The organism is Bacillus sp. SB49, from assembly GCF_000469135.2.
GTDB lineage: Bacteria > Bacillota > Bacilli > Bacillales > Halobacillaceae > Halobacillus.
Window position 1 is genome coordinate 2,972,173 of the sequence record NZ_CP048117.1, and the last position, 57,336, is coordinate 3,029,508.

Sequence of the window (57,336 nt, forward strand, 5' to 3'; positions counted from 1 at the left end):
TTTGCCCCGCTGTAGGCAGGTATTTTCGTGAGAGGAGTGAAAGCGTTCATGGATGATATATTTATGATGGTCGCGCCATCACGCTCCACCATGCCCTCGGCGAATACTTGTGTCGGAATCAGTGTACCCGAGAAGTTCAACCGGAACAGATCATCGACAGCCTCGGTGTCCAAATCAAAGAATGTCTGAGCGTCAGAATCACTCATATCTAAATATTCCTGACTCGTCGTTGCTTTGGTATGATTTCCACCTGCGCCGTTTATCAAAATGTCGACGCTTCCCCATTCCTTGAAAATTTCGTCCCTTATTTCTTGTAACTCGCCTTTATTTAAAACGTCAACACTGAAACCCTTTGCTTCTCCTCCGGACTTTTGAATCTGTTCCACCGTCTTTGTAATCTTTTCTTTATTACGTGCAAGAATGGCAACCTTTGCTCCGCACTCAGCGAGGGATTGACTCATAATCGCTCCAAGAACACCGCTTCCCCCTGTTACCACTGCTACTTTATCCGTTAAATCAACTTGAAATGGCAGATGCATCATTCTTCCTCCATTCTTGCGATTGTATCAAGAATGCCGTTCAGGTAAGAGGCCCCCAGTGCACGGTCAAACAATCCATAGCCAGGCCGGCCTTCTTCTCCCCAAATCATGCGTCCGTGATCGGGTCGAATCGGACCCACAAAACCGTCGTTTACTAATTTTTTCATGACATCAACCATAGGAAGAGAACCATCATGAATTGAATGAGAGGTTTCCTGGAAAGACTTCTCCCCGGTCCACTTCACGTTTCTCGCATGAACGAAATGGATACGGCCTTTGGCTGCTTCCAAAATATCAAATAGATTATTGTTTCGATCCGCTCCATAAGATCCCGTGCAGAAGGTGATGCCGTTAGAAGGACTGTTCACTTTCTGTAATAAATAGGTGATATTCTCCTCATTTGTGATGATGCGCGGTAAACCGAATATCGACCATGGTGGATCATCCGGATGGATAGCCATACAAAGGTTCTCTTCTTCCGCTACAGGAATGATTTCCTCCAGGAAGTAGATCAGATGATTCATCAGTTGGCTTTCTTCCATACCACGATAGGCTTCCATGATAGATTCAAGTTCAGAAGTTTGATAGGAAAGATCCCAGCCCGGAAGAACCAATTCCCCACTCAGAGGATCAATGGAGCGCGCCTCTTCTTCGGAATAGGCTAAAGAAGTGGATCCGTCCGGGAGGCTTTCATGTAAATTCGTCCGTGTCCAGTCAAAAACCGGCATGAAATTATAGCAGATGGTATGGATGCCGGCTTTCTTCAAATTCCTCAGCGTTTGTTGATAATTCTTTATATAACGATCCCTTGCAGGACGGCCCAGCTTGATATCTTCATGAACGGGTACACTCTCTACCACATTCCATTTAAGTCCAGCTTGTTCTATGACTTCCTTCAAATCCATTATCCGCTCATATGGCCATATTTCTCCTGCAGGGATATCATAAATAGCGGTAACAATGCCTTCCATCCGGGGGATTTGTTTAATGTTCTCCAACGTCACCGGATCCTCGTGGTTGTACCAGCGAAAGCTCATTTCCATCAGATCACTCCTCTCTATAAATTAAAGTAGCGCTTTGCGTTGTAATAGGATATATCCTGCACATAGCTTCCCAGCCATTTCGAATCTGCAGGCACTCTTCCTTCCTCCATCCATCGCCCGAGCAGGTTACAAAGAATCCTCCGGAAATACTCATGCCTGGAAAAGGACAAGAACGAACGGGAATCTGTCAGCATGCCGATGAAGTGCCTTATCAGTCCGACATTCGCAAGAATCTTCATCTGATCTTCCATTCCATCAATATGGTCATTAAACCACCAGGCCGTACCGAACTGGACTTTCCCCGGGATGCTTCCATCCTGAAAGTTTCCAGCCATCGTTGCCAGGATATAGTTATCTCTTGGGTTCAGACCGAAGAGGACGGTTTTCGGAAGGGTATCCTCATATTCCAGAGAATCAAGGAACCTTGACAGGGCATCCGCCAAAGGAGCATCCCCGATAGAGTCGTATCCGGAATCCCTGCCGATAGCTTCAAGCATTTTTGTATTATTATTCCGAAGCGGACCGATATGTAACTGCATCACCCAGCCCCGCTTGGAATAGTCCGAAGCTAAATGAAGAAGCGTCCTTGTTTGGTATTTTTCTACTTCCAGATCCGTCAAAACGCCACCATTCAAGCGCTTCTGATAAATCCTTTCGACCTCTGCTTCTGTACTCTCTTCATAGAACATCCGGTTCAGTCCATGATCCGATGCACGGCATCCGTGCTGATCGAAATACTCTATCCTGTTGGAGAGAGCAGTAAGGAAGTCTTTATAAGTATTAAGGTTTTCATCCACTACTTCTCCTAGTTTCTCTGTCCAGCTGATAAACCCGGCACCAGCGATATTAAGTGCTTGATCCGGACGGAAGGAAGGAGCGACTTTCACATCCAACTGTTCCTTTGCTATCCATTGATGAGCAGATAAATCATCGGTCGGGTCATCGGTCGTACCGAGAAATTCCACTCGATCCTTTGCCAAAAGGCTTCGAACCGACATACTCTTTTCTTTCAATGCGGCATTGGTTCTTTCCCATATGTCGTCGGCCGTCTCCGGTGAGAGGAAGTCATGAATGCCAAAGTAGTTTTTTAATTCCATCTGCGTCCATTGGAAGAGAGGATTTCCTAATGTATTCGGCACTGTTTCTGCCCAAGCATCAAATTTCTCTTTCTTGGATGCGTTCCCTGTTATGAAGTGCTCCTTTATCCCGTTTGCCCGCATCAACCTCCATTTGTAATGGTCTCCGGACAACCAGACATCCGTAATGGTCTCAAAGCTGCTGTCATCCGCTACTTCCTGTGGAGGAAGGTGATTATGAAAATCGATGATCGGCATGTCCCTGGCATAATCATGGTATAACTCTTTCGCATAAGCGGTGGTCAGTAGAAAGTCATCAGTCAATAATTGCGGCATATCCAATCCCCTCCTCTATTTATTTAAGTTCCATTGATACGTATGTTCCGTCAATCGCTCTCCATTCACTTCTATGGTCCGCTCCTCTGTTTCAGGGAAGTAAAGATTCACAGATTCATATGGAGGTCGGTACTTCCCTTCCAGTTCTACATGTACTTGAACCACATCCGGTGTTGTTTTCATTACTGTTTTAATCCAACTGCAGTTTCCTTGTTCGTACTCCATCGTTTCTCCGTCATCCTCATAAACCTTCCTTCTGCTCTCACCTGTTTCCTTAGAAGGAAAAATCAATAGTCCCCGCTCGTCCTTATCTTTCGTTGCGAAAGTCACGGCACCGTCTCGAATCGGGAGCACAGATCCACCTTGAGCAAATAATGGAACGGTATGGATGGAAACAGGAAGAGTTAAAGACTGCCCTCCTGCATGCCATATGTGAGAGGCAATGTCATACCAACCATCCTTATTTTCAGGAAGGTACACCGTTCTTTCTTTCTGCCCCTTCTCCATTACATTAGCAACCAACAGATCTTTACCTACTAGGAAATCATCGCTCTCCTCGAACGTATGCGGGTCCTTCTCGAAATGGTAAAAGGTCGGAGTCAACATTGGCTGATGTTCTGCATGAGCTTGATATAACAGGTGATAGAGATAAGGCAGCCACTTGACACGTTCTTTCATCCAATAGCGGATCTCCTCCACGTGTTCTTCGTACATCCAGGGAACGTTGACCGTTTTGTCGTCGTTCCAGGAGTGAATCGTAAATCTTGGATGGAAGATACCATTTTGTATCCAGCGGATAAATAACTCCGGTTCCGGAGCTTTCCCTGCAAATCCACCCACATCATGACCGAAGTTGTAAATCCCGGAAAGGCTAAGACTGAGGCCCATCTTCTGGTTGTAGCGGATAGTTTTCCAATCGGTATAATTATCTCCTGACCAAGTCTGCACATAACGGTGCATACCAGGGCCGCCTGATCTGGATATCAAATAAGGACGCCTTTCTGGTGCATACTCTCTCTGCGCTTCATAAGATGCTTTCATCATCAACAAAGTCTGGATCGGTTTTAAAAGAGATACCGGCACCTGCTTACCGAAACCGTCCGCCAGTGCTCGTTCATCCCATATTTCATATTCGTTGTTATCGTTCCATGTAGAATCAATTCCATAAGCAAGCAACGTTTCTTTGACACGATCCTTCCACCAGTGAATCGTTGCTTCATTCGTAAAGTCCAGGTAAGATCCAAGCTCATCCCAAAACTGGGAGACCTCCGGATTTATTCCGGTGTAATCTTTGATGAAGAGCTGCTCGTCTTTCAGTTTTTCATACTCCGGGTGGTCGACAAGCAGCGCTGGTTTAATGTTGGCACATACTTGGATACCGTGATCATGAAAATGATCGTTCATTCCCTGCGGATCTGGAATTTTGCTTTTGTTCCAGTGGAATACATAACGCTTATCTCCGATGGATGTATATCCGGAAGACAACTGAAAGGAATCGCAAGGGATGTCGTATGCTTTACAGGCCTCCACGAACTTCTTCAGTTGATCCTGAGCATCCGGTTCATCCGTATAGGTCATCGTAGAACCTGAATAACCGAGACTCCATTTTGGAGGAAAGATAGTCCGGCCGGTCATCCAGGTGTAGGTTTCCACCACATCTTTGATTTCGGGACCAAGAATGAAATAATAATCAAGGTTGCCATTCTTGGCATGGTAATAGCGGTACAACCCATGGTAGTTGTCCAGCTCTGCCCCCATATCAAAGGTGCTGTCAGAGTAATTATCGTAATAAATCCCGTAAGAACTTTCCGTTACCGGAGAATGCACCAGATAGAATGGAATATGTTTGTATAACGGGTCTGTATGTTCCGCATCGTATCCCATGGCATCGATCGTCCGCATTTGGTACCTTTTATGGTGTCGGTCCATCCTTCCGCCTTTTTCTCCGAGCCCGTAGTAATGATCCCGGGCATCGCGCTCCATATAGTGCGATACCCCTTCTCCCAGCTGCTTACTGAAGTTATAGCTTTGTGTTTTGCGGTCTCCGGCTATTTTCCTCCAGCTGTCTTGATCCTTCTCATACCAGTCGATACAGAATCCATCCATATGAATGACTGCTTTTAAGGAGTTAGTCCATACCTGAACCGTCCCTTCTTCTTCTTTCACATCGTATGAAGGTAAAGAAAACGGAGATAAGTCAAAACGGTCCCGCCCCGCAAAAGGAACATCCTCCATGCCAGGCGCAATTGTCCACGTTTGCCCCAGACTATGAGCTGATTCCATCCGGTTGTACACACGGAAAATCCGCTCCTCTAAAATATATAATTGGACGATATTGTCTTCTGCCTGAAAGGTTAATACATTAGGCTTCTGTTCGGTTAAGCAAAAAGTTAATGTTGATATCATTCTTCTTTACTCCTTTCCTCTCATCAAGTGAGTCCGAATAAACGCGGCAGCACCATACTGATCCACGGAATGTATGTGATAAGCATCAAAGCAATAATTAAAGCTACGAACATTTTGGTCAGCGGCTTAAGAACCGATTCAATAGACACATTGGCGACACTGCATCCGACAAACAAAGCACTCCCTACCGGCGGGGTCATAATACCGATACACAGGTTGAACACCAGGACGATACCGAAATGCACAGGATCCATGCCGAGCTGCACCGCAATCGGAAGGAAGATCGGTGTGAAGATCAGAACGGCCGGAGTCAAATCCATGAATGTTCCTACAATAAGGAGGATAATATTCATAATTAACAATATAATGATAGGATTCTCAGATGCCTGTAATAATAGATCTGTTATGGCTGTTGGTATCCCGGTAAAGGCCATGACCCAGGACATGATGGAGGAAGCTCCAACTAAAAACAGGACGATTCCGGTCATTACTACTGTTTCTGTCAGTATCCCAGGGATGTCCTTCCACTTAATTTCCCGGTAAACCGCCGCCAGAATGACCGAATAAAGAACGGCCACCGCAGCCCCTTCCGTTGCAGTGAAAATTCCAGCGACTATTCCGCCGATAACGATAACAATCAACAAAAGACTCGGGATAGCATCCAGGAATACTTTCACCCCCTGCGAAAAACTGGGGCGTTCTGCAACTGGATAGGATTGCTTCTTCGCAATGAAGTAAGCGACAATCATGACAGAAAGACCCATCAAGATGCCCGGCAGGTAACCTGCAATAAATAAAGCCGATATCGATGTTCCTCCACTGACCAGAGAGTAAAGGATTAAGACGCTGCTCGGTGGGATTAACAACCCTGCCGGAGAAGAGGCAATATTAACAGCCGCCGAATAGGATTTGTCATACCCCTCTTTCTCCTGCAGAGGCGTCATTACTTTACCAATGGCTGCTGCGGAAGCAACGGCAGAACCGGATATCGAGCCAAACAGCATGTTCCCGACAACGTTGGTGTGTGCCAAAGAGCCCGGGAGACGACCTCCGATCAGCTTGGCAAGATTGATCAACCGGATGGCAATACCACCGTTGTTCATAATGCTTCCAGATAAAATGAAGAAAATGACGGCAAGCAGAGAAAAGCTGTTGATCCCCTGCACCATCTTCTGAGCTGCTGTAAATACAGCTACATCCATCGGGACGACCAGAAGAGCAGTAACAAAGGAGGAAACACCGATTCCTACTGAGATAGGAACACCGATGATTAATAGTAGAAAAAAAACACCAAAAAGCACGAGAGAAGCTTGTAGAGCTATATCCATATTCTCTACACCTCACCTTTCAACTCTTGCTGATATTCTTTCAGCAGTAATAATTTATAAAGGACTACGAGCACCCCGCTGATCGGCATAATAGAATAAACGTAACCCATCGGCAGATTCAGAATCGGAGTCGTTTGACTCATCGTGATGCTTACTACTTCCATCCCGCCTTTCACCATAATCAAAAGGGCAAAAGCAAGGATAAACAGATCATTGATGATACGAAGCATTAAACGCCGCTTCCCTTTAAACTTGTTCTTCATAAAGGTGATTGCTAAGTGTTGATTGGAACCAAAGGCATAGGTGGCCCCGAGAATGGACGTCCATACAAGTAAAAAACGCAGCAGCTCCCCCGTGAACGTGCTGGGCGCGCTGATTAAGTAACGGCTGGCCACTTGCCAAAGGGCTCCAAGAACAAGCGCTATAGTAAAAACTGTTGTTACGGATAAAATTATGCGGTCTAATGTTTTTTTCACTTTATCTACCATTGGTATCTCCTTCCTCCAATCTAACGCACCGTCAGCCCGTACTTCTTTTGGTTGAACCGAACTTCATATCCAACAAGTATCGTGTAACACACCATAATTGAAATCGTTTTCATAAGTGCGTGGATTTTATTTATCAACAGATACCTTATGTAGGAAGCGTGAAAGCCTGACCGTTCTATACCATCAAGCTTTCACGTTCCAGTTAAACACTCCAAACATTTATGGCTTTAATGATTCAATTTCTTCCATTACTTCAGCCATCTTCGGATCTTCTTTAAATGTATCGTGCATCGGTTGGACAGCTTCAATAAATGGTGCCTTGTCTACATCGTAAAATTCCACGCCCATCTCTTCTGCTTCCTTCACCGCTTCTTCAATAGATTTATCCCACATTTCTGTATGGTATGCTGTTGCTTCCTGTGCCGCTTCCTGGAAGGCTTTCTGCTGATCTTCTGTCAGCCCTTCCCATGTTTCCTTGTTAATGATCAGAACATCAGGAATGATTGTATGTTCGTTGCGCGAGAAAACCTTTGCTACTTCTCCATGTTTTCCTGTCGTTAAGGCCGTTTCATTACTCTCGGCTCCGTCAACCACTCCTTGTTGAAGCGCCGTATAAATTTCTCCGTAAGGCATCGGCGTCGGTGTACCTCCGAACAACTCCACCATTTCAATAGCACTAGGGCTGTCCATCACGCGTACCTTCACACCTTTTAAATCTTCCGGCTTTTCTATTGGTGTATCCTTTGTATAGAAACTTCTAGCACCGGAGTCAAAGTAACCAATTCCGATAAACCCTTTTTCTGCCGTCGATTGATATATACTATCCGGAACGTCCGACTCCATGACCGCCCGGTAATGATCTTTGCTTTCAAAAAGGTATGGAAGGGAGAAGATAGAGTAATCGGATGAGAAGCTCTCCAATGCTCCTGCACTTACCTTCGTCATATCCACCGCACCACTTTGCAGCTGCTCCAGGACTTCTTTCTCTCCACCAAGCACTCCATTGGCGTAAATTTTCACTTTCACTTCTCCATTCGTCTTCTCATCTACAGACTCCGAAAATTTTTCCAAAGCTTTGTGTATGGAATGCTCCTCACTCATGTTATGTGCTAATTTCAACTCTTTCGTTTTACTGCCGTTACCTGAAGCTTCCTCCGAATTACCACATCCTGCAAGAAGCAGCAAACTCCCAACCAACATTAATGACCAGACCACAACCTTCTTCAACACTTCCACTCCCTTTCCTATTCTGATGGCGCTTCCAAAACTTTGTTTGTTTACACAACAAACTGTTAGCTATATAATAAATTTAAAGATTGAATATTTCAAGACTTTTTTGAAAGGGTTTTCAGATGAATACAGCAGATGCTACTTATATCAAGGCTTTAAACAAGAGAATATTGATTGAAAAAATTATTGAGAACCAGTCCATCTCTAGAATAGAGCTGTCGCGAATCACTGGTTTAAATCGCTCGACCGTATCTGCACAGATTAATCAAATGATGGAGGAGGAACTGGTGCTCGAACGTTCCCCGGATGTGTCGAGAGGCGGAAGAAAAGCGATTTTACTGCAGATGAATGAAAATGCAGGATTCACTATCGGTGTAGATATCGACTATCCCAGCACTCAAGTACAAGTAACCAATTTACTTGGAAAGCCGATCCGTACTTACCATATTGAGATGAAAGAAAAAGGATCAGGAGAGAACATCGAGCACATCATAAAATCCCTACAGACGATTTCCAAGGAATGCAAAATTATGGATTCTCCAAAAGGTCTTGTTGGCATAGGGGTAGGCATCCACGGCATCGTCCATAATTCCAATGACGTGGTGTACACGCCGAAATTGGATTGGATCGACGTTGAATTAAAAGACGAAATGCAGAAACATTTTAACGTGCCGATATTCATCGATAACAACGCAAACTTAACGGTGTATGCAGAGCAGGTATTTAACCATCCCCTGCCGGATTTATTTACCGTTACCATGTATTCAGGCATTGGACTCGGTATATTGGAGAACAATCGAATCTATCGTGGATATCAGGGGTTTGCTGGAGAAATCGGTCATATGATCGTGGAAAAAGGCGGCCTGCCGTGCCCTTGCGGAAATCAAGGCTGCTGGGAGCTGTATGCGTCGGAACGGGCGTTAATCAGAGCATTGAACGATAAAGGCGTTCCTATTGACTGTTTAACCACAATAGATGATTCCGTTTGGCAGGATCATCCTGAGCTTTTGACAAGGTTCCTCGATTACTTGGCGATTGGACTAAATAACATCATTAACATCTTCAATCCGCAAATTACAATTTTGAACAGCGAGTTCCTCCTCCATCACCAGGAACTGCTCGAACACCTGAAACAACGTTTGACATCTAAGATTAATAATTATGATGCGATTCTTACGTCTACACTGGGTAAGGATGCCTGTTCCTTGGGAGGAGCCATGCTCGCGTTAAAAAATTACTATCAGGTAGAAACGCTGAACTTGAAGGCCTATAACTATTTTTAATCCAGGACGCTGACATATGGAGGTGGCTGACGTTACAGGAGAACTGCCCGACATTCCCATAAGCGGATCCATAAAAAAGCCAGCCGTTCAGGCTGACTTTTTTTGCTATAAAGTCTTCTTAAATACAAAACTAACTTGATCATAGCCCATTTTATCCATGTAAAACCGGTGGGCGTCTTTGCGCTGGAGACCGGATGAAAGAGCCACACTCTCATACCCTTCTCCAACAGCCCAGTGATGGACGGCGTTTAACAGCTTCTCGCCACAGCCTTTCGAACGGTGCTTTTCGTCCGTCACCAAGTCACACACCCACACGAATCGTCCATAGTAGAGTGTCGTCATCGGTTTCACTCCCGCAACGGCCACGAGCTTTTCGTCTTCCATCCACGCAAAAAGACGGTAGCGGTCCACTCGCTGCGCTTCTGTCACCAAATCGAGGTAAGCGGATTCGGTAAGATGAGTCCGGAGCTGTTTCATGACGGGAAAAGCAGCGATAATCTCCTGTTTGGAAACCAATTCTTTCACCTTCATCCTCCTTATCTCAAATAGCCGCCATTGTTCAGATCGAACGTCGCACCAGTATAGTGCCTGGCCTTCTCCGACAAAAGAAAAACGACCGTATCTGCCACATCCTCAGGAAGAACCGGCGTATCAATCAGTTCACTTGCCAAATACTCCTCCACTCTCCATGCAGGGATTTGGCTCATCATCGGCGTCTGAACGATGGTCGGGGCAACTGCGTTAACCCGGATGTACGGAGAGTAATTGATCGCACAGCTTTTTGTTAAGCCGATCAAAGCGGCTTTCGAGAGACCGTAAATGGCATCCGTGCTGCCGTCCAAAGCGGATACACTCGACAGGTTGACGATCGATCCTCTCCGCTTCGACTCAAATAGACATTTACCGAAGAACTTGGAAAAATACACCGCCCCTTTAATATTGATATCAAGCACGCGGTCTATTTCCTCCGGTTCATATTGCATAATGTTTTTTGCAAGATAAATGCCGGCATTGTTGACTAAACCGTTCGTATCTGGATGTTCTTCTGTAACGTACTCAAAGAACTTCTCCACATCTTCATATTTACTTATATCCAGTCGATAGGTATACAGACGTTCCTTACCTCCCATGGATTGTTTCAAATCATACAATGCGTCCTCCTTGATATCACAAGCAATGACGGCGGTCTGTTCCTGAAGACAATGGTTAACAATTGCCTTTCCGATTCCGGAGGCAGCACCAGTGACAATGACTTTTCCACTATTCCACACACGTTCCATCTCCTACTCCTGTATGTAATAAATTATCAAAATTGGTAAACACCATCATTATACTATCTCCAAAATTGGTTTACATTTATTTTTCTGAAAAATATTTCAGGAAAATATATCCTATTAATCTTAATGAAGAGAGCATCTTCCTTAAAAAGCTCAAACGACGAGTGGAAAGAGCCCATTCATAATGAGAAGAACAGCTATATCTAAATAGTAGTTCTGCAGAAAACAGGATTTATAAATGAAAGACATTAAAAGACCGTCCTCTCATATCAGGAAGACGGTACATAGTTTATAATTTAATGGCTCGAATAACCGTTTTCTCCGGCACCTATCTTTTTTTATTGTTGAGGGGTAAAGGTGACCAGCCTGCTGTTTTTTAAATCTGCAACCAGTATGTCTCCGTTTGGAAGAACAGTAATATCATGCGGGATTTTCATTGCTCCTTGACCAGACCCCCATTCACCAAACCGTTCTAAAATTAGGCCTTGTTGATTCATGATGACAACTTGATTGGATCCTTTCCCTCCATTCTCATATAATTCATTCCCGCCGTCAGCAATATAAATCTTGCCATCTGAACCTGCATCAATACCAAAAGGCCGTCCCAGTTCGTCCTGGGTCCAGGTTTCTATATAATTCCCATCCTTCGCAAAAACCTGTACTCTCGCATTGCTCCGATCAGCTACATAGATGCGTCCATTTTCATCATGTGTGATACCGTGAGGAAGATGAAATTCCCCAGATTTCGTTCCCCTTTCATTACGTTCCCACTCAAGTTTTCCATTTTTATCAAACTTAACAATCCTGTTGTTACGGTACCCATCGCTGACCACGAAAGATCCGTCGTCCATAACGGTAACATCCGTCGGGCGAGCAAACGTGTACGCATCCATTCCAGTAGGAAATCCCGGAAGAACGTTACGTATGCGGAGAGCAGATTCCATATAAAACGGGTAATCAGAACCAAATGTCCGTATCATTTCCCCACTAGAATTGAATTGAAAAACTTTGTTTTGGAGAATATCTGTAATCCAAACATTATCCTTGGAATCGATCTCAATTCCATGAGGAGACTGAAATATGTTTCTCCCCCATCTTTCCTTCACTTCCTTCGTCTTTCCGTCAAGTACGATAACAGCAGGTTCTTCTACTAAGGACTTGTCACCAAAAGAAGAGCTTCCCCGATGTAAGTAATAAATATCTCCCTTTGAGTTGACGGCAACTCCGCTGGCCTCTCCCGCAAGCTGTTTGTCGCTCTCTGTTCTCGGCCATAATACCTCGTTATCATAGAAAGAAGCAGCCTCTTTTGGTTCAATAGATCTTTTGTATATAGGTTCTATATTTCCCATTCCCCACCATAGGAAAACGGCACATATAGAAATAACTAGAATGATAATGTATCTTTTCATTTTTTCTCCCCCTGTCTTTTCCCCTTACCTACTTTAGCGGGCCAAAGAGAATATTACGACAGGCTGCGGTTTTAATTTATCTAGGACCAGAGACGTAAAAAGAAGAGAGCGGATTCCTCTATTTCTAAGGAAACCGCTCTCTTCTTTATTTCACCGGCACCCGGCCAGTCACTTTCACCACTTTTCCCGTCTCACTCGCTTCCAGGGCGGACAGGATCACTTGCAATGATTTTCTACCTTCTTCCCCGGTAATCAAAGGTTCACGATCATGAAGGATGGAGTCAACGAAATGATCGATTACATGGGTCGTCGTCTGACCGCCTTCCTCATTCGTCTGGATTTTATCCAGTTCGAAGTTCAGGACTTCTCCGTTCTTGTAGCGGATTCGGAAGGAATAGTCCGGGTCGTTCTCAAGCTCCATGACCCCCTTCTCGCCGTATAAGACGGTAGCATTGTCCCCGCCGGCAACGTAGGACCAGCTGGCAGTCAGTGTCCCGATGATACCACTGTCCATCTTCAGGATACAGACGGCGTTATCATCCACTTCGGTGTTCTCTTTGGCAGTCGTCTGGACGAATGCACTTATTTCATCGACTTCACCGAGCAGGTAGCGGATCAGGTCCGCTTTATGGACGCCGAGGTCCCCCATCGCGCCGACGAACGCTTTCTCTTTATCGAAGAACCAGCTGTCTGCGCCGTCGATGCTCCAATTTTCCGGACCGCCGTGGCCGAAGGTCGTCCGGAAGCTGTAGATTCTGCCGAGCTCTCCGTCCTCAAGCATCTGCTTCGCTTTCTGGTGCGAAGCGACGAAGCGCTGGTTATGAGCGACCATCAGCTTCTTCCCGTTTGCTTCGGCAGCGGTGATCATCGCCTGTGCTTCCTCGCTGGATACAGCCATCGGCTTTTCACAGAGGACATGCTTCTTCGCTTCCAGGGCAGCAATGGTTACAGGGGCATGCAGAGCATTCGGGAGGCAGACGCTGACTGCATCTATATCCGCCCGCTTCAACAGTTCTCTGTAATCGAAGAACGCCTCGGCGCCGTATGATTCTGCTACAGCCAGCGCCCGGTCGTTGATGACATCACAGACCGCAGCGATTTCTACATTCGGATTCTTTTTATATTCCGGCAGGTGGCGCTTTTGTGCAATACTGCCGCAGCCGATGACTCCAACTCTGATCTTATTCATGATTGATTCATCCTTTCACTCATTTGATAACTATCTTCACGGAGCGGCGACGGAGTCACCGTACTTGTAAGATCCACCTTCTTTCCGGAATCAGAAGAAGTATGGAAGGCATGCATCGCTTCCAGGACATGATAGGCAAGAGACCCATGCGTTCGGAACGGCGTCCCGTGCTTGATCGCCTCCGCCATATCGGCAAGACCGATTCCGCGGCTGTTCTCTGAATAGACCGATGGAACGGAGACTTCCTGCCAGACATCTTCCCCGCGTTTCTTATAGGAAACAGGGCCCCCGAACGTGTTCGGGTCCGGCACTTTCAAAGCCCCTTCTGTTCCGTAAAGCTCGATCAGCGAGCCTTCCGCCGGTGCTGCATCGAAGCTCATCGTTAAGGTAACGAGAGACCCACGCTCCATTTCGAGCACCCCGGAATAATGGGTCGGGGTATCGACGGAAAGCACCTTCCCCTGCTTCGGACCATTTACAATTGCACGTTCCGCGGGACTTGTCGTCGCGACAGCCATAATGGACTTAATCGGACCGAGCAGCTGGATAAGGGCAGTCAAATAGTAAGGTCCCATATCAAACAGCGGTCCTCCTCCTTTCTGGTAAAAGAACTCCGGATGGTGGTGCCAGCGTTCCGGACCAAGATTCATCATGAAAGCGAGGCCGGACAATGGAATACCGATCGCTCCTTTCTCCATAAGCCCCTGACAAGTCTGGAGGCCTGCACCTAGGAACGTATCCGGAGCGACACCCACCTTCAAATTCTGTTCTTCCGCAAAGGCGAGGATTTCCCTGCCGTCTTCCAATGTGACGGCAAGGGGCTTTTCGCTGTAAACGTGCTTCCCGTTTCGAAGCGCTCCCATCGTAATTTCCTTATGAACGAGCGGCGGTGTCAGATTGATGACGACGTCGACCGCTTCGTCCTCCAACAGCTCCGTTACCGTGAGGGCGCGCTCGACGCCGTAAGCCTCTGCTTTCTCACGAGCGCGGTCCAGATCGACATCGGCACAAGCGATGATATCGAAGCTCGCAAATTCCTGACTATTTTTCAAATAAATATCGCTGATCGTTCCACAACCGATTATTCCTGCGCGAATTGTCATTTCTTCCACCTCTTCTTTCTCTCTATTATTCTTTCACGGCCCCGCCGGCAAGTCCCTTCACGACTTTCTCCTGAGAGAATAAGTACACGATCAGGATGGGAAGACTGGCAAGGGTAAGGGCTGCCATCAAGCCTGGGACGTTGACGGAGAATTCTCCTTTAAAGTCTTGGAGACCAAGCGGGAGCGTCATGTTCTCGGGACTTGAGATCAGCACAAGGGCAAAGATGAACTCATTCCATAAGTGGATGAAGTTGTAGATCAGCACCGTCATCAATGCCGGAGTCAGCATCGGCAGGATCACCCGCCAGAACACGCCAAAGTGGGTACACCCATCCATCTTCGCTGCTTCTTCGAGCGATTTCGGAATTTCCTGCATGAATTGTGTCAGGATGAAGATCGATATCGGCAGACTAAAGGCGATATATGGTCCGAGCAGCGCCCAGATCGTATCATATAGGCCGATGTTTTCCGTAAACTTGAAAATCGGGATCAGCGTCGCATGGATCGGCAGCATCATCCCGGAGATGAAAAGCAGGAACAGAACGCGGTTGAATTTGAATTTCATCCGGCTCAGCGGATAACTCGCGAGTGCTGCAATGAACATGACGATGCCGACAGCAAGCACGGAAATCAGAATACTGTTGAAGAAGTAACGGGTCAGCCCCATTTCGAACACGGCGGCGAAGTTCTCTAAGTTGAAGGAAGAAAAGAAGGCAAACGGCTTTTCAAAGAAATCGGCCTGCGTCTTCAATGCCGTCGAAATCATATACAGGAACGGAAAGCCGGTGAAGACGAGCAGAAGAATGGCAAAGACATATAACGGAATGCGCTTGAATGTCGCTGTCATAGCAGTGCTCCTTTCTTTTTACGATAGAAATCAAGCATCTGAATGATGATGGTCACAATCAAAGCGATGAAAAACATCAGGAAGGCGATCGCACTCGCATACCCCATATTGAAATTGACGAAAGCCTGTTTGAACATATAGGTGCCCATCAGCTCGGTCCCATGGTTCGGGCCGCCGCCTGTCATGATGTAGAAGATATCAAACGCCTTCAGGGATCCGACGATAGCAAGAATAGAGCTGCTCACAATAGTCGGCATCAGCATCGGCAGCGTGATATGGATGAACTTATGTAAAGCGTTCGCTCCGTCCATCTTGGCTGCTTCATACAGGTCTTCCGGAATACCGACGATCGCCGCTTTGAAGAGAATCATATAGAAAGGGGCGAACTGCCAGACGACAACAAGCAGGACGGCGAACATGGCGGTGTCGGCTTGACTGAGCCAGGCGACGTTTTCTACACCGAAGAGGGACACGATATTATTGACGATACCGTTAATCGGATCGAACATGAGCACCCACAAGAGACCGATGGCGACCGTCGACATGAGGAAAGGAAAGAAGTAAACGCTGCTCATGAAACGGATGCCTTTGACCGGGGCAAACAGCATCAAAGCCATTAACAGGCCAAGTGGAATTTGGACGAACACAGAAACGAGGACGACCCACGTATTATTCGTCAACGACGTCCAGAACACCGGATCCTGGAACAGCTGGACATAGTTCTGCAAACCGACGAACACCATCTCACTCATACCGTCCCATTCATACAAACTATATTGGAAAGTAGAAAAAATCGGATAAAGGACATAGACGGCATAAACGATGAAGGCTGGTGCGATAAACAACAGGATGGTCATCATATCCCTGGACTTGACGTTTTTCGTCTTTTCTTTCGTTCGGGAAGCTGCTTTTGATTTGGCTCGTGCCACTTTGTTCACATGTGTTTCCACAAGATCCCTCCTTTTTAATAGAAGGAAAGGGGGAAGCCCCCCTTCCTCCTTTTATTCCAGTACTTCCTTCGCTTTCGCTTCCATCTTCTCTGCCGCTTCTTCCGGCGTCATCTCCAGTCCGAAAACAGCCTGGGTCGTATCTTTATGAAGCTCGGCAAGCTCTGGAGGAAGAGTTTGGTCGTAAGGCATCTGCAGGTGGGTCGCGCCTTCCACTACTTCATGGAATTTCTTCGTGAATTCATCATTCGGAACCACTCCATTGATGGAAGTAAGGGAACCGGTGCGGTCCGCGTATGCCTGTGCCGTTTCTTCACTTGTCAGTTCCTGAATTAATTCTGTAGCAAGATCCGGGTGTTCAGAGCTTTCTGATACCGACCATACAGGACTTGCGGAAGCTCCTAGATCCGTGACGGATCCTTTGCCGCCTTCCACTTCCGGAAAGACGAAGAAGTCGAGCTTCTCTTCGAATTCAGGTGCTTCCATACGGACATTGTTCAGGAAGGAAATCGTCATATCCATCATGGCCGCCTGACCGGAATACAAAAGCTGACGTCCTGTACCTTCGTCGTAAGGTACTCCGTTAAAGCCTTCATTAAAGGCATCGTTCTTCACCATTTCCTGTATGTACGTTCCCGCTTGTACATACCCCTCATCGTCGAACCCTTTCCCTTCTCTATGGAAAGCGCTGTCAAAAAGATCCGTACCCGCTTCTCTGCTTGCGAAGTTCATGAGGTAGTATGCGCCTGGCCATTTTGTCTTGTTGGCAAGGGCGATTGGAATGATGTCGTTCTCATTGAGCGTATCGTTGATTTCAAGCCATTCCTGGTATGTCTTCGGCTCTTCCAATCCATATTTATCAAAGATTTCTTTGTTGTAGAAAACGACGTCGATGGAGAGCCCAAGTGGCAGGCCGTACACTTTGTCCTCGTACATCGAATTCTGAAGCGCCAATTCATTAAAGTGGGACTTGTCGACGTCCTCGGTTACATCCAGCACTTTTCCTTGATCAACGAATTGTTTCAGCCAGCCGCCGCCCCAGCTGTTGAATACATCAGGCGGGTTGCCGCCGGACATGGCAACAGACAGCTTCTGCTTATACGCATCGTTTGGGATCCGAAGGACTTTAACCTCGACATCCGGGTGCTTCTCCTCAAAGCGCTCGACTGCTTCTTCATACACCTTCTCCTTCTCGCCGGGATCGATGTGCCAGAACTCAAGCACCTTCTTCTCGCTTCCTCCTGCAGAATTGGAAGAACCGCTGCACGCAGTCAGAATCAAAACCAAGAACAACATCATTAACATCGCCAGTTTCTTCAATAGAACCGCTCCTTTATAATGATTTGATCAAACGGATGTCACGTTTTGTTTCTGCAGGTACTGGAAACTTTCCGCAATGCTATCAAGCGGGGACTGCTTCGATTGATCCTGTTCTACGATCCACCATTCCACCCCGTTCTTTCCGCCGAGTTCAAGCACGCGCTCGATATCGACACCGCCTGTTCCAAGCTCTGCGAAGAACTGCTCTCCATCTGTCGTCATATCCTTCAAGTGGACGAGTGGCGTCCGACCCTGGTAATTCTCGAGCCATTTGGCTGGTGATTCTCCCGCTTTCGTCAGCCAGTATATATCAAACTCCGCCTTCACCCACTCCGGATTCGTCTCTTTCAAAATATAGGCAAGCGGTGTCGTACCGTCCTCCCATGCTTCAAGCTCGAAGTCGTGGTTGTGATAGGAAAGCGTGATGCCTGCTGCATGAGCTTTCTCCCCTGCTTTATTCAACACGCTTACCAAATGCTCGTAATGTTCCTTCGTCCGCTGCTCCGGAAGCAGGTATGGGCAGACGATATGCTTGCTTCCAAGGATTTTCTGCTCTTCGATGACGCCGTCGATTCCCTCTTCCAGTACGTCGAGCGGAATATGACTGGATGCCGCCTTCAACCCGAGAAGGTCGAGCGTTTCCCGCACTTCTTCTGCCTGCAGGCCGCCGAGCCCGGCAAGCTCCACCCCGTCATAACCGAGGTCCGCCACTTGCTTCAGCACCCCCTTGAAATCTTTTTCACTTTCATTACGCAAGGTGAACATTTGTACAGCTACTGGAATCTTTGTCATTTGATACACTCCTTTATTTTGTTAATGTAAACGATTACAAAAAGGTTTTTTAAAAAAGGATGATGATAGCTCACCCCGTTTGTAATCGATTACATTTTACTAACCAATGATATTACAGCGGGACTACCTTCTTTTGCTGCTTCGCCCCGCACGACTCACGGATCACCAATTCATCCGACAATAGATGCTCCATCTTCGTGACTTCTTCCCCGTTCAGCTTCTTCAACAGAAGCTCCATCGCCCGTTTCCCCATATCGAAAAACGGCTGCGCAATGGTTGTCAGAGGCGGATTGTACATGGATGCAAACTGGATATTGTCAAACCCGACAACTGCCAGGTCTTCCGGTACCTTCCACTCAACAGCAGACGCTGCATTGATCGCTCCAATCGCCATGTCGTCACTTGCTGCAAAGACAGCAGTCGGACGTTCGGCTTGGGAAAGTAAGGACGTCATATGTTCATACCCGGATTCATAGGTGAAGTCCCCTTCCCGGACGAACCGTTCATCGACGCCGAGGCCGTGCTCGATCATCGCCTGACGATAGCCTTCGTAACGAAGCTCGGACAGCGGCATGCGAAGCGGCCCTGAAATACAGGCAATTCGTTTATGGCCGAGGCGGATGATATGCTCGGTTGCTTTCCAGCCACTCTTTTTGTTATCGATCGACACAAACGGTATGTTCGAAGATGCCAAATGAGCGGTCGCAAGCACGATTGGAAACTCGTTTGAAATTTCCAGCATCAGACGCTCCTCCATTTTAGGAGACAGCATGATCATCCCGTCTACCTGCCGCTGCTTCAAGTGTTCGACAGATCCATACTCGCTGCCGAACTGGTTGTTGGTATTGCGGAGCAGGACACGATATCCGTGGACAGACGCTTCTTCCTCAATACCGCCGACGATTTCTGCAAACACCGTGTTACGGATGTTCGGCACAAGGACGAGAATCGTATTCGTCTCCGTGCGTCGGAAATGCCTGGCGAGCATATTCGGCTCATAATTCAACTGCTCAATCGCTTGGTCCACTTTCGCTTTCGTCACCGGCTTTACCGCTTCGGGATTGCGCAGCACGCGCGATACCGTTGCCGTTGAAACACCGGCAAGTTTCGCTACATCACTCATCTTCGCCATAAGTAAGCTCCTGTTCCTGTGTCAAAATGTAATCGATTACAAACAGTGTAAGCGATTCGTTTTGGAAATGCAATACTATCCGGAAAATATTCTGAATTTTTAAAATGGATGTCGGGATTTTTTCTTCCTCCATAAAAAAAGCCCGCTGAATGCGGACTTATTCCAACATATCAAGCAGCTGATTCGTCTCTTCGGCGTTCAGCTCGTACGCCTCCGACTCGTGTCCTGCATAGGTCAGCCGACTGCTCTCTCCATCCATCTTCCATTGCAGGCCGTTCGTTTCCCCGTTTTCATAGCGGACAAGCAGGTCATAGTCCGGTTTCGTTCCGTTCACGTCGATGTCCTGTTTGACGGCGACGGTCTCTTCCGTAATTTTCTCGAATCTGGAAACTGTCTCCTTCTGATCGAGTACCGTGAAATGATTTTCGTTCAAGCCGCCATAGCCTCTTGACTCCGACACCTCAATCAATGACACGTCACCGAGCAGTTCCATCTGCTTATCTTCCGATTGACAGGCGGTCAACGTTAGTACCACAAGAAAAACTCCGATTACTTTTTTCACTATTTCCCTCCTGAACCTCTTCCCCATTGATCCATTGCCAGGAAAAACAGGGCCAGCATAATATTTAAAACCGCAAGCATGGCATAATGCGTCCCTTCCATCCACCCGAGGGCATAGAACAGGGGGAAGACCATCGTCTCCACCCCGAACAGACAGAGCAGGAAGCCGAATCTTTTTGCGAGCTTAGGCTCGTCTTTCGGATGGAAGGTGGTATGATAGCCGGCGATAAATGCAGTCTTTCCTTTCTTTGCGACAGATAAGCCGGTTCCACAGAGAAGAAGACCGATCAGCACAAGGAAGAATGAAATCCAAAACATCTTCTGCCCCCTTACGTCCAGTAATAATTTTCAAAATAGGCGATGAGCTCCGCCTTCCCGCCGTTTTCTGCGTGAAGCTTATGTAATAGATCGTGATTGTGGGTATGGGTGACACCCGTTTCCCGGACTTCTTCATACAGGGAGAAAAACGGCAGTTTTTTCTCCCTGGCAATCGCCAGTTCCCGTTCCACGTCATAGGCAACTTTACGAAATCTTACATCCGCTATTCCATCTTCATCGATTTCAAGGAGGGCATACTGTGCCCTGAGGTCCCCGTTCAGTTTTCCCCATTTAAAAAAAGGCTGGCCGACGGTGCCGGGATTGATAATCAACTGTCCGTTTGTACTGTAGCGCAGAAGCGGGTGATGGGTGTGCGCGTAAATCGCGACATCATGGCCATCGTCAAATAAGCGGTCAAACCCTTCCTGAGGATGGGAGGGCCACAGGTCTCCTCCGTAGTTCTTATCCGGCAGGTGGTGGCTCAGGTGGATATGCAGCTTGTTGACCTGTTTCGTCTGGACAAGCGGCAGCGTTTTTATCCGATCGATGTAGGAAGGATTCAATCTTTCACAAAGGTATTTTGTGAGTCGTGTAACGTAAAGATCCGTAGCATTCCCGATGTCTATATCTTTCTTCAAGACGTCGAGGAAGCCATCCTCCCAGTTGCCGCGGACATAGGCGGAAGTGCGTACCTGATCCAACTGCTCGAATAAGTCATCCGCTCCCGGGCCGGGCATGATCAAATCTCCTAAAAACCAATAGTCTGTTACCCCTTGCCGTTTCGCGTCCTGCAGCACCGCCTCAAGGGCGGTTCCGTTGCCATGGACATCGGCAAGCAACGCAATGATAGGCATAACGCTTCCTCCTAATCTATTCTCTTTTGAACTGCTGCGGCGAGTGCTTCTGCTTTCCGGGAACCGATCACCACGACTTCTCCCGATTTCAGTGTCAGCTCTACGCCTTCCCTGCCGCCGGTATTATAGAGCTTTTCTCCCGAAAAATTGACCCGGATACCCCATCCCCCGAAACGGACGAGGGACCGGACACGGATGGAAGAGACCTTTTCAATATCCGCATGTAGAAACTTCCGGTATCTCAAGTGGAAGGGAAACAGTTTGACATACACGCCGTCGTCCCGGACCTGTGTCGTCATATTCACCTTTAAAGAAAACAAAGGAAGGAGGATTCCAAAAACTACCCAGGCAAGAATCAACCCGGAATCTGTCATCGGCTGATCTCCTAATGGAACACCCAACAAAATCTGCTGGATGAATGCATACCAAAAAATACCGGTAACCGTCCCGATTATCACGAAAAAGAACCACCTGCCGGGCCATTGTACTTCTTCATAGACGGAGTTCTTCTGTTTACCGTCCACCCATTAACCTCCAACACGTCCATTCCTTCATAAATTTTCCCCTTCCCCATTATGTACAAAGAGAACAAAACGTTCCCCATTTCTATATTTTAACAAACCCCATGTAATCTTTACATTCATAATATAGAATGTAAAGATCGCATGGGGGATTTCTTGTTATCTAATAACGTCCCGGTACTCAACGTTAAGAGCCTCGGCAATCAATTTAAGATCGATATTATTCCCCTCGTACCTATCAAAATCAGACGTTTCAATAGCATCGAGCTGATCGACGGTCAAATTTGACTTATCAGCAAGCTCCTTCTGGGTCATTCCTTGTTGCTCACGGATCTCCGCTATGCGGGTATATAGAAACCCTTCAATGTTTTTACTCATGACACACCCCCCCTTTCTTACTTCTTATCTTAAACAAAATGAAGAAAAAAGAAAAAGATTCCCTGTTTCATCACCAACTATTTGGAACGACGGAAGATGAGACAGTCATCCATTAATTCTGCTCCGTAGTAGCCGGCTGCAAGCAGCTCCTTCTGCGCAGTGAGATCCGCTCTTTGCACGACCTTCTCCCGTTCGTCCTCCCATTCCCATACGCCTGACACCGGGCGGTACAGGATATAACGGAGCATACCGGCGTACTTCTCTTTCAGACGGACAATCGCCATGCCTTGGGCAAGTTTGTCCTTCAGGCTGCTTATGTTCCGCGGATGAACCGTGCACAAGAGATGCGCTTTGTCGGTATCCTCTTCACGAAAGGCCTGCATGATCCATGCCCCCATCCGTTTCTGGAGCCGGTTCCCGCGATAATCCGGCCGGACACAGGAAATTTCCTGATGAACGACAAGGTCCCACTCTTCTTCCGGAAGGCCGATATCCATGCCGAGGTTTTCCGGATCCGGACCTGGGTACCATAGTGCCCGAAAGGCGATCAGTTCCTCCTCGACAAAGACACCGATCAACAGCCCGGCTCCTTCTAAAATGGTGTTAAATTCCTGTTTCGAGAGCGGTTGGAGCGTGTCTTTTTCCTGAACCTGCGCTTCGACGATCATCTGCATGTGGAGCAGATCCTCAATATCTTCGGCTCCTAAACGCCGCACATGATAAACGGATACTCTGCCTGTCGGGTGGTGGATGATTTCTCCATGTGCTTTCATGATGATCCCTCATTTCCTGATGCTTGTGAATCGTTCTTTATACAGGGTGATCGTTTCGATGTAGTCACCGTCCGGCTCATAGCCGATTCCTGGTCTGTCGGGAACGTGGATGATCCCATCCTTCATTTCAACCGCTGGAGAAATGATGTCCCTCTCCCAATAATGAGAGGATGGAGCCGTATCTCCGGGATATGTAAATCCCTCAAGCGAGGTGATCGCTATGTTGTGCGCCCGGCCGATTCCCGTTTCCAGCATACCACCGCACCACATTGGAATGTTTTTCTCCATGCACAGATCATGGATGGCGAGCGTTTCCGTCAGACCTCCGACACGACCTACTTTCAAGTTGACAATTCGGCAGCTGTCGAGCTCCACCGCTTTCCTGACGTCCTCTTTCGTATGCAGGCTTTCATCCAGGCAGATCGGTGTCTGCAAATGCTTCTGCAGCTTGGCGTGATCGATGATATCGTCATGGTCGAGCGGCTGTTCAATCATCATCAGTCCAAAACGATCAAACTTCTTCAAGTGATCGATGTCCTCCAATGTATAAGCACAGTTGGCATCCGCCATCAGCTCGATGTCGGGGAAAGTTTCCCGTATCGCTTCCAACACGTCCATGTCCCAGCCCGGTTTCACTTTCACCTTGATCCGTTTATATCCTGCATCGATGAAGTCCCGCACCTTTTCAAGCAGGACTTCCTTCGTTTCTGTGATTCCAATGCTGACACCGACATCAATTTCCTTCTTGGTGCCACCAAGTACCTCACTCAATGTACGCCCTTCTTCCTTCGCATAAGCGTCCCAGACAGCCTGTTCGACGGCTGCCTTTGCATTGAAGTTCCCCCGGATCGACCGGAAACGTTCTGCAACCTCTGACGGATGGTCCAGCGCTTCCTCCAGCACCAACGGGAAAAGGAAATCCTTCATGATCGGCAGATTGGTCCCGATTGTTTCTTCATTATAGATCGGCTCCTTGATGGATACCGACTCCGCCCATCCGGAATACCCACTGTCCGTCTTTGCTTCAATAATAAGGACGTCCTTATCGTATTCCGTTCCCACACTCGTCGTAAACGGGTGGAGGAGATCCATTTTTATGTGTCTTAGTATGATTTCGTTGATTTTCATGTCATTTCCCCTCCCAGGTGACGTGGTCCGCTTCCAGAAGCAGCGCCTCCAAAATGTCGACTCCGGTGAAGAGCGCGGATGTATCGAAAGTCATTTTCGGATGATGAAGTCCCGGCTCAAGTCCACATCCAAGACCGATCATCGTCGCCGGCAGCCCTTTTTGGTGATGCGTGTAAAAGTGGAAGTCCTCTGCCCCCGGAGAAACACACGGCGGGACGACAGCATCATCCGAGACAGCCACTCCGATCGCCTTTTCAGCAAGTGCCACCGCTTGTTCGTGCTTGACTGCAGCAGGGGAAAATTCCACCCACTCCCATTCGATGTCTGTCTTTGTGTCCAAAGCCACCTGTCTCATAAGCGTCTCCGCCTGTTTCATGATGTCATCCAAAGTCCCTGTCTCCGCTGCCCGTGCATCGAACGTGAGACGGGCTTTTTCAGGAATGGCATTGGATGCTTCTCCAGCATGGAACTCCGTCACTTTGAACGAATACGGACGGTCGATGTGAACCTGCTTCAACGCTTCCAATAGTCTGGTTCCAGCTTCGATCGGGTTATTCGCAAATTCCGGACGGGCGGCATGGGCAGGAACACCACGTACGACGGCTTTCAGTGTGACGATCGATCCGTGGAGAATAACGGGCGCCGCCTTTTTGTTCGGTACTTCCTTCGCCGGGCGGAGGTGAATCCCTCCAAGAAACCGGACGTCATCCAGAGCTCCTCCCTTGAGCATCTGCAGGGCACCGGCCGCAATTTCCTCTGCGGGTTGAAAAATAAACCGCAGGGTATGATGGTAAGAATGCCCCGACTCCACAGCTCTTAAAGCGGTGTGCAGCACCATCGTACTGTGGGCGTCATGGCCGCAAGCGTGGTTCGGCCTCACTTCCCCGTCCACTTCCTGGAGCAGTGCATCCATATCGGCACGCAGGGCGATCACGGCATTCGTTTCCCCGCTTAACTCAGCATAAAAACCGTGATGGTCCGGAAATGTACGGAGGGCAAAACCAGCCGCCTCAAGCCTTCCCCTCAGATAGGCGGAAGTATTCTGCTCTTTTCCACTAGGCTCTGCAAGCTTATGCAAATCTTCATAGGTTCGTAGAATATCTTCGTGTTGCAATGGTGAGTCCTCCCTCTATGGTTAGAAAATCAAGTGAGCGATGCCGACGACAATCGGCAGCGTAATCAACGTTCGTAGCAGGAAAATAAACACAAGGTCCTTGAAGGAAACCGGAAGTTTCGATCCAAGCAGCAAGCCCCCCATTTCCGACAAGTAAACAAGTTGCGTAACAGATACGCTTGCAATGATAAAGCGCGTCATTTCACTTTCTATCCCGCTTCCGATGATAGCCGGCAGAAACATATCTGCAAAACCGACGACCATCGTCTGACCGGCTGCCTCTGCTTCCGGCACCTGCATCAGCATAAGCAGCCATTCGAACGGCTTGCCGATGATGGTGAAAAAGGAAGTGAATTCTGCTATGACGACAGCGACCGTTCCAATCGCCATGACGACAGGAAGGACGCCGATCCACATATCCAGCACGTTCTGCATTCCCTCTTTCAGTGTCGCTTTCACACCGCCGCCGCTTCTCGCCTTCCTGAGCGCCTGAGTCGTTCCCCAGCGGAACAGCGAAGTCCCCGACGGAATCGCTTCTTCGGTCTTTCTTGTCGTTCCCTCATAGACGTCATCCTTCTTCCAGGACAACGGAGGAATACGAGGCATAATCAAAGCAGCAGCAAGCCCTGCTATGATGATCGTGGCGTAATAAGGCAGGAAATAGCTCTCCATTTCCAGGTAACTGATGACGACAATCGTGAATGTGATCGAGACAATGGAGAACGTCGTCGCGACGACACCTGCTTCTCTTTTTGTGTAATACCCTTCTTCATACTGCTTCGATGTCAACAGGACACCGATGGTCCCGTCCCCGACCCAGGAAGCGAGACAGTCCAACGAGGAACGCCCGGGAAGAGTGAACAGAGGACGCATCACTTTACGAAGCAGCGCTCCGACGAATTCAAGCAGACCGAAATTCAGCAGCAATGGAAGCAGAAAACCTGCCAATAGAAAGGTCGTGAACAGAACAGGCAAAAGGTCGAACAACAGCATTCCGCCTGTCACGTCGGACGTCAGAAAATCGGGCCCCAGCGTAAGAAGAGCCATCCAGGCAAAGATCATCCCGAGAACCCTCGTCATCACCCAGTTTTTACGGACATAAAACAGGGCCATCCAATAGGTGGATTCCATGATCCATTTCGGCTTCCACAAATAAGCGGCGAGCGATCCAATGACAGAGATCGTTATCGCCAGCACCGTCAGGACAGGTATTGTGCCGGCAAACCCTTCATTCAGCCCATTCGCAAGGAAAGCGACGGGAATCGTGATCCCATCCTCCGTCTGAATCGGCACCATAAAAAACAACATCCCCAACAGGGACGGAAGAATGAATGCCGCGTAATCCTTGGCAGAAAACCTCTTTTTCTCACGTTCGACATGCTTCCACTGTTCCTGCATCCCTTCCACTCCTCTTCATTCTAAAAATAGATTCTGTTCAGCATAGAGCTGTTCCATTCGCTGCTGACGCTCGCGCATTTCGTTTCCGCCTTCTTCCATAACCGCTTCGATCAGCATTTCCGATATGCTTACGGCTCCCGCGATGGAGTGATAATCCGATTCCATCCGCTCTTCTGTCGTCACCGTGATGTCTGCTGATCGGGCAGGCGGGGCGAGCGCTTTGTTCGTAAGTACGAGCACCACCGCCCCTTGCTTCTTGGCTTCTTCCGCCAACAACATCCCTTCTTTTCGGTATCTTGGAAAAGAAAATAATACAAGAAGGGAATTCTCCCGAATATCACCTATATCTTCTGCTGCCACGCCGTCAGGACCGGATAAGGACACTCTGCTTCTCAACATCCTAAGCGCCGCGTAGAACCAGTAACCCACAGCATAGGAGCTGCCGAAACCTGCGATATGGACTTGTTCGGCTGCGATTAAAGCATCGACCGCCTGCTTCAACTGCCCTCGATCCAGCTGTTCCAGTAATTGACCGAACACATGCCTTTCTTTCTCCGCAACGTCAGAAAAAACATCGTATGCCGGGGAATGCTCCCGTACGCTCTGCTTCTGCATGAGAAACTCCTCTCTGATTGCCTCCTGAAGATGAGAAAAGCCGCGAAACCCAAGGACGTTGGAAAGTCGAATGACCGTCGTTTCACTCACTCCCGCCAGCCTGCCAAGCCGGGACGCGGTTGCAAGCGCGCTTTCTTCCCGGTGATCGATCATATAAGCCGCCACCTTTTTTTGACCTGGTGATAAGGAGGAATAAACACCTTTGATCGTTTCCAGCACCGATTCTTCCATCCTTTTCCCTCCTTTATTCTCGATGAAGGATTTCCTTCTTTTTTATAAATGTACCGCATCTAATCCTTCCTTACAATCATTTGTTTGAAAATTACGAAATAATCATCCCCCGCTCGCGTATTGTATAAATATTCAAACAGGTGTATGATAACTGGAAAAAGAAAGTTGGGGACAGATCTTGAAACAAACACTGCAATCCGCCAAACTCTCTGACTACTTACAAGAGTCAGAGGTGGTAGATTATAATCATCCCTCGATCGTAAAACTATCGGAACAGCTATTTGACAAAAAGCAGACAGATATAGAGAAAGCAGAAGCGGCATTCACCTTCGTGCGCGATGAAATCGCTCATTCCTGGGATATTCAGAGTACGGCAGTTACCCGTACGGCATCTGAAGTATGGAAGGAGAAAGAGGGCATCTGTTATGCGAAATCAAATCTACTGGCGGCTCTGCTTAGAAGCGAAGGGATTCCCACAGGCTTCTGCTATCAGCGGCTGATGCTTTTCGACAAGCCGGAGAAAGGCTACTGCATCCATGCACTGAACAGCGTCTATCTCAAGACGTTGGAGCGTTGGATAAGAGTCGACGCCCGCGGGAATAAGCCGGGTGTTCACGCCTTATTCTCCACGACAGAAGAACACCTTGCTTTTCAGACGGAGGAGGACAAGGGAGAAAAAGATTATCCGGTTATTTATACCCAACCGAACGAAAAGACGATGCAGGTGCTGCAGACGCATACGGATGCTCTCCACATGTACTTACACCATCTTCCCGACGACTTATGAAAAAACCGATGATATTATTACCCGCAACCATACGGGGACATTGGAGGAAACGTTGGATTCTACAGCCGCTGCTTTAGCGAACGGGGAAGAAGCATGTTCGCTCATGAAGAAGAACATGCAGTTGTACCGTTCTGTCGGATTCGTCCTTTATGAAGAGATATTGTGTATGAACCAAACGGAAGCAATATCAAGGGGCATCCTTGAAAATAAAACGATGACTTTAAAGAAACGAGGGATTTCCATGCAGCAAATCGTTCATACGTGGGTACCTCATAAAGAGCTCACCCATTACATCGCTATCGATCAATGGAAACAGGACTTGGACAGGCTGGAGTTGACGTTTTATTTATGTAAGAAAGACAGCTATTACGGCACAGAATTTGATGACAAAACAGCCACATTCCTCTTTGATTCACCGGTTGCTGTCCGTTATTCGGATGAAGGAATGAGAACAGATTTGATCGATGCTCCCTTCGTTGACAAGGAAGGAGTGGCGCGGGATCGCGTCTGGCCGTACTTCATCGTGGAACATGCGCATTTCACAGATTGGCAGAAGCAGTACGGAACCATCGGAGACGGTTCCGATGTGGTCTGTTACGGTTTGACAGAGCAGCATTATCTCATTGAAGTCATCAGCTATACCCCGCCTGTGGTAACGATAGGAAGGAAAGAACCAGAGTAAAAGGTCGTATCATAAGAGATACGACCTTTTTTTAATAGAGCAGCATCTCATAACTTCCACGGACCGCCAAAACGATACCCATCGTTTTGTTGAACAACTCACCTTCCTCTTCTGTCAAAGATTCATGTTTAACTACCTTCAAAAGCTGCATTCTGTAATGAATAAGAAATACAACGTTCACAAAATGTTCACTTACGAAGCAGCATTCCTTCTCGCTATAATGCAGAAATAACCAAGAGAAAGGATGTTATCTTTATGCCCACAAATAAAAAAGAAAACCTGCAATTCGGCTTTCTGATGTGTTTCGGTATGGTCTTAGTCATGACGATATACAACTTTTATCTTCACGGAACGATCCATGAGATGACCTTCATGGAAGGAGTGCTTAACTTCCTGATTGCGTTTATCGTCGCCTTCATTCTTGATTTATTCATCGTCGGACCGACCGCTAAGAAAGTCGCCTTCAAGCTGACGGCTCGTACATCGAAGAAGCTTTACAAGATCCTGGCAATTTCCATAAGCATGGTCATCGGCATGGCGGCACTTATGTCGATGTTCGGACTAGTGACAATGAGCCTTCACAGCGGCTTCCACGTAGAAACGGTCGTTACTGATTACCTGACTATCTTCGGTTCGAATTTCATCCTGGCGCTCCCTTTGCAGCTTATCGTCATGGGACCGCTTGTACGCTTCCTTTTCACAAAGTTCATTCAATCACCAGGGGCAGCTTCCGCAACCGTATAGAAAACGAAAAAACCATCTCTCCTTTCATAGGGAGAGATGGTTTTTTATAAACCGTTTCAATCCACCTTCATCCTGCCGTCCCGCAAGTACTTTTGAATTTTGCGCATGGCGGACGACTGGCTGATCCCGAGACTCTCCGCCACCTTATAACTCGATCCATACTGATCATAGGCTTCAGCGACGAGGAACCTTTCCAGCTGCTCAAGCTTCTCAGGAAGCGTCACCGCCTGAGCAATCGACCCTGTCTTGATCATCGACGGAAGCTGATCCATCGTGATTTCGTCGGAGTCTGTCGTAATCAGGAGGCGTTCGATCAAGTTCTCCAGTTCACGGACGTTGCCCGGCCAGTCGTATTCGTAGAACGCATGCAGAACGAGCGGGGACAGTTTCACATTCCTGTCATAAAGGGCATTGTACTTCTTTAGGAAATACATCGAGAGCGGGTAAATATCCGCTTCCCGGTCCCGGAGGGGAGGGACATCGATCGGTACGACGTGAATACGGTAGAAAAGATCTTTCCGGAAAGTACCTGCTTTCACCCGCTCCTCCAAATTTTGATTTGTAGAGAAAAGGAAGCGGATGTCCACGTCGATGCGGCGATGCTTCGAGACGATTTGCTTCGTTTCCAATACGCGGAGCAGCTTTCCCTGGATGTCTATAGACATCTCGCCGATGGCATCCAGAAACAATGTGCATCCATCCGTCAGCTCGATCAACCCTTCGACGCCGTACTCAGGATTTCCGAATAACTCTGTCTCAAGCAGATGATCGGGAAGGTCCGCACAGTTCACTTCATAGAACTTTTGATTCCGGCGGCTGCTCAGCTTGTGAATTTTCGATGCCAGCAAATTCTTGCCGACACCCGTTTCCCCCTTCAAGAGGACAGTAGCTTCTGTGCCTGCGACTTTTGTCATCATACGCGTGACACGCTTCATCCACTTACTTTCCGTAATAAGGTCGGCCACTTCACCGGTCTTTTCATTCTGCTGTGTATTCAGCTGTTTCTCCAGCTGCTCCATACGGTTCTTTAATGTTGTGAAATCTGTTAAATCCCTTGAATAGCTGATCACTTTCGTCAATTCCCCCGTTACGGGGTCAAATACCGGCTGTGATTTCACGAGCAGGCGTCTTCCCTGCTTCGTTTCCTGCATCACTTCCACCGGGCACTCCTGCTTCATGACTTCGACAGTCGCAGAAGGGGTAAACAACTCTTCAGCAAGTTCATAAATATGTTTTCCAATTAATGCAGAAGAGGGAATGCCATAATTCTGTTCACAGGACTCATTGACATATAAAACCATCCCATTTTGGTCGGTGACAAAGATCTCATCAAAGGAATGTTCAACAATATCTTTAAACATTTGATAATCCTGTAATTTCAGAATATCCATGGTATCACCTTTATCCTTTTTACCAGTTTAACAATAGTACGTCACAAACAGCGCATGATTTTCTTCACTGTATCCTCTATGACGACGACGGTCTTTTCAATATCGCACCAATCTTCTTTCTTTTTGTACTCACCGGAGAGGATCGATGCGGAAACCACTACGGTTTTATCCATTTGATTCCATATATAAGTGTCATGAATCGAACTGCCGACGCTTTCTCTGTAATCGATTCCTCTATCGTTATAGCTTTCTTTCACTAGGGAGATAAGCGTCTCGCTGAACGCTACCGGCGGCAGAAAGGAAACGTCCTCCCAGACACTTTCAACCGCATCCTCTTCAGCGACGTTGCGGATTATTTCTTCGACGTGCACCATACGCTGCCTCAGCACTGCTTCGACCGGGTGTTTCACATCAAGAGAGAATGTAATGGAACAAGGAGAACGATCCGTTGCACCCGGCACCTTGTGAATCTTGCCGAACGTGACGATCGTTTCATCTTCCAAACCACTGATCCACTGCTTAATTCGTTTGACTGCTTTGACTGCCGCTACCAAAGGATCCTTCCGAGAAGAGACCGGCACCACCCCTTTGCGGCCGGGAAGACTGATGAATTCGACGGAGTGCCAAGAAGTTCCCTGTACGCTCGTGACGATATCAAAAGGCGCGGCTTCACCAGGCACCGGTTTTGGTCCGATATGTAAACTGATGAACGCCTCCACCTCTTCTACAGCCTTTTTTCTATGAAAATCGATCCGCACAGGTTCATCCAATCCTTTGCTGAAGATGCCGGGGACTGTCTCGCGTGGCACCATTGCCGGGTATGGCGTTTCCGTCTCATTCATGAAAAGAACAACTTCAAATGGTTGGGAGAGCTCCACTTCTTCCTTCAACGATTCCAGCACTTCCAGTCCTGCCAGCATGCTGAGCGCATCACAAAATGTTCCCGTCTTTCTTTCAAGATGAGAGCCGAGCACGATTGGTGCTTTGTCCGGATTGCTTCCTTCTATCCGGGCATGGATATTTCCTGAGTCGTCAATCCGCACCTTTCCACCGACTTCCCCTACCCATTTCATGAAGAGGACCCTTGCTTCGATCTCTTCATTCATTAAGGAAAGGCTGCTTGTCCCATCCTGCCGCACTTTGCCGATATCTGCCATCTCACCGAGGCGCTGCTTCAATCGTTCCAGCTTCACCGGCATCTCTCCTCTATTTATTTATAAGTAAACCCTTTCAAAAAAACAAGTTTTAATGTTGGATTCCGTCAGATACTACCCCACCTTTATCTCATCATATATAACATCCTTTAATTTACATAATTCGATAAAGGTTCGACATAAGTCAAAAATGACTTACGATATGTAATATTCCACTCATATTCCGTTTAATATGAGTGATTCACCTCTAAGATAGGTTCTGTAGGCAACGGTAAAAGTTATCATAGATGGAATGTTAAGTAACAGTTTTTATTTTCGAACATAGCATTGCGTATATAAGTAATTAATTATATAATAATATCCGAATTTAATGTGTACTCAAAGACACCAACGAATCTCAAAAAATCATTTGAAACTCGGCTTTCTATATCCAATAATTTAGTAAGCAGGAATAAATTATGAACTTCAGACAAACAGGAAGAAACCCTTTTATGTAAGTAAGTAAGTAAATAAATAACAATATAAAGGTTGTGTACTGTATGAACAAAGTTGAAATTTTTGACCCGGCGATGTGTTGTTCCACTGGAGTTTGTGGTCCTGGAGTCGATCCGGATTTGACGCGGGTTGCTTCAGCAGTTTATTCATTAAAGAGGAAAGGTGCCGATATTCAGCGTTATAACTTAGCTAATGAGCCATCTGCTTTCTCAAGGAATGAAAAGGTGAACCAACTCCTTCACGATAAAGGAGTAGCCGCACTGCCAATCACGCTTTTGAACGATGAAGTTGTGAAAGTAGGAAAATATCCAACAAACGATGAGTTTGCCGATTGGTGTGCAGTAAAAATGGATGAACTGACGCAAAAGCCTGGTACTCCAATTTCTATTAACCTAAATTGACGTAGGAGGAATCCTTATGTTTCCACAATATAACCCCGTACAACACATCGACACTCCCATATTGTTCTTTACCGGAAAGGGCGGCGTCGGAAAAACATCCACCGCTTGCGCCACTGCCGTATCTCTGGCGGATCAAGGAAAGAAGGTACTTCTTGTAAGTACCGATCCAGCCTCTAATTTACAAGATGTTTTCGGAGTGGAGCTTTGCAACCAACCCACTAAAATCCCCGGTGTGGACCATTTGTCTGCCAGTAATATTGATCCGGAAGAGTCAGCCAGAGCCTACCGGGAGAAAACAGTAGGACCATATCGAGGGAAACTTCCGGAATCAGTCGTGAATCAAATGGAAGAACAGCTCTCTGGTGCATGTACAGTAGAAATCGCAGCCTTTGATGAATTCTCTCAACTGTTAGCTGATGAATCGATGTTAGAGCGTTTTGATCATGTGCTCTTCGACACAGCACCGACAGGCCACACGCTGCGCCTTTTGTCGCTCCCTGACGCTTGGAATGGTTTCTTGGAAGAAAGTAAGCATGGAGCTTCCTGTCTCGGTCCGCTCTCAAGCCTTAAAGATAAGAAAAAAATGTATGAAAAAGCAGTTCAATCCTTATCTGACGCAGACAAAACGACCCTATTTCTTGTTGCCAGACCGGATGAGACTACGCTTAAGGAAGCAGATAGAGCAGCAACAGAATTAAGAGAAATCGGAATATCTAATCAGCAATTGCTTATCAATGGCGTATATCAAAAACCTGATTCAGAAGACCCTGTCTCGCTCGCTTTTTTTGAGAAGCAGCAGGAGGCATTAGCAAATGCACCGGAAAGTTTACAGATCACAGCTAAGGTTTTCCTCCCTTACGTCCCTTACTCGCTTACTGATACGGACAGTCTTCGACGATTAGTGGGCAAGCGTCCCTGCGATGATGCATCCATCCGAGAAGAAGTTTCGACATGGGACGATTCAGACAGCTTAGAAGAGATAATCGATGATTTCGCTAATAAAAATACACGGGTAATCTTCACTATGGGAAAAGGCGGCGTAGGGAAAACAACGGTTGCTTCCGCCATTGCCGCAGGACTTTCTAAAAGAGGACTTCCGGTTCATTTAACGACAACGGATCCGGCCGCTCACCTTGATCACATGTTCAAAAACAGGGCAGTGAGTGAGCATTTATCGATCAATCGTGTTCATCCGGAAATAGAAGTGGAGAAGTACAAGGAAGCAGTCATTGCCGCAGCAGGAGAGCTGGATGAAGAAGAACTTGCTTACTTAAAAGAGGATCTTGATTCTCCATGCACAGAAGAAATTGCTGTTTTTCGTGCCTTTGCAGACGTCGTTGCAAGGGCTGAAAAGGAGATTGTGGTCATTGACACCGCTCCGACCGGTCACACATTGCTTCTACTGGATTCGTCTGAAACCTACCACAAAGAAATGAGTCGTTCGACAGGTGCAGTTCCAGAAAACGTGAAAGCCCTGCTGCCCCGCCTTAGAAACCCGGAAGAGACGGAAGTAGTGATTGTTACGTTAGCTGAAGCCACGCCTGTGCTTGAATCTACTCGGCTACAGGAAGACTTACAACGTGCTGAAATCGCACCGAGGTGGTGGGTTATTAATCAAAGCTTGGCTGCAGCGGGTACTGAAGAAAAACTCCTGCAAGCGAAGGCTGCCAGTGAAATCCCTTGGATCAACAAAGTCAAAAACAGCCTCTCCGGAAATGTTGCAGTCCTTCCATGGACGAAATGCGCTTTTAATAATTAACAGCTCGTGTGTAAACGATCATTAAATCCTAAGGAGGAAGCAGAAATGAAAATAACAGAAAAGGCAAAACTACAATTGGAAACGATCTTCGAAAAGAATGAGGGCGAAGGAATACGCTTCTACTCCATGGGGGCAGGTTGCTGCGGACCTCAATTAGGTCTATCCCTCGATGCCCCTAAGGAAGATGACAACATCCAGGAAGTCAACGGCATCCGAGTAGCTATAGATAAGGAAATTAAGAATGACTTGGATGGCTTGACGCTTGATAATGATGAAACTTCGAACGGTCCGCAATTCGTTCTGTTAGGAATGAAATCGTGCTGCTGATAACTTTATCAACGAACTTTTAAGATGAAACAGACAAAGGAGAATTCAACTATGAAAATCATTATAATCGGATCTGTTGCTGCTGGTACTTCTGTCGCTGCCAAAGCCCGTAGAAACGATGAAAACGCAGAAATCACCTTATACAATGCAGACTATGACATCTCCTACTCGATATGTGGGATCCCCTATTTCCTTGGAGGCGAGGTGGAAGAATTGGACACCTTAACGCCAAGGAGCGCAGCCTGGTTCAAGAAGCGCTATAATGTGGAGATTTTCACCCGTCACGAGGTGACCAGGATCAATTCTGAAACGAAGAAGGTAGTTGTGAAGAAGTTAGATACCGGTGAAACGATCGAAGACGATTATGACACTTTAGTGTTCGCTACTGGAGCATCACCGAATCGCCCGAACATTGAAGGAGTGGGTCACGATCATGTCTTCCAGGTGCGAACGATTCAAAACACAGCAATGATTGATTCGTTTATGAAAGCGAACCATCCGAAGAAGGTCACCATCATAGGCGCCGGTTTCATTGGTCTTGAAATGGCTGAGCAGTTGAGGCACAAAGGATTAGACGTAACGATTGTTCAAAGAAGCGGACAAATCATGCCTCATCTGGATTTGGATATGGCAAGAAGAGTAGAAACACATATCCGGGACCACGGTGTGACTCTATTGCTAAACGAAGAAGTCCACACAATTTCCAAAACTACATTGGAGACGAAATCAGGAACCACACTGGAATCAGACATGGTCATCCTGGCATCCGGTGTACGTCCCAATGCTGAGTTGGCCCAGGAAATCGGTGTAGAATTAGGGAAATCGGGTGCGGTAAAAGTCAATAGCAAAATGCAAACGAATATTCCTGATGTGTATGCCGTCGGCGACGTTGCCGAAAGTTTCTCCATCCTTACAGGAGAACCAATTTACCGGCCATTGGGATCGACAGCAAATAAAATGGGGCGTATCGCTGGAGATGTCATTACAGGTGGAGATTTGGAGCACCGGGGAATTCTGGGGACAGGGATATTAAGAGTATTTGACCTTGCCGTCGGCTACACAGGCTTTAGTGAGAAGGAGGCAAAAGAAAAAGGATATGATTTGGAAGTCCTTCATAACATCAAACCATCCAGAGCGGATTACCTCGGAGGCAAAGCGATCGTCATTAAAGCTGTCGCCGATAGAAAAACAGGCCGGATCCTCGGAGTACAGGCAATCGGCGAAGATGGCGTCGATAAACGGATTGATGTATTCGTAACAGCCATTTCTTTTGGGGCGAAAGCACAAGACCTGTTCCATTTGGACCTCGCCTACGCACCACCGTTCAGCACGACAAAAGATCCTGTCATGTACACAGGAATGGCACTTCAAAACGCCATCGATAAGCGAAATAAGTTGATGACTCCGCAAGAACTGACAGAAAGGTTGGAGAACGGTGAACTGCTGCAGGTGATCGACACGAGGGCGACCAAGCAATTTGAGGTATCCAACGTGCCAGGTGCGGTTAACATTCCATTGGCTGAGTTACGATCGAAAGCAAAGAATTTGGATCCTGACATTCCTACCGTTACCTATTGCAATAGTGGAGTTACCGGTAATGCAGCGCAAAACGTGTTAAGAAATATGGGCTTTAAAGAAGTATTTAACCTCTCTGGAGGAAACAAAAATTACCAAATCTTCCGCAGCTTTTAAAGGACGATGAAGAAATAACCAAACAAAAAGCGTGGGAAATCAGAAGGTGAACATCTGATTTCCCACGCTTTTTTAATGTTTCCGCTGCATTTCTTGATATCCTTTCAAAAATTCCTGATAAGTGGCCTCACCCAACTTTTGGACATCATTATGGAATAAGCGTTCAAACGTTACATCTTTCGCCTTCTCTACAGAACATCCCATCGCATTTCTGATTAATTTCATATAGGAAACAAAATATTCTTTCTGCAGCACTCCCCCGTGATTAATCAACACCATCACCTTCTCCCCTATACTTCCTTTATAAAAAACGATTTCAAAATACTTTTATACTACATCAATTACTTTTGATTAACAACTGAATAGTTTCTGATTATGCAAGCACTCCTGACAAAAAAACAGAGATCGTGGAGACCTCTGTTTTTTCACACGCGTTTCTTAAATAGATAAACAAGCGCTCCGATCATCGGAACCATTCCAATCCAGTGACGCATATTCTCACTTCCGTGCCTTCGTTCCTTCCAATAGATCAAATAAACACTGAGCAGCGTCAAGACAATGAAGTCCACTGTCATAATATGAACGAACTGCGAAGTACGGAATGCCTTCCCATATAATTCGAAGTCACCTGCCGATACCCCGTAAAGAAACAGGGCAGTCGTTCCTGTCCCAAGCAGGAGCAGAAATGCTTTGGAGTGAAGCAGCTGAATCAATCGGTTAGGAATACGTATCCTCCCTTCTGCACGGCCGCTTGCGAAAAGGAAATAAGGCAGCAGTGCGAAGGCTCCGAGAAAGAAGGAAGCGATGACGAACGGCCACGCCGGAACCTTGCTGTCATCTTCCTCCAGGAGCAAAGCGGCGAAGATCATCGCGTAGATCCCCAGAAAGCTGAAGACCATTAATAGAGAAGGATCAGGATCATCCATTTTTATAAGCGATTCAAGGTAACCTGCGTTTCCATTGGGTGCTGCAAATACGGCATAGAGGATGAATGCGGTCCACACCATAAATACGATCATTCGTTGCATGAGACTTCCCCTCCTTGTTCATGCTTTTCTTTTCCCTTTTCATTATAAAAATCGACCTCAAAAATCCATTCTTACCGTTCCTATTCCCTTTCCAATTAACGGAATATTCTTTTTATAATGGTTGTACCCTTTCACAGAAGGGTTTATATCAGGTATAACTTCTTTACCAATTTAAAGCGTGTTTACATAACATCATCAATGTACTACAATGGACACGCAAACACCCCACATATCTGACCAATATGTGAATATGTAGAATTTGACCACCCTTTACGAAGGCCTCCACATCCCCTAAATGTGGAGGCCTTTTTTATGCATTCAGGTTTGACGTGCCTGTTATTCCGCGTTAAGCTTTATATATGAATATATGTGCATATATATAATAATCCAACGTATCATTTACCAGTCGAATTGGAATAGTACAGGTAGGAGGAGATGCAGATGGGACACGACCACGGTCATGACCACACGCACGGCGCGAACAAGAAGGCATTATGGATCAGTTTCATCCTGACAACCGGCTACATGATCGTCGAGGCGATCGGAGGATTCCTTACGAACAGCCTGGCGCTGCTGTCGGATGCCGGACATATGCTGAGTGACTCCGTGTCGCTTGGGGTTGGTGTCCTTGCGTTCGTTATGGGGGAAAAAGTGGCAGATTACAGCAAGACTTACGGATACAAACGGTTTGAAATCCTTGCGGCACTATTCAATGGTGTGACGCTCGTACTGATCTCCCTTTATATTTTCTACGAGGCTTATAAACGATTCCTGGAACCGCCGGAGGTAGCCTCGACGGGAATGCTGACGATTGCAATTATCGGTCTTATCGTCAACCTTGTGGTCGCATGGATTCTCATGCGGGGCGATACGGAGCACAACCTTAACCTGCGGGCGGCGTTCCTTCATGTCCTTGGTGACCTGCTTGGATCCGTCGGTGCCATCATCGCCGCCATCCTCATCATGCTGTTCGACTGGGGATGGGCCGATCCGCTCGCAAGTGTGATTGTCGCCGTCCTTGTACTGATCAGCGGAGCAAGGGTCGCCCGCGACTCGGTTCATGTGCTGATGGAAGGAACACCGAAGAACATCGACGTCGATGATATCGTCGCAACGATCAAAGACACAGCGGACATTCAGGATATCCATGACCTGCACGTATGGAGCATCACCAGCGGACAGAACGCCCTCTCCTGTCATGCCGTGGTGACGGATGACCGGACGATCGACGACTGCCAGGGCATCCTTAAAAAAGTGGAAGAACGACTTAAGGATAAGGGAATCGGCCATGTGACGATTCAACTGGAATCGAAGGAACACGCGCACGACAACTCGGTCCTCTGCAGCGACCATACCCATGAACACGATCATTAAAAACCCCCCTTCTGGAGATACTCCTTCTGAAGGGGATTTTTTTTATCCCCTTTCAACAGCCCCTTTCCAAGTGTTAGAATAGGTACTAACATAAATTTTCTGAAAAAGGAGACCGGTTTCATGGATCCTCTATTCTTTTCGATCGCCATCATGGCCATCGTGGTGGCTGGTTCCTTCGCTGCGTTTATCGCTTTGCTGCTTATAAGGAACAGGAGAACATAATAAAAAGAAGGCTGGATGAGGATCCAGCCTTCTTTTTATATGCTCTATTGTGCTTTTAATTCGCTTTCCGTCACCCATTTATGGTTCGTCACTTCTTCTCCACCGTCGACGGGCACGTAGTCGACCATATACACGGTCGTAGCTTCTTTGGATTCGATGGTCGCTTTCGCTCCGTCCATGCCAGGCATATGATCAGCCCGGAGTGTGACTTCCTCGCCCGGCTCAAACGTCTGATCATTATGACCTTCGATTTCTTCGTGGATGACCCATTTGTGATCAGTCACCCGCTCGCCTCCGTCTGTCGGTTCATAGGAAACGATATAAGCAGTCGTATCATAGGCTCCGACAACCGTCGCTTCCGCCCCGTCCATGCCAGGCATATGGTCAGCGGTGATCATCGCTTTACTTCCAACGGCAAAGGTAGGATCTTCTGCCTCCTTCAAATCGTCCGGAACTTCTCCGGATCCGGAGTGATCCATCGATTCATGCCCGCTTTTTTCTTCATGGCTCATTTGCTGCGTGTCGGTCGCTTCCTGATCCTTCTTCTCGTCCTGTCCACTGTCATCATTGCCGCAGGCAGCCAAGCCTACAAGCACCACCGCGGATAATACCAACATCTTCATCCATTTCATTCTCTCATCTCCTTTTTCTCTTGTGTTACCATCCTTGACCATCTTCCTTTATTTATACAAAAGTCCGAAGGGGATTCCTCAGACTTTACAGGCTGTTCATTTACTTTTGAGGAAACGGTTCTTTTACAAACATAGAGAGGGCGGCCAATGAGCACTTCGGAGTCTGCCTATTCACCTCCGCCCTTTGCTGAAAAACTGACGAACAAAGCCTGAGGAGATCCTTCAGGCTTTGTTTGTCAGGATACGACGTCGTATCCCTGTTCTTCAATGGCTTCGACCATCGCCGCTTCGCTGACATGATCGGCTGCTTTCACCTCGACATCACCGCTGTCGAGATGAACGGTTACTTCCTCCACTCCATCGATCTCTTTCAGTGCACCTTTGACTGCTTGTTCACAGTGGCCGCACGTCATTCCTTCTACTTTAAGCGTTTTTTCCATATCGCTTCATCCTTTCCATTATAGTTTCATCCGTTTTAGCCGCAGCGAGTTACTGACGACGCTGACAGAGCTTAAGGCCATAGCCGCGCCTGCCACCCAGGGAGCAAGAAGCCCGAGAGCGGCAACCGGGATGCCTGCCGTATTATAGGCCAGTGCCCAGAATAGATTCTGCCGGATGTTCTTCATAGTTTTCCGGCTGAGGCGGATCGCTTTCACCAAGTGTTCCAGGTCGCCTCCGACCAGCGTAACATCTGCTGTTTCTATCGCCACATCACTGCCTGTGCCAATGGCGATGCCGATATCGGCGGTGGCAAGAGAAGGCGCATCATTGATGCCGTCACCGACCATGGCGACTTTCTCGCCCTGCTTCTGCAATTCCTTCACCTTCGCTGCCTTCTCTTCCGGCAGCACTTCTGCCAGCACATTCCTGATGCCTACTTCGGCAGCAATAGCTTCTGCCGTTCGTCTGTTATCCCCTGTCACCATGTACACATGAATCCCGAGCGCCTTCAATTCAGAAACGGCTTCTTTGGACGTCTCCTTGATCGTATCTGCAACAGCAATATAGGCTTTGATTTGCTGATCGGCAGCCAGATACATAACTGTTTTTCCTTCCTGTTCCAAACGAGAAAATGCCTCGTCGTAAGGTTCATATGACAGCTGATTCCGTTCCATCCATTTTCTCGTACCGACAAGGATCTGCCTGCCTTCGACGACTGCCTTAATCCCAAAGCCAGGGACAGCCTCAAAGGATTCCGCTTCTCTTTCTATCACGCCGCGCTTCTGACCGTACGTGACGATGGCATCAGCGAGCGGGTGCTCAGATGCCTTCTCAGCTGCGATCAAGTCAGGCAGCCAATCGGCTTCTTCTCCTTGGAGAGTGATGACGTCCGTTACCTCGGGTTTCCCTTTCGTCACGGTACCTGTTTTGTCCAAAAGCACCGTTGTAAGCCCCTGGGTGCCTTCCAAATATTCCCCGCCTTTGAAAAGAATCCCCTGTTCTGCTCCCTTTCCGGTTCCGACCATGATCGATGTCGGTGTCGCCAGTCCCAAGGCACACGGACAGGCAATGACAAGAACAGCGATGGCTGCTTCCAGCGCAGGTGCGATGTCACCGCTCAGGAAAAACCAGAGCAGGAACGTAAGAAGAGCGATTCCGACGACAATCGGAACGAAAATGCCGGAAATGGCGTCCGCAGTCCTTTGGATCGGAGCTTTCGATCCCTGCGCCTCTTCGACGATCCGAACAATGCCGGCAAGGGCGGTATCTTTCCCTATCCGTTCCGCTTCCATCCGAATGGTTCCATTCTTGTTGATGGTCGATCCAATGACTGCGTCTCCTTCCTGCTTTTCCACTGGAAGAGACTCACCGGTTATCATGGACTCATCGACTGCGGAGGTACCTTTAAGCACGCGGCCGTCGACGGGAATTTTCTCCCCGGGTTTCACAAGCAGCGTGTCCCCGACCGTTACTTGGTCGACCGGCACCTTTTCTTCCATTCCTTCTCGGATAACGGTCGCTTCCTTCGCCTGCAGATTCAGCAGGTTCGTGAGCGCGGCTGTCGTCCGTCCCTTCGCCAACGATTCCATCAGCTTCCCGACAAGAATCAGCGTGATGAGGACGGCACTCGTCTCAAAATAAAGCTCCGGCATCCGATCCGGGGCTGCCTGCCAGCGGAACGCTTCGACGACGCTGTAGAAATAGGCGGCGGAAGTACCGAGTGCGACCAGTACATCCATGTTCGCACTCTTATTCCTGAGCGCCCGATAAGCTCCGGAGTAGAACCGGGCACCGATATAGAACTGCACAGGCGTCGCAAGGACGAACTGGAACCACGGATTCATCAGGATACCCGGAACCGGGAGGCCGATATCCCACGGGAGATGAGCGATCATCGTGTATAAAAGAGGCAGGGAAAGCAAGGCAGACACGAACAACTTTATCTTCTGCTGCTTGATTCTCGCTTCTTTTTGTTCCTTCTCGGTTTCACGTTCCTGTTTGATAACCGCCTCATACCCGAGCTTCTTCACTTTGGCAATGATGTCATCTATGGATACACGATCCGGTTCGTATTCGACGAATCCGGCTTCCGTTGCCAGGTTGATGGTCGCCTGTTCCACTCCGTCCATCTTACTCAACACTTTCTGGATCCTCGTCGAGCAAGCCGAACAGGTCATTCCGTGAATGTCGAGTTCCACCTGTTCTTTCTGGACACCGTATCCGAGCTTTTCAATTTTTGCGGTTATATCGGATGGCTGGACGTGTTTGTCATCGTAGTGAATCGTAGCCGTTTCCATCGCAAGGTTGACATTCGCTTCGACACCTTCCATACGGTTCAGGACCTTCTCGATCCGGGTCGAGCACGCGGAACACGTCATCCCGGTGATACCTACGTTCATATCCTTCATCTCTATCCCTCCTATTTGGAGAACTGTTGGATGACTTTCATCAATTCATCAATGGCCTCGTCACCGTTTCCATTTTTAATCGCACCCGCCACACAATGATGGGTATGGCGCTCCAGCAGGGAATGGCCGACTTTCTTCAACGCCTTATCTATCGCTGAAATCTGAATAAGGATGTCGACACAGTAACGGTCCTCTTCGACCATTTTCTGAATCCCTCTCACCTGACCTTCTATACGTTTCAAGCGGTTCACGACCGTATCTTTCTCTTGTACTGTTCTTGGTTTCGCCGGCTTTTTGCCGCTGTTCTCCGGTAAACTATGTTCTTCGCACATATGGATTCCTCCTGTCCATTTCAATATACCCCTATAAGGTATAAATAGTCAACGCAGAGGATTATGTTTATTTTAAAGATTCCTCTATGTTTATGAATACCGCTACCGGGTATAGAAAATAAAAAAGAGGTGAGTAAATGTTAGTCACGGTATCATGGATTGCTCTCAGTATTGGTTTGTTATCTTCCCTCATCATTCTTATCGACATCATCAAACATCCGCAGATGATGGGAGTGATGAATGTTGTCTGGCCGATCAACGGTTGGTTCTTCGGTCCTTTTGCCTTATGGACCTACTTCAAATGGGGCCGCTTGAAGGCAAAGAATATAGAAAAAGAGGATGACCGGGGCAAATCGGCCAAAGTGTTCGTTTCGACGAGCCACTGTTCGGCCGGATGCACGCTCGGCGATGCAGTCGGCGTACCGATCGTTGCGCTGACCGGATTGACTATCGCAGGGACGACCCTGTTTGCGCATTATACGATCGAGTTCATCCTTGCTTATATTTTCGGAATCCTGTTCCAGTTTTATGCGATTTACCCGATGCACAAGAAAAAAGGTGCCGGACATGCAATCAAATCTGCTATCAAAGCGGATTCGCTCTCCTTGATCGCTTTTGAAATCGGCATGTTCGGCTGGATGGCGATTGTCCATTTTGTCTTATTCACACAGCCGCCGCACCCGGATCAAATCACCTATTGGTTCATGATGCAAATCGCTATGATCCTCGGTTTCCTGACGAGCTATCCGGCCAACTGGCTGCTGGTAAAAAAAGGAATCAAGGAAGCGATGTGACCTTTTTTTATGAAAGTCTTTGTTTAACATCGATGATATGTTGGGAAGATACCTGTAGAAACAAATTACGAAAGGATGATGAGAGATGAAGGAACGTATATACATCAGCCCGGCTAAATATGTGCAGGGGCGTAACGCCATTCAAAATATTGGGAAACACCTGGAAGGTTTAAGCGGAACAGCGGTCGTCCTGGCAGATGAAACCGTATGGAAGATTGCGGGGCATGACGTCGTGGGTCACTTGAAAGAAGCAGGATTCGAAACGAACGAAGTCGTCTTCAACGGGGAAGCATCGACTCAGGAAATGGACCGGATCACGGATATTGCGAAGGAAGCCCAAGCTTCCATCGTCGTCGGTGTCGGCGGAGGTAAAACACTCGATACCGCTAAAGCCGTTTCCGACCAAGTAGAAGGCTTTACGGTCATCGTACCGACAACAGCTTCCACGGATGCACCGACAAGTGCTTTGTCTGTTGTTTATTCCGACGAAGGGGTGTTCGAAACGTATCGTTTCTACAAAAAGAACCCTGATCTCGTCCTGCTCGACTCAAAAATCATCGCAGCGGCACCACCGCGTTTCCTTGCTTCCGGAATCGCCGATGCGCTCGCAACGCTCGTTGAAGTACGCAGCGTCGTAAGAAACAGCGGGAATACGATGGCAGGAGGGCAGCCGACCCTTGCCGCCCAGGCGATTGCAGAAAAATGTGAAGAGGTGCTGTTCGACTATGCACTGCTCGCTTATGAGTCCAATGAGCGTCAAGTCGTTACACCGGCACTGGAACATGTCATCGAAGCGAACACACTTCTCAGCGGACTCGGATTTGAAAGCGGCGGTTTGGGTGCTGCCCACGCCATCCACAACGGATTTACCGCTCTGGACGGAGAAATCCACCATCTTACGCACGGAGAAAAAGTGGCGTTCGGTACACTCGTCCAACTGACGATGGAAGAACACCCGCAGGAAGAAATCGAAGAATACATGGCGCTGTACACAAGTCTTGGCCTTCCGATCACTTTGGAAGACATCAAGCTGAAAGACGCCTCCAGAGAGGACATCCTGAAAGTAGCCGAAGCAGCGACCATCGATGGCGAAACGATCCACCAGGCATTCACCATCACAGCAGAAGAAGTGGCGGATGCCATCATCGCAACCGATCAGTACGCCCGAAGTTTCAAGGGTATGCTTGGATTAGGGGAATAATAACAAGAGGCCGGGAAAACACTCCCCCGCCTCTTTTCTATTTCGGATAAGATCAGGAGGAAATGCCCTGCCTTTCCCTCCTGAATCCACACACATTTCTTTCATGTGCATAAAACACCTCGGGTTATGCTCCCGAAAACGCCCCCTTTTACATAGAAGCCTTTGACCGCTCCCATCTGTTTCGCTTCTATTTGCTTTCTCTTTTTATACCCTTCAGCTCTCCTCCCTATAATTTTTTTTATTAATGATCAAAAAAACATTAATTTGTATTATGGATGATGCTGACCTACAATAAAAATCGCAATAGAAAATGAATCATTTCAGGAGGAATTCAAACGATGAGTAAACATATATTAATGGTTGTCACGACAGCGGACAAAATGAATGAGGAACTGGATACAGGCCTCTGGTTGTCCGAGTTCGGAGAAGCTTATTTAGAATTCGTTAAACAAGGTTACACTATTACAGTAGCAACTCCTAAAGGCGGCAAGGCTCCTGTAGACGAACGCAGTCTGGAAGGAGGAGAGACTCCTCAGGAGATTCTCGATACAGCTGTGCATCTTGAAAACACGAAAAAACTGGAGGACTTGGATCATACAGAACAATATGATGCCATCTTCCTACCGGGGGGACATGGTACAATGTTCGACCTTCCGGATAACAAGAAGCTGCACGACATCATTCAAGATCTATATGAAGCAGATAAAGTGGTAGCTGCTGTCTGTCACGGTCCGGCAGGTTTGGTCGGTGTAAAGCGTTCGGATGGATCTCCTCTAGTGAAAGGTCATACCGTCACATCCTTCACGGATGAAGAAGAACGCGCTACGACACTTGATGCTTATATGCCTTTTCTACTGGAAACTCGTTTACGCGAACTGGGAGCAGACTTTTCAGCCAAGGAAAATTGGACAGACCATGTACAGGTTTCCGGAAAACTGATTACCGGTCAAAACCCGCAATCTACCATCAGTGTAGCGAAGAAAGTAGTAGAACAGCTGAATAAATAAACGAAAGGGGAAGGGCTTGCAAATCTAAAATCGGTCTGCAGGTCCTTCCTATATGAAAAGAGTGGGGGATCGTATGATTGTCATTCAAGCACTATTGACAGCAAAAGATGGAAAAGAAGAAGAACTGTTCCAAGAGCTAAAGAAAATGATCGGCCCTTCCCTGGAAGAGGATGGGTGTAAGGATTATATCCTTCATCGTTCTATAGATGATAAATCTGTGTTTACATTTTATGAAGCTTGGAAGGACGAGCCGGCTTTGCAAGCACATATCGCCTCACCTCACTATGAATCCTACCGTCAACGTACAGAAGACTTAATAGAAACAAGGGATGTATACAGACTGAAGAGGATATAGAATAGAGACGCATAGGAAATGATATCGAAGGAGGTGAACACGTGATTGACTTTGAGTGGTACCGGAGTTTCATCAGTATTTATAAACAAGGTTCCGTTTCGGCAGCAGCTAAAACGAGATTTCTGACACAGCCGGCTATGAGCCAGCACCTTGCCGCGCTGGAATCCGAAGTTGGAGAACCCCTTTTCCTCCGGGCTCCCAGGAAAATGATTCCTACTGATAAAGGGAAGGAAATGTACACGAAATTAGTGCCGCTGATCGAACACTTGGAGACAGCAACTCAGGAAATTCAACATTATGCAAAGACGGATTCCCGCTCCCCCCTCTTAAAAATAGGCAGTCCAGTCGAATACTTCACCGGTCGGGTTTCAGAAAAGATAAAGGGGACCGACACGCGCTTAATCACAAGCTTCGGTGTAGCCTCCACCCTTTTGGACGAGCTGATAAAGGAAGAGGTGGATCTGATCTTTACTCCTAAAAAGCAGACCGTTCCTGGTATCGAGTACAAAGAACTGGAAGTAGAAACATTTGTAATAGTCGCTCCCCCGGGTTTCAAAGAACAACATAGTTCCCTTGCGGAAATTGAAGAGTGGGTGGAGGAACAGGCCTGGTTGAGTTATGGACTGGACCTCCCTATCATTAGACGATTCTGGCGTGAGCATTTCAAGAGACGCCCAACGATCCAAGCCCGTCACATCATTCCAAACTTGTATTCTATTCTGAAAGGCGTGGAGAACGGACTCGGTTTAAGTATCCTTCCATCCTACCTGATTGAGGAATCTGTGGCCGAAGGAAAATCCACCGTCCTCTATGGTGAGCTTTCCGTTGACAACACCCTGTACGCAGCTTATCGGATGGATAAAAAAGGGGACCCTATTATTCAGTCCCTGTTGAATCAATGGTAAAGAACGTCCTTTCCTTATAGGAAGACGTTCTTTTTTGGTTAGCTATTTTCTCAATCCACCCGTATTCATCAGCACGACCCGCCACCCATCCGGGTCCTCGATTGTCACGCCTTTCTCCTCCCAATATGGATTTTCCGATGGGACTTCTTCATACCCCATCCGGGTAAGTCGATCCGCGGCCTTCCGTTGTTCCTGCTTATCTTCTATGTAGAAAACCAATAAGTTGTCCTTCGACGGAGCAGGGCACGGACTTCCTTCTTCGTGGGACGTGAACTCCAGCTGATAAGCGAGCGTCGGGAGTCCGAAGACGATGCCGTCATACCCCTGATGGCCATGAAACTCCGCCACTCGTTCCAAACCAAGACCCGTTTCATAGAACGTGATCATCTCATCCATTTGATCGGTTGGTCTTGCTATTCGTATCTGGCTTGCTTGAAAGTTGGTGAATTTCATATATCCCTCTCTCCTTCCTGTCGTTCTAGTACACAGGCTCCCATCCCCGCTGCACCTATCATGCAGTGACGTTATGCCAATGTAAGACGCACAGCTGTTGCAAATAAAAATCACTTATTTATTAATATTTCCACTTTCATTTAAGCGTCCTACGTACTCTTGTTCGTTGAGCATGGCAATATCCCTGCGCAATTTTGGTGTATCAACAAAAACAAAGACTTGATACTTAGGATTATTGCGATTTCTCATGGTATGTTCTATGTCATGCCCATTTCTAATCAAATTCATTGCGAGTGATTTTTTATAAATATTCTTCAGCCCGAATTTTCTCTCTGTCACATCACCGTTTAATGCTGCCTCCTTTGCTGTTGGTTCTTTATTCCATTCTGAAATAAATTTATTATAAGCACGCTCCATCGCTCCGGGGTTTAAATGTGTGTAAACCCACCTATCATCAATGAGCTGTATGTTTTTCTTTTTACTGCCGTTTTTCGATACGAAATATTCCGAGTCTGATGTGCGAATTCCTGCCTTCTCTATTGTTCTCACTGTCCTGTCTAAATCATAGTTCATGAAATAATCCCAAAACTTCCGAAAGCATCCTGCATAGGATTTGTCGAGGATAGTCAGTGTGTCACCATTTACATTGAAGTTGTAAGTATGTCCCGTATGTAAGGTATCTTCCATTATTTCCACCCTTTCGTTTTAAATTCCATAAGGCAATAACTCTGCATTTATTTCCTTCATCCATTCATCCGCACGCATGTTACTTTCATAATAGTTTGTAAGATTGGTAATGATAGCTTTGTAAATACTGGGTGGTATTTCTTGAAAATCTTGCTCATCAGCAAGTGTATAATAGAAGCTTTCTCCTGAAAGATCATCAAAAGCAATTCCGTTTTCTAATCTAACTGCCTTCCAACGTCCTAAGTCCCATACATGCTTTCCCATAATGGTACCTCCTTCTCTTTGGTATTTATTCCATTATAAACATACAACTTCACAATCAAATCTATCTCCAAGCTCCTCTACTGGCTCTTTGCATGGATTCTGCATAGTACTGTAAGTATAGCAGCCGGGATAAAGTATTCCGCTTTAAAGTCCCCGCTCATGAAATAATATACGCCGAAACCAACAGCCGTAAGAGCACCTATCCACCCTGTATATTCGATGAATCGATGCAACCTTATTCACCTTCCTTCGTTCCTGTAATCCCTCTCTGCCGGCATCTTATCATAGCTTGCGCCGGGTGTCTTCCCTCATTTTGCCGGTTTAGGCGCCTCCCCCGTTTTCAAAGTGAGGATAATACTCCATACGCCCGCAGCCGTACCGGCCACACCGGCGACGCCGACGGAGAACTGATCCGGAACGAAGAAGCCGATCGGGATAATGACGAGGAAAGAAAAGACAACGATCCCCTGATAAACAGCGGATGTGACTCGAGCAATCGTGCTCTGGAACAGGGCCAGAATCAACGGTGGCAGAAAAAGAACAACGATCATTCCGATCGACAACCACAAGCCCATCGGCTCTTCATAGGAGATCGTATTAGGCCCTGTCGGATTCCTCGCAGCAAGTAATGCCGCCGATACGGCAAGAAGTAAAAGAACACAGACGGGCAAGAATCGTTTCAACAAGAGAACTCCCCCTCATTCCATTTTATTCCTATCATACAAAAAGGAAGTAGTCTTGCCTAGAACAAAAAAAGAAGGCTCAGCAGATGCTGAACCTTCTCCTCTTTAAAACCCTAATAGTTGGAACACATATCCGCCGGCAACACCGATTATGACAATCAGCCAGGCCGGGACTTTCCAGACGTTCAATAAAGCGAATAAGATGGCTGCGAGCGCGAAGTCCGACCCGTCCATAATGGAGCTTGTAAGGACTGGATCATAGAACGCCGCAAGCAGGATACCGACAACGCTCGCGTTCACGCCCATCAAAACGCCCTGGAAGGAAGCGCGTCTACGCAGTTCACTCAGGAACGGCAGTGCTCCGAACAACAGCAGGAACGACGGCAGGAAGATCGCGACCGTTGCGACGACCGCTCCCGATACGCCCTGCATCATCGTCCCCAAATAGCTGGAGAAGGTGAAGAGCGGTCCCGGAACAGCCTGAGCCATTCCATACCCGGCCAGGAATTCATCCGGAGACAGGAAGCCTGTCGGAACGAGTTCTCTTTCAATCATCGGCAGGACGACATGCCCGCCGCCGAAGACGAGCGATCCGACACGGAAGAACACGTCAAAGATGTGCAGCAGCGGATGTTGAAGCGCCTGGTTCAGAACCGGCAGGAAAATGAGAGCTGCTGCCAACACAGCAAGCGAGGCGATTCCGAACTTCTTTGAAATAGCAACATGGAACGGTTCGATATTCGATTCTGCTTTCTTTTGAAACAACACATAACCAAGGGCACCTGCTCCGATGATAATAGCAATCTGCACCCAGGCGGACGGGAACAGAAGCATGATCAATGCACCGGCAAGGGCGATGGCGATCCGGCTTTTATCCGGAGTCAGCTTCCTGCCGAGGCCGATCAGTGCGTGGAGGACGACAGCTGCGGCGACGATTTTCAAACTGTGAATGAAGCCGGCATCTCCGAGGGAGAAGTTTTGATAAAGCAGTGCGAAGATAACGAGGACGAACACGGACGGCAGGGTGAATCCGAGAAAGGAGACGATCCCTCCCAATATCCCCCCGCGCAAGATTCCGATGGACATCCCGACCTGACTGCTCGCAGGTCCCGGCAGGAACTGACAGAGCGCGATCAGATCGGCGTATGTCTTATCGGTCAGCCACTTTCGGCGGTCGATGTACTCGTCCTTGAAGTAGGCAAGATGGGCGACAGGTCCGCCGAAGGACGTGAGCCCGAGTTTCGTCGACACAATCAGGATTTCCAAAAGGATCTGGAACTTACTCTTTTGCTGCATGGAATTCATAGATGTCTCCCCCAATCATTTGATCTCTTTGAACAGCTCGTACGCTTTTGCGCGGGCTTCTTCCAATACCGTGTCCCCTTGTTCGGTACTCCGGTAGTATTTTCTTATTTTGCCGTTCACATTAACGTCTTCCCGTTTTAACAGACCGTCCTTCTCCATCGTGTGCAGGATCGGATAGAGTGTACCGGCACTTATTTCATACCCGTGCTCGCGCAGCTCCTCCAGCATCCACGACCCGTAAATGGCCTCTTCCTTGGCGTGATGCAGGATGTGTATGTGAATGAATCCGAGAAACAGCTTTCTTAATACGTCCAAACTGTCTGCCTCCTTTTCTTATTATCGAATGACTATATCGAAATTCGATATTATTGTAATAGATGGGCATAAGGGATGCAAGGCAAGGGGAGAAAATTTACACAGCCTTAACAAAGGAAGCCCTGAAGAACGCTTCCTTTGTTAAGGCTGTTAGGGGAACTTTTCCGTTTGATTCCTCCGACCGCTTCCCTCGTCAGGCCAGTTTCCATGCTGGAATAAGCGAGTGGAATCGGAAGAAATAACTCATCGGGATGTGGATGGCCGTGTAGACAGCGAGTGTAAGTCCGTAAGCAAGAAGCCACTGCGGCACAGCTGCACCAAGAAAGACGTAAAGCAAAAGCATGCCTGCAGGAAACGGCACCAATACGATCAACCACATCGGACTTCCCACGGCTTCCGTCAATGCACCCAGCGTGACGACCGAAAATCCGATGATCAAAGCCTGCCAAAACGGCAGCCCGTGGCTGAGCAGGAAACCGGCAATATAGTAAGAGCACCCGGTTAATGCGATGGCTAAAGTAAAATCAAAAAAATACTTCACGGTTTTCCCAACTCTCTTTCCATTAAAAAATAGTGCCCCATTTCTTTCAGGCAATAACACCACCTTGACTTAAGAAAGATTCAACTGCCAGGAAACGCCGTGACGATCGTTGACCCAGCCGTATTTCCTGCTGAATCCATGGTTGCCAAGCTCCATCAGCGCCTGGCCGCCCTCGACGAGCGCCCGGTACAGCCGGTCGATCTCCTCCTCTGAATCACATTCCACAAATATGGAAGATGACGGGGTGAAGTGAAAGGCATGTTCAATCGGACTGTCGAAGCAGCGGAATTGCTGCCCTTTCAGAGAAAAGACGCCGGCCTTGACGCTTCCTTCCGGGGCCCCTTCATCCGATCCGAAATGGACGATGCTTTCTATTTCGGCATCTTCGAACAACAACGCATAAAAGGACATCGCTTCTTCTGCATCTCCGTTCTGAAACATTAAAAACGGGGTGACTTTATTCACTATGAACCAACTCCCTTCCGACTCTACTCCTTAAATTCCACAAACCTGGAAGAATTCCTTCTCCTATAGATACATAGTCCATATATTGGTAAACTCAGAGAAGAAGGAGGTTGGTACTATGAGTGTCCAGGAATGGATGCCGCTGATCATTTGGTTCATCTATCTGGTGATCTTCGCTGCTGTAGTAACCGGAATCTTTGTCTTTATCAAGCTGTTGAAATCAAAGAGCTCTTCTGCACATCCGGTGGAGGAAGCCGGAACAAAAAGGGGAACCGATTAACCCCCGTCTGCCTCCTGCAAGCCTTATGGAGGAAGTAAGGATAAGAAAATGGAATAAAGATAGAATTATTAAATCACAGGAGATAATCATGCCAAAAACACTTCCAGAAAACGATGCACTACTCCCGGCAGCCATTGGTCTATTCTTCACGGCCATACTGCTGTTATCCTGCCGACTCTATCTCTACGGTGCAGGAATCCTTGTACTTTTGATTCTTCTTTATACTTTTTCACGCCGGCATCGTCCGGTACTGTCCCTGTTCATTGGATTCCTGACAGGAACGGCCCTTTACCAAGCATCCAGTGACTTTCTTTTTGCTTTCTGGGACGTTACTAAGGAGTGGAAGGTCATTGGAAACCGGAGCTTCCTTCTGTTCATATTGGCCGGTTCCCTCCTGGCCATCCGCTTCTCCGGACAGAAGGCTTCGTTCTTTGCAAAAGCTCCCGACTGGAGAAAGCGGATCGTCATGCCCAACCACACGGTTCCATTGCCGCTCTTTTTGACATTCGGCCTTATCGGATCGGTGTCTATATTCCTTCCCCTGCTGTTTACCGACGGAGCTTACCCCCGTTCCCTTTTGCTTTACGGGCTGGTATTTTCCCTGTTAAACGCATCTCTGGAGGAGTTTCTCTGGCGGGGCGTTCTGCTTGATTATCTTCAAAAGAATCTCTCGACAGTTCATGCCGTGATCATCACAAGTATCGGCTTCGGGCTGCTTCACGTCTCTATCGGCATCCCGCTCGTCTTCAGCCTGCTGTTTTCCTTCGGCGGCCTCTTTTATGCCTGGGTCGTTCTGAAAACGGACAGCATCTACCCCGCCGTCTTTTTTCACTTTCTCATTAATATGGGGATGGTCCTCAACGGATGGATCTTTTAATAGAAAAAAAGCCGGGAACTCTATAGGAGCTCCCCGCTTTTCCTTATTCTGCAGTCGTTGCTTTCAGTGCTTTGATCGTACCTGTATGTACCCCTTCATGGTACAACGTGAAGTTCAGGATCTCTCCGACCGTCGGAAGGCCCAGGAAGGCTTTCGCCGCTTCGTCTTCCAACTGTCCGGCTAAGGCTTGTTCCAGTTTCTTCGGCTGTTCCTCCAATGCCTGCTTCAATTCTGTAAGCGTCGGAACGTCGCCCTGCCAGTCTGCCGGTTTCGTTCCCGGTGCGAACAGCTCCAAATAACGGGATGGTGTTTCCACCGGCTTGCCTCCGAATCGTTCTACGAGAGAATTTTGGACGACAAGGATGTGTCCGAGGTTCCAGCGGATCGTGTTGCTGAATCCTCCCGGCTGTTTGTCTGCCTGCTCTTCCGTAACGCCGTCCATTTCCTTCAGCGTCGCCTGCCTGACCATATTAATCTGTGTGAAAATCTGTTTTTCGTTCATATGAATCCACTCCCTTCTTTTCTCTTATTCTAGCTTGCCCGATTCCCTGCCTCAAACCATCCGTCTCGTGTTTCCCATTTTTAAGAAAAAAGACCCGCTATCAAATACGGATCGGGTCCATGTGGAGAACGGTCTGCAGAACCTCTGTCATTTCCTCAAGCGCCTCTCTCGCTCGATCGACCCTGCCGATCATATTAATAAAGCTGTGCACGAGGTCATCATAATGAAGGTGACGCACCACACCTCCCGCTTCTTTCAGACGCTCCGCATAGGAAAAACCTTCATCCCGGAGCGGATCGTAAGCTGCCGTTACGAGTAAAAGCGGTGGAAGACCGGTCACATCCAACGCCCGAAGCGGGGAGACGAAGACCTCCCCGCCGTCTTCCTCCTCTTTCAAATAATGTCCGAAAAACCATTCCATTTTTTCCTTCGTCAAATTGTACGCATAACCGGCTTGGTAAGAAGAGGTGTCGAACCGGTAGTCGAGGACGGGAGTGATCAGAAATTGGTAAGTGATTTCTATATCCGCTCTGTCTTTAAAGTAAAGGGAAACAGCGGCTGCGAGGTTTCCACCGGAGCTTTCACCTCCTACGGCAATTCTTTCCGGATCGACATGCCATCGCGATGCCTCCGCCGTCATCCATTCTACGCCGTCCACGGCATCATGGAAGGCCGCAGGATAGGGATGCTCTGGAGCGAGACGGTAACCGACCGAAACAACCACCACCTGAGCCCGGCTGGAAAGATAACGGCACACATTGTCCGCGCTGTCGATATCCCCGAACACCCAGCCTCCTCCATGGAAATATACAAGGGCGGGGTGGGGACCTTCGTTCTCGGGTGTATAAATTCGGACAGGGATCTCGTTCCCGGATCGGTTTACAAACGACGTTTCTTCCACCGATGCACCGACCACCGGAAGTGCGGTAAAAAACTCACGAGCAACTTGGTAGTACTCTCTGGACTCCCCCGGACTCAGGCGATCAAGGGACGGATGTTCCAGTTCTTTCATCCGTGCCCCGATGCTATTCAACAGGTCCAACACCTGCGGATCGACTGGTTTCATGATAGAATCCCCCCTGCCTTGGATGTCATCCTCTGCATCGGTTCCACGACGACTTGATGATCGGCCAACGACTTTTCAAACGCCGCTTTCTCCCCTTGAATCAGCGTCGCTTCCTTCCCTGGAAGGTCGATATGTCCAAGCACCTCGCCGCCGATCTGCTTCAGAATCGGCAGGATGATCCGGTTTCTTCGGTCCGGCTCCCCGATGATTCGATGCGCATCATACGTGTCGAAAAGAAAGTAAATCATCGCTCTGATCAGGCCGAGACCGTCTGCTTTGTTCAACAGCGGCCGGGGCCCGATCAGCAGATGCATTCCCAAGTCCTTTTCCTGATGATCATAATACTCACGGATCGGATCTTTCCTGATATCATAAGCAATGACATACGTGACCGGCTCCCCGTTGCAGGTGCCGATGTAGCAATCCTTATGTTCTGCTTTCAGGGAATTCTCTACCCATTCCGTCAATTTCTCTTTCGAAACGTCGAGCTTCCAGAACGGTGCAATATGCTTTTGATGCATCCATGTATGTAAAAGGTCTGCGTCCCCGATTTCAAGCGGTCGGAACGCAAAACGGCGGCTCTTATCTTCTTCTACTATCCTGAATTCTGTCTTCATACTTATCCCCCTATCAATTGATAACAATTATCATTATCATTTACATCAAATTATAGAAGAGATGAGGAAAAAAGACAACGGGAAAAAAGCTCGACCCAGATGGATCGAGCTTCCCTTTCATCCCACTATATCTTTAATCGTATTCCAATTCTGCACCAGTGCCAGGGCGGAGAAAAGGACATAAAAGCCGCTGAAGAACAGCACCTTCCTGAGCGGCTCTCCTTTTCGTACGTCAGCTCCGACGAAGAAAAGGGTCGTAAGAATGGTGGTAAAGAATATCCAGTACTGGCTCTGCTGCCGGTTCACCAGATCGAGGAGGTAATCCACTTTCCACTCCTGTTCGTCGTTCGGCATAAAGGTAAGCTGCTCTTCCTCTACCCCGATCGAATTATTTTTCTGCAGAAGGACCTCTGCCTCGTTTTTCTCCACGATTTCATACCCTTGCGGGGCATAGTGGAAGGTATAGGCGAAGATATACGATATACCAAGAGCAACCAGAAGAAGTACAGCCCGCATCAGGATCCGCCTGACTTTCCCTGCTGTTTCTTCCTTCATCCTGCTCCCCCCCTATTCAAACAGTCCAGTTAGTAGGATACGTAGATACAGAGCCCTTATTGGTAATACGCATGAACCAAGTCATCCATGACGACGTTGGTACGAAGGGCCGTCTTTCCTGTACTCGGACAGCTCCCTTCCCCAAGCAGTTCCGCTGTGATCGAACGGATGTGGGGTTCCTGAATATGCTTCGGATGCTCGATGGAAAAGGACTCTTCTCCGGATTCGGTCAAAAGGACGACCGGTTCCTCATCGAACGTGGAGAAACGGATTTCTCCCTCTGTACCGACAATGCGGTTCTCATCTTTATTTGTATAAGAAGAGAAGTTCCATATGCCCGTACCGAACGCACCGGACGGGAAGGAGAAGGCTGCATTCACCGTGTCCTCCGCCGGATAGGAATCAGCGAGATTATCCGCCGCTCCTTTCACCTTTGTCAAAGGTCCAAGCAGATAGTCGAAGAGATCGAGCGTATGGGAGCCGACATCATAGAACAGGCCCGCCCCGCTTTCTTCCGGCAGAACACGCCAAGGCCATGCTCCGTTTTCGTCTTTCTTCATCAGGCGCTGCGTCTGCTGGATCGATGCGAAGCGGACGTCTCCGATCGCCCCGGATTCGATCAACTCCTTCACTTTCAAGAACCGCGGCAGCGACCTCCGGTAGTAAGCGACAAAAAGCGGGACATCATGCTTCTCACAAGCGGCTACCATTTCTTCACATTCCTTGGTATCCATCGCCATCGGCTTCTCTACATACACAGGTTTACCCGCTTCTGCTGCCATGATGGTATAGGCTTTATGGGAGGAGGGCGGGGTCGCGATATAGACCGCATTCACTTCCGGGTCGTGAATCAAATCCTCTGCTTTGTCGTACCATTTCGGCACGCCGTGGCGCTCTGCATAGTCCTTCGCCTTCGAACCGTTTCGTCTCATCACCGCGACAAGAGAGCTGTTCTCCAC

General features: G+C 47.8%; 65 protein-coding genes (2 of these 65 cut by a window edge). 16 read left to right on the top strand and 49 right to left on the bottom strand.

Annotated elements, in window-relative coordinates:
• From M662_RS15520 to M662_RS15550, 7 genes are all read right to left on the bottom strand, one after another.
• A protein-coding gene (locus tag M662_RS15520; RefSeq protein WP_026578110.1) for an SDR family oxidoreductase crosses the window boundary here: on the bottom strand, window positions 1–539 show its 5' portion. It extends 304 nt beyond the left edge of the window; only the first 539 of its 843 coding nucleotides appear in the window; the start codon lies at window positions 537–539; the stop codon falls past the left edge of the window.
• Complete coding sequence (locus M662_RS15525) at window positions 539–1,582, bottom strand: mannonate dehydratase (RefSeq protein ID WP_026578109.1); 1,044 nt, start codon at window positions 1,580–1,582, stop codon at window positions 539–541. The genes M662_RS15520 and M662_RS15525 overlap by 1 nt, the downstream gene beginning before the upstream one ends.
• 14 nt (window positions 1,583–1,596) lie before the next feature.
• Window positions 1,597–2,994 (bottom strand): glucuronate isomerase, encoded by a 1,398-nt coding sequence (gene uxaC, locus M662_RS15530; RefSeq protein ID WP_026578108.1) that lies wholly within the window; start codon window positions 2,992–2,994, stop codon window positions 1,597–1,599.
• A 15-nt stretch (window positions 2,995–3,009) separates the two neighbouring features.
• Window positions 3,010–5,400: a glycoside hydrolase family 31 protein gene (locus M662_RS15535; protein WP_026578107.1), complete on the bottom strand. Its 2,391-nt coding sequence runs from the start codon at window positions 5,398–5,400 to the stop codon at window positions 3,010–3,012.
• A 23-nt stretch (window positions 5,401–5,423) separates the two neighbouring features.
• Window positions 5,424–6,722, bottom strand: a complete 1,299-nt coding sequence (locus tag M662_RS15540) for a TRAP transporter large permease (protein ID WP_026578106.1) — start codon at window positions 6,720–6,722, stop codon at window positions 5,424–5,426.
• An 11-nt stretch (window positions 6,723–6,733) separates the two neighbouring features.
• Window positions 6,734–7,216, bottom strand: coding sequence for a TRAP transporter small permease (locus M662_RS15545; protein WP_026578105.1), 483 nt, complete (start codon window positions 7,214–7,216; stop codon window positions 6,734–6,736).
• A gap of 219 nt (window positions 7,217–7,435) precedes the next feature.
• Window positions 7,436–8,446, bottom strand: coding sequence for a TRAP transporter substrate-binding protein (locus M662_RS15550; RefSeq protein WP_008633245.1), 1,011 nt, complete (start codon window positions 8,444–8,446; stop codon window positions 7,436–7,438).
• A 122-nt stretch (window positions 8,447–8,568) separates the two neighbouring features.
• Between M662_RS15550 and M662_RS15555 the strand changes: the two genes are divergently transcribed.
• Entirely contained in the window at window positions 8,569–9,729 is a 1,161-nt protein-coding gene (locus tag M662_RS15555; protein ID WP_026578103.1) for an ROK family transcriptional regulator, read from the top strand.
• Between the two features lie 105 nt (window positions 9,730–9,834).
• On the opposite strand, the gene M662_RS15560 is transcribed toward M662_RS15555, so the two are convergent.
• The 20 genes from M662_RS15560 to M662_RS15655 form a co-directional block, all read right to left on the bottom strand.
• Window positions 9,835–10,260, bottom strand: coding sequence for a GNAT family N-acetyltransferase (locus tag M662_RS15560; RefSeq protein ID WP_035388300.1), 426 nt, complete (start codon window positions 10,258–10,260; stop codon window positions 9,835–9,837).
• A gap of 5 nt (window positions 10,261–10,265) precedes the next feature.
• Entirely contained in the window at window positions 10,266–11,009 is a 744-nt protein-coding gene (locus tag M662_RS15565; RefSeq protein ID WP_026578101.1) for an SDR family NAD(P)-dependent oxidoreductase, read from the bottom strand.
• 335 nt (window positions 11,010–11,344) lie between these two features.
• Window positions 11,345–12,415, bottom strand: coding sequence for a peptidyl-alpha-hydroxyglycine alpha-amidating lyase family protein (locus M662_RS15570; RefSeq protein ID WP_026578100.1), 1,071 nt, complete (start codon window positions 12,413–12,415; stop codon window positions 11,345–11,347).
• A gap of 145 nt (window positions 12,416–12,560) precedes the next feature.
• Entirely contained in the window at window positions 12,561–13,604 is a 1,044-nt protein-coding gene (locus M662_RS15575) for a Gfo/Idh/MocA family protein (RefSeq protein WP_026578099.1), read from the bottom strand.
• Window positions 13,601–14,707, bottom strand: a complete 1,107-nt coding sequence (locus M662_RS15580) for a Gfo/Idh/MocA family protein (RefSeq protein ID WP_035388298.1) — start codon at window positions 14,705–14,707, stop codon at window positions 13,601–13,603. The genes M662_RS15575 and M662_RS15580 overlap by 4 nt, the downstream gene beginning before the upstream one ends.
• Window positions 14,708–14,732: 25 nt before the next feature.
• The gene (locus M662_RS15585; RefSeq protein ID WP_008633261.1) at window positions 14,733–15,554 is read right to left on the bottom strand and encodes a carbohydrate ABC transporter permease; all 822 of its coding nucleotides are present in this window, start codon (window positions 15,552–15,554) and stop codon (window positions 14,733–14,735) included.
• Window positions 15,551–16,504, bottom strand: coding sequence for a carbohydrate ABC transporter permease (locus tag M662_RS15590; RefSeq protein WP_008633264.1), 954 nt, complete (start codon window positions 16,502–16,504; stop codon window positions 15,551–15,553). Before M662_RS15590 ends, M662_RS15585 begins: the two co-directional genes overlap by 4 nt.
• Window positions 16,505–16,555: 51 nt before the next feature.
• A complete protein-coding gene (locus tag M662_RS15595; protein WP_008633266.1) occupies window positions 16,556–17,821 on the bottom strand; it encodes an ABC transporter substrate-binding protein in 1,266 nt (421 codons plus the stop codon).
• A gap of 27 nt (window positions 17,822–17,848) precedes the next feature.
• Window positions 17,849–18,613: a sugar phosphate isomerase/epimerase family protein gene (locus tag M662_RS15600; RefSeq protein WP_008633268.1), complete on the bottom strand. Its 765-nt coding sequence runs from the start codon at window positions 18,611–18,613 to the stop codon at window positions 17,849–17,851.
• Window positions 18,614–18,725: 112 nt separating this feature from the next.
• Window positions 18,726–19,745: a LacI family DNA-binding transcriptional regulator gene (locus M662_RS15605; protein ID WP_026578098.1), complete on the bottom strand. Its 1,020-nt coding sequence runs from the start codon at window positions 19,743–19,745 to the stop codon at window positions 18,726–18,728.
• Between the two features lie 157 nt (window positions 19,746–19,902).
• On the bottom strand, window positions 19,903–20,307 hold the full coding sequence (locus M662_RS15610) for a YhfM domain-containing protein (protein ID WP_026578097.1): 405 nt from the start codon (window positions 20,305–20,307) through the stop codon (window positions 19,903–19,905).
• Window positions 20,307–20,624 (bottom strand): hypothetical protein, encoded by a 318-nt coding sequence (locus tag M662_RS15615; protein ID WP_051348917.1) that lies wholly within the window; start codon window positions 20,622–20,624, stop codon window positions 20,307–20,309. The genes M662_RS15610 and M662_RS15615 overlap by 1 nt, the downstream gene beginning before the upstream one ends.
• An 11-nt stretch (window positions 20,625–20,635) precedes the next feature.
• A complete protein-coding gene (locus M662_RS15620) occupies window positions 20,636–21,478 on the bottom strand; it encodes a metallophosphoesterase family protein (protein WP_026578095.1) in 843 nt (280 codons plus the stop codon).
• An 11-nt stretch (window positions 21,479–21,489) separates the two neighbouring features.
• Window positions 21,490–22,002 carry a DUF6141 family protein gene (locus M662_RS15625; protein ID WP_008633278.1) on the bottom strand — a complete coding sequence of 171 codons (513 nt, stop codon included), beginning with the start codon at window positions 22,000–22,002 and terminating at the stop codon, window positions 21,490–21,492.
• A 156-nt stretch (window positions 22,003–22,158) separates the two neighbouring features.
• Window positions 22,159–22,377: a helix-turn-helix domain-containing protein gene (locus M662_RS15630; protein WP_008633280.1), complete on the bottom strand. Its 219-nt coding sequence runs from the start codon at window positions 22,375–22,377 to the stop codon at window positions 22,159–22,161.
• A 77-nt stretch (window positions 22,378–22,454) separates the two neighbouring features.
• Complete coding sequence (locus tag M662_RS15635) at window positions 22,455–23,150, bottom strand: hypothetical protein (RefSeq protein ID WP_035388296.1); 696 nt, start codon at window positions 23,148–23,150, stop codon at window positions 22,455–22,457.
• Window positions 23,151–23,159: 9 nt separating this feature from the next.
• Window positions 23,160–24,278, bottom strand: a complete 1,119-nt coding sequence (gene menC, locus M662_RS15640; RefSeq protein WP_026578093.1) for an o-succinylbenzoate synthase — start codon at window positions 24,276–24,278, stop codon at window positions 23,160–23,162.
• 1 nt (window position 24,279) lies between these two features.
• On the bottom strand, window positions 24,280–25,392 hold the full coding sequence (locus M662_RS15645) for an amidohydrolase (RefSeq protein ID WP_008633285.1): 1,113 nt from the start codon (window positions 25,390–25,392) through the stop codon (window positions 24,280–24,282).
• Between the two features lie 21 nt (window positions 25,393–25,413).
• The gene (locus tag M662_RS15650) at window positions 25,414–26,790 is read right to left on the bottom strand and encodes a YjiH family protein (protein ID WP_026578092.1); all 1,377 of its coding nucleotides are present in this window, start codon (window positions 26,788–26,790) and stop codon (window positions 25,414–25,416) included.
• Window positions 26,791–26,805: 15 nt separating this feature from the next.
• A complete protein-coding gene (locus tag M662_RS15655) occupies window positions 26,806–27,636 on the bottom strand; it encodes a MurR/RpiR family transcriptional regulator (RefSeq protein ID WP_026578091.1) in 831 nt (276 codons plus the stop codon).
• Window positions 27,637–27,814: 178 nt separating this feature from the next.
• On the opposite strand from M662_RS15655, the gene M662_RS15660 reads away from it, so the two are divergent.
• Together M662_RS15660 and M662_RS15665 are read left to right on the top strand one after the other, a co-directional pair.
• On the top strand, window positions 27,815–28,423 hold the full coding sequence (locus M662_RS15660) for a transglutaminase-like domain-containing protein (RefSeq protein ID WP_026578090.1): 609 nt from the start codon (window positions 27,815–27,817) through the stop codon (window positions 28,421–28,423).
• Window positions 28,424–28,475: 52 nt separating this feature from the next.
• A complete protein-coding gene (locus tag M662_RS15665) occupies window positions 28,476–29,105 on the top strand; it encodes a hypothetical protein (RefSeq protein WP_026578089.1) in 630 nt (209 codons plus the stop codon).
• A gap of 31 nt (window positions 29,106–29,136) precedes the next feature.
• Here the strand turns inward: M662_RS15665 and M662_RS15670 are convergent, their stop codons facing one another.
• Window positions 29,137–29,286: a hypothetical protein gene (locus tag M662_RS15670; RefSeq protein WP_162129305.1), complete on the bottom strand. Its 150-nt coding sequence runs from the start codon at window positions 29,284–29,286 to the stop codon at window positions 29,137–29,139.
• Window positions 29,287–29,360: 74 nt separating this feature from the next.
• On the opposite strand from M662_RS15670, the gene M662_RS15675 reads away from it, so the two are divergent.
• Window positions 29,361–29,849 carry a DUF2798 domain-containing protein gene (locus M662_RS15675; protein WP_026578088.1) on the top strand — a complete coding sequence of 163 codons (489 nt, stop codon included), beginning with the start codon at window positions 29,361–29,363 and terminating at the stop codon, window positions 29,847–29,849.
• 56 nt (window positions 29,850–29,905) lie between these two features.
• On the opposite strand, the gene M662_RS15680 is transcribed toward M662_RS15675, so the two are convergent.
• Window positions 29,906–31,240, bottom strand: a complete 1,335-nt coding sequence (locus M662_RS15680; protein ID WP_051348916.1) for a sigma-54 interaction domain-containing protein — start codon at window positions 31,238–31,240, stop codon at window positions 29,906–29,908.
• 41 nt (window positions 31,241–31,281) lie between these two features.
• Window positions 31,282–32,433 carry a zinc-binding metallopeptidase family protein gene (locus tag M662_RS15685; RefSeq protein WP_026578086.1) on the bottom strand — a complete coding sequence of 384 codons (1,152 nt, stop codon included), beginning with the start codon at window positions 32,431–32,433 and terminating at the stop codon, window positions 31,282–31,284.
• 500 nt (window positions 32,434–32,933) lie between these two features.
• Here M662_RS15685 and arsD point away from each other — a divergent pair, with 500 nt between their 5' ends.
• The 4 genes from arsD to M662_RS15705 are packed head-to-tail and all read left to right on the top strand — an operon-like array spanning window position 32,934 to window position 37,068.
• Window positions 32,934–33,290 (top strand): arsenite efflux transporter metallochaperone ArsD, encoded by a 357-nt coding sequence (gene arsD, locus M662_RS15690; RefSeq protein ID WP_008633296.1) that lies wholly within the window; start codon window positions 32,934–32,936, stop codon window positions 33,288–33,290.
• A gap of 16 nt (window positions 33,291–33,306) precedes the next feature.
• Window positions 33,307–35,049 carry an arsenical pump-driving ATPase gene (gene arsA / locus M662_RS15695; protein ID WP_026578085.1) on the top strand — a complete coding sequence of 581 codons (1,743 nt, stop codon included), beginning with the start codon at window positions 33,307–33,309 and terminating at the stop codon, window positions 35,047–35,049.
• A gap of 45 nt (window positions 35,050–35,094) precedes the next feature.
• Window positions 35,095–35,376 (top strand): HesB/IscA family protein, encoded by a 282-nt coding sequence (locus tag M662_RS15700; protein WP_008633298.1) that lies wholly within the window; start codon window positions 35,095–35,097, stop codon window positions 35,374–35,376.
• 51 nt (window positions 35,377–35,427) lie between these two features.
• Complete coding sequence (locus M662_RS15705; protein WP_008633299.1) at window positions 35,428–37,068, top strand: FAD-dependent oxidoreductase; 1,641 nt, start codon at window positions 35,428–35,430, stop codon at window positions 37,066–37,068.
• Between the two features lie 72 nt (window positions 37,069–37,140).
• Here M662_RS15705 and M662_RS15710 read toward each other — a convergent pair whose 3' ends face one another.
• Window positions 37,141–37,347 (bottom strand): hypothetical protein, encoded by a 207-nt coding sequence (locus M662_RS15710; RefSeq protein WP_008633300.1) that lies wholly within the window; start codon window positions 37,345–37,347, stop codon window positions 37,141–37,143.
• A gap of 146 nt (window positions 37,348–37,493) precedes the next feature.
• Window positions 37,494–38,096, bottom strand: coding sequence for a hypothetical protein (locus M662_RS15715; RefSeq protein ID WP_026578083.1), 603 nt, complete (start codon window positions 38,094–38,096; stop codon window positions 37,494–37,496).
• A 441-nt stretch (window positions 38,097–38,537) separates the two neighbouring features.
• On the opposite strand from M662_RS15715, the gene M662_RS15720 reads away from it, so the two are divergent.
• A complete protein-coding gene (locus M662_RS15720) occupies window positions 38,538–39,470 on the top strand; it encodes a cation diffusion facilitator family transporter (RefSeq protein ID WP_026578082.1) in 933 nt (310 codons plus the stop codon).
• Between the two features lie 266 nt (window positions 39,471–39,736).
• Here M662_RS15720 and M662_RS15725 read toward each other — a convergent pair whose 3' ends face one another.
• From M662_RS15725 to M662_RS15740, 4 genes are all read right to left on the bottom strand, one after another.
• Window positions 39,737–40,324, bottom strand: a complete 588-nt coding sequence (locus tag M662_RS15725; RefSeq protein ID WP_026578081.1) for a YdhK family protein — start codon at window positions 40,322–40,324, stop codon at window positions 39,737–39,739.
• A 236-nt stretch (window positions 40,325–40,560) separates the two neighbouring features.
• Window positions 40,561–40,764, bottom strand: coding sequence for a cation transporter (locus M662_RS15730; RefSeq protein ID WP_008633313.1), 204 nt, complete (start codon window positions 40,762–40,764; stop codon window positions 40,561–40,563).
• Between the two features lie 18 nt (window positions 40,765–40,782).
• The gene (locus tag M662_RS15735) at window positions 40,783–43,173 is read right to left on the bottom strand and encodes a heavy metal translocating P-type ATPase (RefSeq protein WP_081694907.1); all 2,391 of its coding nucleotides are present in this window, start codon (window positions 43,171–43,173) and stop codon (window positions 40,783–40,785) included.
• An 11-nt stretch (window positions 43,174–43,184) separates the two neighbouring features.
• The gene (locus tag M662_RS15740; protein ID WP_008633317.1) at window positions 43,185–43,505 is read right to left on the bottom strand and encodes a metal-sensing transcriptional repressor; all 321 of its coding nucleotides are present in this window, start codon (window positions 43,503–43,505) and stop codon (window positions 43,185–43,187) included.
• 137 nt (window positions 43,506–43,642) lie between these two features.
• Between M662_RS15740 and M662_RS15745 the strand changes: the two genes are divergently transcribed.
• The 5 genes from M662_RS15745 to M662_RS15765 all read left to right on the top strand — a co-directional run bounded on the left by M662_RS15745 (window position 43,643) and on the right by M662_RS15765 (window position 47,767).
• Entirely contained in the window at window positions 43,643–44,299 is a 657-nt protein-coding gene (locus M662_RS15745; protein ID WP_008633318.1) for a DUF4396 domain-containing protein, read from the top strand.
• 85 nt (window positions 44,300–44,384) lie between these two features.
• The gene (locus M662_RS15750) at window positions 44,385–45,500 is read left to right on the top strand and encodes a glycerol dehydrogenase (RefSeq protein ID WP_026578079.1); all 1,116 of its coding nucleotides are present in this window, start codon (window positions 44,385–44,387) and stop codon (window positions 45,498–45,500) included.
• Window positions 45,501–45,838: 338 nt separating this feature from the next.
• Window positions 45,839–46,507 carry a type 1 glutamine amidotransferase domain-containing protein gene (locus M662_RS15755; protein WP_026578078.1) on the top strand — a complete coding sequence of 223 codons (669 nt, stop codon included), beginning with the start codon at window positions 45,839–45,841 and terminating at the stop codon, window positions 46,505–46,507.
• 73 nt (window positions 46,508–46,580) lie between these two features.
• Window positions 46,581–46,862, top strand: a complete 282-nt coding sequence (locus tag M662_RS15760; protein WP_026578077.1) for a putative quinol monooxygenase — start codon at window positions 46,581–46,583, stop codon at window positions 46,860–46,862.
• A 41-nt stretch (window positions 46,863–46,903) separates the two neighbouring features.
• Window positions 46,904–47,767 (top strand): LysR family transcriptional regulator, encoded by an 864-nt coding sequence (locus M662_RS15765; protein ID WP_026578076.1) that lies wholly within the window; start codon window positions 46,904–46,906, stop codon window positions 47,765–47,767.
• Between the two features lie 42 nt (window positions 47,768–47,809).
• On the opposite strand, the gene M662_RS15770 is transcribed toward M662_RS15765, so the two are convergent.
• The 8 genes from M662_RS15770 to M662_RS15805 form a co-directional block, all read right to left on the bottom strand.
• Window positions 47,810–48,220, bottom strand: a complete 411-nt coding sequence (locus M662_RS15770) for a VOC family protein (protein WP_026578075.1) — start codon at window positions 48,218–48,220, stop codon at window positions 47,810–47,812.
• 114 nt (window positions 48,221–48,334) lie between these two features.
• On the bottom strand, window positions 48,335–48,907 hold the full coding sequence (locus M662_RS15775; RefSeq protein ID WP_008633325.1) for a hypothetical protein: 573 nt from the start codon (window positions 48,905–48,907) through the stop codon (window positions 48,335–48,337).
• 18 nt (window positions 48,908–48,925) lie between these two features.
• Window positions 48,926–49,171: a hypothetical protein gene (locus M662_RS15780; protein WP_008633327.1), complete on the bottom strand. Its 246-nt coding sequence runs from the start codon at window positions 49,169–49,171 to the stop codon at window positions 48,926–48,928.
• Between the two features lie 308 nt (window positions 49,172–49,479).
• Complete coding sequence (locus tag M662_RS15785) at window positions 49,480–49,854, bottom strand: hypothetical protein (RefSeq protein ID WP_236096521.1); 375 nt, start codon at window positions 49,852–49,854, stop codon at window positions 49,480–49,482.
• 105 nt (window positions 49,855–49,959) lie between these two features.
• Window positions 49,960–51,159, bottom strand: a complete 1,200-nt coding sequence (gene chrA / locus M662_RS15790; protein ID WP_008633329.1) for a chromate efflux transporter — start codon at window positions 51,157–51,159, stop codon at window positions 49,960–49,962.
• A gap of 15 nt (window positions 51,160–51,174) precedes the next feature.
• Window positions 51,175–51,474: a PadR family transcriptional regulator gene (locus M662_RS15795; RefSeq protein ID WP_008633330.1), complete on the bottom strand. Its 300-nt coding sequence runs from the start codon at window positions 51,472–51,474 to the stop codon at window positions 51,175–51,177.
• A gap of 193 nt (window positions 51,475–51,667) precedes the next feature.
• A complete protein-coding gene (locus M662_RS15800; protein WP_026578073.1) occupies window positions 51,668–52,015 on the bottom strand; it encodes a hypothetical protein in 348 nt (115 codons plus the stop codon).
• 69 nt (window positions 52,016–52,084) lie between these two features.
• Window positions 52,085–52,480, bottom strand: coding sequence for a VOC family protein (locus M662_RS15805; RefSeq protein WP_026578072.1), 396 nt, complete (start codon window positions 52,478–52,480; stop codon window positions 52,085–52,087).
• Between the two features lie 118 nt (window positions 52,481–52,598).
• Between M662_RS15805 and M662_RS15810 the strand changes: the two genes are divergently transcribed.
• A complete protein-coding gene (locus M662_RS15810) occupies window positions 52,599–52,760 on the top strand; it encodes a hypothetical protein (RefSeq protein ID WP_162129306.1) in 162 nt (53 codons plus the stop codon).
• Window positions 52,761–52,848: 88 nt separating this feature from the next.
• Complete coding sequence (locus M662_RS15815; RefSeq protein WP_026578071.1) at window positions 52,849–53,637, top strand: CPBP family intramembrane glutamic endopeptidase; 789 nt, start codon at window positions 52,849–52,851, stop codon at window positions 53,635–53,637.
• 43 nt (window positions 53,638–53,680) lie between these two features.
• On the opposite strand, the gene M662_RS15820 is transcribed toward M662_RS15815, so the two are convergent.
• The 5 genes from M662_RS15820 to M662_RS15840 form a co-directional block, all read right to left on the bottom strand.
• A complete protein-coding gene (locus M662_RS15820; protein ID WP_008633335.1) occupies window positions 53,681–54,139 on the bottom strand; it encodes a DinB family protein in 459 nt (152 codons plus the stop codon).
• A 100-nt stretch (window positions 54,140–54,239) separates the two neighbouring features.
• Window positions 54,240–55,205, bottom strand: a complete 966-nt coding sequence (locus M662_RS15825) for an alpha/beta hydrolase (RefSeq protein WP_026578070.1) — start codon at window positions 55,203–55,205, stop codon at window positions 54,240–54,242.
• On the bottom strand, window positions 55,202–55,822 hold the full coding sequence (locus M662_RS15830) for a GNAT family N-acetyltransferase (protein ID WP_008633340.1): 621 nt from the start codon (window positions 55,820–55,822) through the stop codon (window positions 55,202–55,204). The genes M662_RS15825 and M662_RS15830 overlap by 4 nt, the downstream gene beginning before the upstream one ends.
• Before the next feature lie 117 nt (window positions 55,823–55,939).
• Entirely contained in the window at window positions 55,940–56,377 is a 438-nt protein-coding gene (locus M662_RS15835; RefSeq protein ID WP_026578069.1) for a hypothetical protein, read from the bottom strand.
• Window positions 56,378–56,433: 56 nt separating this feature from the next.
• On the bottom strand, window positions 56,434–57,336 hold the 3' portion of the coding sequence (locus M662_RS15840) for a Gfo/Idh/MocA family protein (RefSeq protein WP_008633345.1). Its footprint extends 102 nt past the window's final position; only the last 903 of its 1,005 coding nucleotides appear in the window; its start codon lies off the right edge, out of view — the gene reads right to left on this strand; it ends in the stop codon at window positions 56,434–56,436.

Excerpts from the sequence above, each read along its gene's own strand:
- M662_RS15760 (WP_026578077.1), top strand. The coding sequence starts at position 46,581 with ATGATTGTCATTCAAGCACTATTGACAGCAAAAGATGGAAAAGAAGAA.
- arsD (WP_008633296.1), top strand. The coding sequence starts at position 32,934 with ATGAACAAAGTTGAAATTTTTGACCCGGCGATGTGTTGTTCCACTGGA.
- M662_RS15565 (WP_026578101.1), bottom strand. The coding sequence starts at position 11,009 with ATGGAACGTGTGTGGAATAGTGGAAAAGTCATTGTCACTGGTGCTGCC.
- M662_RS15535 (WP_026578107.1), bottom strand. The coding sequence starts at position 5,400 with ATGATATCAACATTAACTTTTTGCTTAACCGAACAGAAGCCTAATGTA.
- M662_RS15575 (WP_026578099.1), bottom strand. The coding sequence starts at position 13,604 with ATGAATAAGATCAGAGTTGGAGTCATCGGCTGCGGCAGTATTGCACAA.
- M662_RS15620 (WP_026578095.1), bottom strand. The coding sequence starts at position 21,478 with ATGCCTATCATTGCGTTGCTTGCCGATGTCCATGGCAACGGAACCGCC.
- M662_RS15570 (WP_026578100.1), bottom strand. The coding sequence starts at position 12,415 with ATGAAAAGATACATTATCATTCTAGTTATTTCTATATGTGCCGTTTTC.
- M662_RS15755 (WP_026578078.1), top strand. The coding sequence starts at position 45,839 with ATGAGTAAACATATATTAATGGTTGTCACGACAGCGGACAAAATGAAT.
- M662_RS15725 (WP_026578081.1), bottom strand. The coding sequence starts at position 40,324 with ATGAAATGGATGAAGATGTTGGTATTATCCGCGGTGGTGCTTGTAGGC.
- M662_RS15820 (WP_008633335.1), bottom strand. The coding sequence starts at position 54,139 with ATGAACGAAAAACAGATTTTCACACAGATTAATATGGTCAGGCAGGCG.
- M662_RS15825 (WP_026578070.1), bottom strand. The coding sequence starts at position 55,205 with ATGAAACCAGTCGATCCGCAGGTGTTGGACCTGTTGAATAGCATCGGG.
- chrA (WP_008633329.1), bottom strand. The coding sequence starts at position 51,159 with ATGAATTCCATGCAGCAAAAGAGTAAGTTCCAGATCCTTTTGGAAATC.
- arsA (WP_026578085.1), top strand. The coding sequence starts at position 33,307 with ATGTTTCCACAATATAACCCCGTACAACACATCGACACTCCCATATTG.
- M662_RS15650 (WP_026578092.1), bottom strand. The coding sequence starts at position 26,790 with ATGCAGGAACAGTGGAAGCATGTCGAACGTGAGAAAAAGAGGTTTTCT.
- M662_RS15735 (WP_081694907.1), bottom strand. The coding sequence starts at position 43,173 with ATGAAGGATATGAACGTAGGTATCACCGGGATGACGTGTTCCGCGTGC.
- M662_RS15715 (WP_026578083.1), bottom strand. The coding sequence starts at position 38,096 with ATGCAACGAATGATCGTATTTATGGTGTGGACCGCATTCATCCTCTAT.
- M662_RS15580 (WP_035388298.1), bottom strand. The coding sequence starts at position 14,707 with ATGACAATTCGCGCAGGAATAATCGGTTGTGGAACGATCAGCGATATT.
- M662_RS15605 (WP_026578098.1), bottom strand. The coding sequence starts at position 19,745 with ATGGCGAAGATGAGTGATGTAGCGAAACTTGCCGGTGTTTCAACGGCA.
- M662_RS15655 (WP_026578091.1), bottom strand. The coding sequence starts at position 27,636 with ATGGAAGAATCGGTGCTGGAAACGATCAAAGGTGTTTATTCCTCCTTA.
- M662_RS15710 (WP_008633300.1), bottom strand. The coding sequence starts at position 37,347 with ATGGTGTTGATTAATCACGGGGGAGTGCTGCAGAAAGAATATTTTGTT.
- M662_RS15525 (WP_026578109.1), bottom strand. The coding sequence starts at position 1,582 with ATGGAAATGAGCTTTCGCTGGTACAACCACGAGGATCCGGTGACGTTG.
- M662_RS15745 (WP_008633318.1), top strand. The coding sequence starts at position 43,643 with ATGTTAGTCACGGTATCATGGATTGCTCTCAGTATTGGTTTGTTATCT.
- M662_RS15750 (WP_026578079.1), top strand. The coding sequence starts at position 44,385 with ATGAAGGAACGTATATACATCAGCCCGGCTAAATATGTGCAGGGGCGT.
- menC (WP_026578093.1), bottom strand. The coding sequence starts at position 24,278 with ATGAAAATCAACGAAATCATACTAAGACACATAAAAATGGATCTCCTC.
- M662_RS15705 (WP_008633299.1), top strand. The coding sequence starts at position 35,428 with ATGAAAATCATTATAATCGGATCTGTTGCTGCTGGTACTTCTGTCGCT.
- M662_RS15635 (WP_035388296.1), bottom strand. The coding sequence starts at position 23,150 with ATGAAAGCACATGGAGAAATCATCCACCACCCGACAGGCAGAGTATCC.
- M662_RS15675 (WP_026578088.1), top strand. The coding sequence starts at position 29,361 with ATGCCCACAAATAAAAAAGAAAACCTGCAATTCGGCTTTCTGATGTGT.
- M662_RS15555 (WP_026578103.1), top strand. The coding sequence starts at position 8,569 with ATGAATACAGCAGATGCTACTTATATCAAGGCTTTAAACAAGAGAATA.
- M662_RS15810 (WP_162129306.1), top strand. The coding sequence starts at position 52,599 with ATGAGTGTCCAGGAATGGATGCCGCTGATCATTTGGTTCATCTATCTG.
- M662_RS15545 (WP_026578105.1), bottom strand. The coding sequence starts at position 7,216 with ATGGTAGATAAAGTGAAAAAAACATTAGACCGCATAATTTTATCCGTA.
- M662_RS15585 (WP_008633261.1), bottom strand. The coding sequence starts at position 15,554 with ATGACAGCGACATTCAAGCGCATTCCGTTATATGTCTTTGCCATTCTT.
- M662_RS15780 (WP_008633327.1), bottom strand. The coding sequence starts at position 49,171 with ATGGGAAAGCATGTATGGGACTTAGGACGTTGGAAGGCAGTTAGATTA.
- M662_RS15680 (WP_051348916.1), bottom strand. The coding sequence starts at position 31,240 with ATGGATATTCTGAAATTACAGGATTATCAAATGTTTAAAGATATTGTT.
- M662_RS15770 (WP_026578075.1), bottom strand. The coding sequence starts at position 48,220 with ATGAAATTCACCAACTTTCAAGCAAGCCAGATACGAATAGCAAGACCA.
- M662_RS15830 (WP_008633340.1), bottom strand. The coding sequence starts at position 55,822 with ATGAAGACAGAATTCAGGATAGTAGAAGAAGATAAGAGCCGCCGTTTT.
- M662_RS15600 (WP_008633268.1), bottom strand. The coding sequence starts at position 18,613 with ATGACAAAGATTCCAGTAGCTGTACAAATGTTCACCTTGCGTAATGAA.
- M662_RS15815 (WP_026578071.1), top strand. The coding sequence starts at position 52,849 with ATGCCAAAAACACTTCCAGAAAACGATGCACTACTCCCGGCAGCCATT.
- M662_RS15740 (WP_008633317.1), bottom strand. The coding sequence starts at position 43,505 with ATGTGCGAAGAACATAGTTTACCGGAGAACAGCGGCAAAAAGCCGGCG.
- M662_RS15720 (WP_026578082.1), top strand. The coding sequence starts at position 38,538 with ATGGGACACGACCACGGTCATGACCACACGCACGGCGCGAACAAGAAG.
- M662_RS15730 (WP_008633313.1), bottom strand. The coding sequence starts at position 40,764 with ATGGAAAAAACGCTTAAAGTAGAAGGAATGACGTGCGGCCACTGTGAA.
- uxaC (WP_026578108.1), bottom strand. The coding sequence starts at position 2,994 with ATGCCGCAATTATTGACTGATGACTTTCTACTGACCACCGCTTATGCG.
- M662_RS15775 (WP_008633325.1), bottom strand. The coding sequence starts at position 48,907 with ATGGAAGATACCTTACATACGGGACATACTTACAACTTCAATGTAAAT.
- M662_RS15700 (WP_008633298.1), top strand. The coding sequence starts at position 35,095 with ATGAAAATAACAGAAAAGGCAAAACTACAATTGGAAACGATCTTCGAA.
- M662_RS15630 (WP_008633280.1), bottom strand. The coding sequence starts at position 22,377 with ATGAGTAAAAACATTGAAGGGTTTCTATATACCCGCATAGCGGAGATC.
- M662_RS15560 (WP_035388300.1), bottom strand. The coding sequence starts at position 10,260 with ATGAAGGTGAAAGAATTGGTTTCCAAACAGGAGATTATCGCTGCTTTT.
- M662_RS15835 (WP_026578069.1), bottom strand. The coding sequence starts at position 56,377 with ATGAAGGAAGAAACAGCAGGGAAAGTCAGGCGGATCCTGATGCGGGCT.
- M662_RS15615 (WP_051348917.1), bottom strand. The coding sequence starts at position 20,624 with ATGTTTTGGATTTCATTCTTCCTTGTGCTGATCGGTCTTCTTCTCTGT.